This window comes from Paenibacillus mucilaginosus 3016 (assembly GCF_000250655.1).
In the GTDB taxonomy this organism is placed as follows: domain Bacteria; phylum Bacillota; class Bacilli; order Paenibacillales; family NBRC-103111; genus Paenibacillus_G; species Paenibacillus_G mucilaginosus.
Window position 1 is genome coordinate 3,634,012 of record NC_016935.1, and the last position, 55,597, is coordinate 3,689,608.

A 55,597-nucleotide genomic window follows, 5' to 3' on the forward strand; every position below is an offset into this window, starting at 1 on the left:
CTGCATGAGTAGGACGAGAAGGGAGGAGAAGGGGCATGGAAGGACAAAATCGGCTGTGTCATAAGCGGAAGGTGAAGGGATTCACGAGGCTGTATGCCAAGCTGGTGAAGCAGCTGGGCCGAGATGGGGTTCCTGCGCTGCGATCCAGGAGAAGCACGCTAAAGTTCCCAAAAGGAAGCAGCGAAGGTGGCACTGAAGTACAAGCCATATCCGATGAGGGTACAAGCACGAAAAACACCACGGGCACGAGTAAGAACTTCGCCCCGAAGTGGTACACCTGTCGCAGCAGCGCATTCCTGCAGGACGAAGCGGGCGCCGTATCGACCTACCTGATCCTGATTTTCATCCCGGTGTTTCTGCTCTGCGGCCTGCTGATTGATGTTGTCCGTTGGAAGACGGCACAGAAGGAAGCCGAGAATGCGGTCAAGGCGGGCGTGCGCTCGTCGATGTCCGCTTTTTCCCCGGCGCTTCAGGCCTACGGCTTGTACGGGCTGCCGGAGGAGAGCAAGGCGGGGGACATTTTCACCAGAACGGTTCAGGGCAACCTGTCGGCGCCGGGCGACACCGGCGGGTTCCGGTTCGTCGATCAGCATATGGTCGAAGGGTCGGCCAAAGTGACACCAATGTATTCACTCGCCAATCACGAACAGCTTAAGGGCCAGATCCTGGAGGAGATGAAGTACCGGGCACCGTTGATCTTCTCGCTTGAGCTCAGCGACAAGCTGAAGAAGACGGGAGTTGCAGGCAATCTCGGACAGGCCGCCCAGTTTACGGAGAATGCGGCCAAGATCGAGAAGCTGCTGAACGAGCGCGATGCGAAGCTCGGGGAAGCGTGGGACCAGTTCCTTCGCATTCGGCAGATGTCGCTTGACGCGCATCCCTTTTATACGGCCCAGCTCCGCGACCTCAATGAGCTCAGCGGGCGGATCGGGCTTCATACGCTCGATGAAGTGCGGCAGTCGCTGCAGAACGTGAAGACGGAGATTGCTTCGCTGAAGAGCCAGATCTCCTCCATCAACAGCTCGATTGCGGCACTTGCCATGGCGGGACCTGCGGCCGCCCAGTCCATCTCGGCACTGATCCAGGAGAAGCAGGCCCTGCAGGATCAGGTGACCGAGGCGATGGGGAGGATGGCGGATCTTGAGGCGCTGCTCCAGGATATTCTCCGGTATGCGCAGCTGATTGCCGTCCTGAAGGTCAAGGCCCAGAAAGACTATGACGATCTGTCCCAGCGCAAGGACGGGTTCCTCGCTGCGATGAAGGCGGGCAAAGCCGCGAACGACCAGCTCAATGCGGAGCTGGGCACGGTCTCCGGCGCTTCCGGCGGCGGAGGTACGTCATCCGGCAGCGAAGCGGTATACGCCAGCGTGCAGCGGTTCGACCGGCAGGAGCTGGATACCTGGGAAGCGGGCGTAAGTGCAGCCGTGTCTCTCTTCGCCGGCGTGAACGCCCAGATCGGTGACGGCCTGATGTTCACGCAGCAGAAGTATGCGACAACGACCGCGGGCCTGGACGGATTCCACCAGCAGGTGGGGACGCTCTATACGAAGCATCAGGCTTCCCAGGAGGAGCGGATCGGACGGAACCAGCGCGTGGAGGCTGCCAAGCGGGAGGAGCGGACGAAGACGGGCGTCGTGCTCGACAAGGTCAAAAGAGGCATCGGCGGCTGCAGCATCATGTCCGGCGTAGATCCGCATGAGGCACAGTACCACTCGCTGCTGGGCAATCCCGCAGCTGCAGGGGATACCGGCTTTTACGGCGCTTATATGGCGCTCAATCAGGCCGGAAGTCCGGACACCTCCGTACCGTCGGTAGATCTGGATTCCGCGGACGGCGCGGGGCTCAGCGCATTGAAGCTGTTCTCTTCGCTTGGCGATATGCTCGGTGAGGTTCGCGACGAATTCTACATCGACGAATTCGCGGTGAGCAGGTTCAGCTACCGGACGCTCGGGCTGCACAAGGACCCGCACGGCCGGGTGATCGTATCCAAGGAGCTGTCCCAGCCGGAGCAGCATCCGCTGACGAACCAGGAAGTGGAGTTCCTGCTCTACGGAGCCCGCTCCTGCGCAGGCAATTATTCACTTGCCTATGCCGAGCTGTTCGCCTTCCGCCTGGCGGTCGGCACAGCGGAAGCGCTGACCGAGCCGCGCAATGAGGCGCTGGCTGCCGGGTCGCCGATGCTTGTCGTCCTGGCGGCTGTGACCGAAGGCGCGCTGCGGGCCCAGGACGATCTCGAGAAGCTGATTCACGGGGAGGCCGTACCGCTCTCGCGCAAATTTACGAACAACCTGCTGACGCTGTACTACAAGGATTATTTGCGGATCTTCCTGCTCATGCACAGCCGGGAGCCGGTACTGCTCTCCCGCATTCAGGCACTGCTGCAGCTGAACACAGAGCTCGATCTCGCCTCGGCGAACACGTACATTTCGGGCAGGGCGACCACGTCCCTGCGGCTGTGGTTTCTGCCTTCCATCATGAAGACGCTCGGCCGGACGGAATTCGGAGGCTGTGTACCTGATGGCAATCGGTGCGAGCTGATGCAAACGGCGGATTTTGCTTACTAGAAACAGGAAAAGGGTGGAACGATGAAAGGCTGCAAAAAGCTCATTCGGGGAGAAAAGGGGAGCATGGTGCTGGAAGCGGCTTTGACGCTTCCTTTCTTCCTGGCCTTCGTCATGCTGCTCGTCGGCTTCATCCGCATCTCCCTGGCCGAGATGGCGCTGCAGTCGGCGGTGTCGGAAGCGGCGAAGGTGATGGCGGCGAACATGTACCCGATGCGTACGGCGTATCTGCAGGGGCAGGCGGCCTGGCAAAACTCCCCGGCGAGCGCCTGGCTGGATACGGTGCTGACCGAGGTAAACACAGCGGCACAGGTGGCAGCCGACACGGAAGCGTTCGTTGAAAACTACGCTCAGTGGATTCCGGCCCCGCTGGTACAGCTGGTGGCGTGGGAGAAGTCGAAGCGGGAACAGGTTCAGGCGTGGGGCGGCGAGAAGGCGGGGGAAGCGAAGGAAGCCGCAGAGCGCCAAATCGCGGAAAGAGCTTCCCCGATCATCGCCTCCTTCGCGGATGAAGGCCGGCTACACAAATCGCGGATCAAGGTGACGGCACTGCAGTTTCCGGACCTGGTGAACCTGGAGGAGGCTTACCTCTCGATCGAAGCGGAGTACGCTTACACGTTCCAGGTGCCGTTTTTCAAAAAGACGGTGATCCTCAGGAAAAAAGCGACGGAGCGGGCCTGGGTGGGAGGCGGCGTCTGATGGAGATGATCGCTGCCGCCTTGTTTCTTCTTGCCGCCTTCTGTACGGATGTGACCCGCAGCCGGATTCCGAATGTCCTGACGGCTGCCGGGGCGGTTGCCGGACTGCTGCTTGGCCTGGCTGCCGGTGGGGTGAACGGCCTCGGCGGATCGCTGGCCGGGATGGCCGCCGGTTTTCTTCCGATGCTGCTGCTCTATGCGATTGGGGCTGTTGCGGCCGGGGATGTCAAGCTCTTCGGTGCGCTCGGGGCCATCGGCGGTGCCGTGTTCGTGCTGGAAGCAATGGCGGCATCCCTGCTCTGTGCCGGCCTGATCGGCGCCGGCATCCTGCTGGTTCGATCCGACGGCTTGCAGCGGGTCCGGGCCCTACTCTTTGGTTTGTTTCAGCTGGCGTTCTTCCGGGATATGGGGGTGCTGCGGAGCGGGGAAGGGGAAGGCATGCGGCGGATCCGGTTCCCGTTCATGTGGGCGGTGCTGCCGGGCGCGGTATACATCATGTGGCAGGGCCCTCTTGGGCTTGGTTAAAACGACGGGAACGGCCGGGGAGAGCAGTAACGACGATGAATGGAATAAGAACAGAAAAGGGGCTTACAAGTGATGAATGCCGTATTGTACGGACTGCAGGTCGATTATGTGAGCGAGCACGGGCACTTCATGGTGCTGAGCTCGGCGGAAGGGCTGCGGCAGGAGGATCTGTCCTCCTTCCAGCTCAGCATGCTGTCGGCCAACCGCATTCCGGGACTGCTCCCCCTCCAGCTGGAGAGCCGGGACGGGAGCGTACTGCTGTATTACACGATTACGGGCAAACGGATGCTCACCCATTGGCTGCGGTCGGGCAGACTGACGCTCCGCGAATACTACGGGCTGCTGCTGTCGATCGTGGAGGTGCTCGGCGACTCCATGGTCTACATGCTGCAGCCGGGCAGATACATGCTGCAGGAGGACTTCATTTACTGCGGCAGCGGGCTGCAGGACCTGCAGCTTACCTATGTGCCGGTGGAACGGCTGGAGGGTAAAGGCTCGGTTGCTGGAGATCTGAGGGAGCTGGCTTCGCGCTGGATCCACCGGGTGACCGAGCTGCAGGGCGGAGGATACCAGGAGCTGATGCGCTATCTGGAGCAGGAAGAAACGTTCTCGTTAGCCGAGCTGAAGCAGCTGCTGCTCCGTCAGGCGGGCTATCTGGAGGGAGTGCAGGGTCCCGCCGGAACGGAGATGACGCGGGGAGCGTTAGGAGAAGCGGAAGCGGCAGGAACGAGAGGGACCGCCATATCCGGAGGCCGGACACAGAGGAGCGGAGCCGACAACCGGACCGCTTACGATTACGGAACGCTGCGCAAGAACGACAAGGGGGCTGAAGCTTATTCGGCACCTGCAGCAGCTTCAAACCGAACTGCGGCTTTTCAGCGGACAGCCGAGCGGGAACACGAACCGGCCCCGGCCCCCCGTCCCTGGGGAGAGGAAGGCACCTTCAACGTACCGGACTGGCTCGGTCTGCAGGGCGAGGCGGCGAAGCCTTCGGCCCCTGGTGGTGCGGCCGCCCTGGAGGCGGACGGGAAGACACGGAGCAAAAAGCCGTTCTATGTCGCGATGATGACCGTCCTGGCGTGGGGCATGGTCTGGAAGCTGTATGCCGATTCGCCCGGCGAACCGAAGCTGTATCTGTGTACAGGAGCCACGCTCCTCATCGCTGCGGCGGCCCTGCTGGTGATCGGCCGGATGCGCAAAGCGGAGGAAGCCGCGCACGAATCCTTGTATCCGCCTCCGGAGGAGAGCGGGGGCCTTAGGCCATCCAAAGAGCCGAATGCCTTCCTGGAAGGGCTGGGGCTCAGCGCAGCCTCTGCTAACCGGAGTGCAGGCTCGCCCGGCACCGACGGATGGGGATCCAGACCGGGGGCGTCCGGGCTGACCGGGAACGGAGAGGAGTCGTTCGCATGGGAGCCGGAAGAGGCTGCAGGCTCCTTTACGGCATCCGGGGCCGCGGCTCCTTCAATAGGCGGCAGCCCATCTGCAGGAGCAGGCAGGCTGGTCGATGCCTATTTTGGCCCGGAGCCCTCTGCCGGTTCCCCTGCACAGGGCTCCTCATTCTTCGGGACAACCGCATCCTCTCCGGCACCCGTTCAGGGAGCGGATGATTTGGCGGGCCGAACGACGCTGCTCCGGCCGGCGGACGCCACGGTCTTCCTGGGCGGCAAGCCGGCCGGGAGGGAAGCGGAGGCGGCCGTTCCCTGTCTGGAGCTTGACCGCGCTGGAGAACTGGAACGCATCCGCCTGACGAAGGCGAGCTTCATCATCGGCCGGACCGGCGGCGAAGCGGACTGGGTGCACGACGAGATGGGGGTCTCCCGGCTTCATGCCGAGCTCGTACGGGGGGCAGACGGAAGCGTAGGCATCAAGGACCTCGGTTCGCGTCAACGGAACGACTGTGAACGGGGAGGCACTGGTCCCCTATAAGCTGCACGAGCTCAAAGAAGGCGACCGCATCCGGATCGTCACGACCGAATTTACGTATGTAACCGCATGACCCAGGGCCTCCCTGGGTTTTATTCACGTATTACGGGCCAACCGCGAGTTTTGTCCGCACACCGTCTTTGTCAGGAACGGCTTCCCTTGGCTTCTGCCGCCTATTGTAGAAAAGGGAACCGGAACAATGGTATAATAAAGCGTCCCACCTGTGTCCATCAGGTATACCTACAAAGGCAGGAGGATGCGGGTGACCGCAGGACATGTCCTTTCCTTGGGGAAGGAAGATCTTTGACCGGAGCCTGCTTCCGGAACGGAACTTACATACTTTTTGCAAAGAAACACGAAAGGGACCGGTGGAGCATCGCTCCCTTACCCTTGGCGGACAAGCCGCCGCCGCATACCCGAGATTAAAGGAGAAATGCATGATGCTGACGCATATCGTATTCTTCAAGCTGAAGGACCGCCAGCCCGAATCCGTCGAGGCCACGGCTGCCGTACTCCGCAATATGGAGGGCAAAATTGACGTGCTGCGCCATATCGAAGTGGGCATCGACGTCCTGCACCTGGACCGTTCTTACGATATCGCCCTGATCACGAAGTTCGACTCGGTCGAAGATCTGCAGGTGTATGCTGACCACCCGGTGCATGTGGAGGTCTTGGCCCATATGAAGCAGGTGCTGGACGGGACGAGCGTTTGCGTGGATTTCGTCTCGTAAAAAAGCGCCCTATAGAGGACGCTTCAGGTTTGTCGCGGTGAGGCAGGGACCGTTCCTCCGCTTCAGGAAGTGAGGAATGCGAACTGCGGCTTCGTAATCATCATCCACAGCATGATGAAGAGCACCGTCAGGTAGATGTACAGCGACCGCGTCAGCTTGCGCAGCAGGGGGGCCCGGTCGCTTCCTTCCTGGCGCAGCTTCCGGATCGTCGGGGAGAACGCCCGGGCCATGAACACCAGCGAGGCGACGAGCACCGCGAACGTGCCCAGGATCCACGGGGTATCCCAAGGCCAGCCGCCGAGCCACATCAGCAGTAGGCCGGAGCCCACAAGAACATGGCCGGTATGCTTCGACAAGCGGACGACAAAGTGGAAGGAATCCAGGAACGAGGCCTTGAGCGGACCTTCGGCCGTATGAAGCTTCCGCAGCATGGGGATGAGGACGAAGAACGGGCCGATGGAGACCATGGCCGACACGGCATGGATGAAGACGAGCAAATCGTACCAGAACATGGAGCAGTGCAACCTCCGCTAATCTTATCTCTTAGAGTAAAGCAAAAAACAGTGCAGCCGGCTCATCTGCTGGCGTCCCGGCTTACGGCGGGGCAGCCGCGGGCAGGGGAGCCTTGGCTACACTGTTTTTCTTGAAATTACATGGGGTGAGGCGGGCCGGAGGCTCGTTTCTCATTGAAGCGTCCGGAGCCGCTACCGATTATACTTCCCGGAATTCATGGACCCAGACGCGCATTTGCGGCATCCACGGCATCCCGGCGTGCATCGACATGATGTAGTTTTTGTACTCTTCGACGGAGGAATAGCCTTCGGCTTTGATGTTCTCGTCGGTCAGTTCGCCGAGGGACTGGGAGTATACGTTCGTCACTTCGAACTTGCGTCCCTGAAGCTCCATGATCTCGCCGATGTCGGCGTAACGGCCGTTGCGGCGTGTAGCGGTTTTCTCGCCGCTGAGCACTTTGGCAACGTCGGCATCTACGGTAACCATACGTTCAATACTGCATGTTTTCGGTGGCAAAGCTTCGGACATGGGGTGCAACCTCCTAGAATAATGTTCCAAATGTAGCTTACACGAATCAGGAATGAGAATCAAATAGAATCAAGGGAAGAGGGGGATCTCCTTGCCGCAAAACATAGACAAAGCGTACGTGCTCCGGATCCTCGAGATGCTGCTCGCAACGCCGAGCCCAAGCGGCTACTGCGCGGATGTGATGCGCAAGCTTGCGGAAGAAACGCGCCGGCTCGGATACGAAATGACGCTGACACCGAAGGGCTGCGGGATCATTACCGTGCCCGGCGCCGCGGAAGGCCGTGTGATCGGTCTGTCCGGACACGTCGATACGCTCGGCGCGATGGTCCGGTCCGTCAAGAGCAGCGGGATGCTGCGCTTTACATTAGTAGGCGGTTTTATGCTGGGAGCGGTGGAGAATGAATACTGCCGGGTGCATACACGTGACGGCCGCGTTTATGAAGGGACGATCCTGACGAACAAGCCGTCGGTCCATGTGTATCCGGATGCCAAGGAGCTCAAGCGTGAGGAGGCCGTCATGGAAATCCGTCTGGACGAGCAGGTGTCCTCGGCGGAGGATGTGCGTCGTCTTGGCATTGAAGTCGGAGACTTCGTCTCGTTCGATCCGCGGACGCGTGTGATGCCCAGCGGGTACGTGAAGTCCCGGCACCTGGACGATAAGGCTGGCGTGGCTGCGCTGTTCGGTCTCCTTGAGCTGCTGAAGCGGGAGTCGATCGTGCCTGCCTATACGCTTAAGCTGCTGATCTCCACTTATGAAGAAGTGGGGGCACGGTGCAGCGTGGATTCCGGAGGACATCACGGAGATGATCGCCGTCGACATGGGCGCCATGGGCGAGGACCTGCAGTGCACGGAGCTCGACGTATCGATCTGTGCGAAGGATTCCAGCGGCCCGTATGACTTCGCGATGACCACGAAGCTTGTGGAGCTGGCACGGCGCAGCGGCATCCGTCACGTCGTGGATATTTATCCGCAGTACGGTTCGGATGCGTCGGCCGCCCTCCGCGGAGGGAGCAATATCCGCGCGGCGCTGATCGGACCGGGCGTACATGCGTCCCACGCCATGGAGCGCACCCATATCGACGCGGTCATCGGCACGGCCTCCCTGCTCGCAGCGTATGCCGCGGACCCGGCGGAGCCGTATACGATATAGATCCGCACCGGGGCGGTGAATCTGCAGGGTCACCCCCGTCCCGGACACGGAAAGGAGCAGGAAGACATTCATGAACATACTGACGGTAGAAGGATTATATAAAAGCTACGGCGAGAAAGTGCTGTTCGACGGCATTCAGTTTCAGATTAACGAACGGGAGCGGATCGGGCTTGTCGGGGTCAACGGCACAGGCAAGTCGACGCTGCTGAAGATTATGGCGGGGGAAGAGCCGTTGGAGCAGGGCAAGCTCCTGCACTCCAATCACTTCCATGTGGAGTACCTGCCGCAAAATCCCGCGTTCGACGCCGAATCCACGGTGCTCGAGCAGGTGTTCTACGGCGACACGCCGCTGATGCAGGCGCTGCGGGAATACGAGTGGGCGCTGGCGGAGCTTGGGCTTGCGCCCGAGGACGAGAAGCGCCAGGCGAAGCTGTTCGCCGCCCAGCAGCGGATGGACGCGACCGGCGCCTGGGACGCCGCCACGACGGCGAAGACCGTGCTGACGCGCCTCGGCATCACGGACTTCGGACGCAAGGTCGGCACCTTGTCCGGCGGCCAGCGCAAGCGCGTCGCCATGGCACGGGTGCTGATCCAGCCGGCGGACCTGCTCATCCTCGACGAGCCGACGAACCACATCGACCATGAGACGGTCGAATGGCTCGAGGAGTTCCTCTCGAAGTGGAAGGGCGCGCTGCTGCTCGTCACCCACGACCGGTACTTCCTCGACCGGGTGACCAATCGTATATTCGAGCTCGACCGTGGCAAGCTGTACAGCTACGACGGCAATTACGCCGCCTTCCTTGAGAAAAAAGCGGATCGTCTGGAGCGCGAAGCGGCGGAAGAGGACAAACGGCAGAACCTGCTGCGTCGGGAGCTGGCGTGGCTGCGCCGGGGAGCCAAGGCGCGGACGACGAAGCAGAAGGCGCGGATCGACCGCGTCGTGGAGCTTCGCGACCGCAAGGTGGCCGGCCCGTCGGCACAGCTGGAGGTGTCGCTAGGAGCATCCCGTCTGGGCAAAAAAATCATGGAGATCGAGCATCTCTCGAAGAAATTCGAGGACCGGCGCATCGTCGAGGATTTCAGCTACATCGTGCTGCCGGAGGACCGGATCGGCATCATCGGACCGAACGGTACGGGGAAATCGACCTTCCTGAACCTGCTGGCCGGACGTCTGACGCCCGACAGCGGGATGATCGACACCGGCTCCACGGTGAAGCTTGCCTACTACACGCAGGAGAGCGTGGAGATGGACGACAAGCAGCGCGCGATCGACTATATCAAGGAAGCGGCGGAAGTGATCCGCACCTCCGACGGGGAGGCGATCACGGCCGCCCAGATGATGGAGCGGTTCCTGTTCACGCCGGCCCAGCAGTGGACGCCGATCGGCAAGCTCTCCGGCGGGGAGAAGCGGCGGCTGTACCTGCTTCGCACTCTGATGGGCGAGCCGAATGTGCTCCTGCTGGACGAGCCGACCAACGACCTCGATATCCAGACGCTGACCGTGCTGGAGGAATACCTCGATGATTATCCCGGCGTCGTCATTACGGTATCCCATGACCGGTACTTCCTCGACCGGACGGCGGACCATCTCTTCGTCTTCGAGGGCGAGGGGCGGGTGCGGCGGTTCTACGGGAATTACACGGAATACATGGATGCATTGAAGCTCGAGCGGCAGGCCGAAGCTGAGGCCAAGAAGGCGGAGAAGCCGGCACCGAAGACCGAAGCGCCGCAAGCCGCCCGGAGCGATGCGGGCCGTGCGAAGAAGCTGTCGTACAAGGAACAGAAGGAATGGGACGAGATCGAAGACAAGATCGCTGGACTTGAGGAGCGCCTCGCCAAGATCAAATCCGAGATCGAGAAGGCGGGAAGCGACTACGGCCGCGTCCAGGATCTGTTCCGGGAGGAGCAGGACGTGAGCGCCGAGCTGGAGGCGACGATGGACCGCTGGACGGAGCTGTCGGAGCTGGTGGAGAGCATCGCATCAGGCAAGTAAGCTGCAGGGAGGCCGGCGGTCCCCCTGAAAAAAATATAGGAAGCCGCGCCGTTTCCGCTTGGGGATGGTGCCCCTCCTGTGCTATAATATACGTTTGAGAGCACATGAAGGAAGAAAAGCTTCAGTCTATGGAAGAAAGTGGGTATCAATAGTTTATGATTACGGTTTCGGGTGTTACCCTGAGATACGGCAAGCGCGCCTTGTTTGAGGATGTCAATATCAAATTTACGCCGGGCAACTGCTACGGCCTGATCGGTGCGAACGGCGCCGGCAAATCCACGTTCCTGAAGATTTTGTCCGGTGAGCTTGAGCCGAACAAAGGGGACGTGAGCATCACGCCAGGCGAGCGGATGGCGGTGCTGAAGCAGAACCATTTCGAATACGACGAGATGGAAGTGCTGAAGACCGTGGTGAAGGGCCATGCACGCCTGTTTGAAATTATGGAAGAGAAGGACGCCCTCTACGCCAAAGCGGACTTCTCCGAGGAAGACGGCATGCGCGCGGCGGAGCTTGAAGGCGAGTTCCAGGAGCTCGACGGCTGGCAGGCGGAGTCCGATGCGGCGGAACTCCTGATCGGTCTTGGCATCGGCAAGGATCTGCATGATCTCAAGATGAAGGAGCTCGACGGAAACCAGAAGGTCCGCGTCCTCCTGGCGCAGGCGCTTTTCGGCAACCCGAATATTCTGCTGCTTGACGAGCCGACGAACCACTTGGACATCGAATCGATCAACTGGCTCGAGCACTTCCTCTCCCGCTTTGAAGGCACCGTTATCGTCGTATCCCACGACCGTCACTTCCTGAACCAGGTGTGTACGCATATCGCGGATATCGACTTCGGCAAAATCCAGATGTATGTGGGCAACTACGACTTCTGGTACGAGTCCAGCCAGCTGGCTACGAAGCTGCAGCGCGAGGCCAACAAGAAGACCGAGGAGAAGCGCAAGGAACTCGAGGAGTTTATCCGCCGGTTCAGCGCCAACGCCTCCAAGTCGAAGCAGGCGACCTCCCGGAAGAAGCAGCTCGAGAAGCTTACGCTCGAGGACATCAAGCCGTCTACGCGTAAATACCCGTTCATCAAGTTCCAGCCGGAGCGCGAAGCGGGCAAGCAGATTCTGACGGTAGACAAACTGACGAAGACGGTTGACGGCGAGAAGCTGCTTAACAATATCTCGTTCACCGTGAACAAAGGCGACAAGATCGCGCTCGTCGGCCCGAACGGCATCGCGAAGACGACGCTGTTCCAGGTCCTGATGGGCGAGCTCGAAGCCGACTCCGGCGAATACAGCTGGGGCGTAACGACGACCCAGGCGTACTTCCCGAAGGAGAACTCCGCTTACTTCAACAGCGACGAGACGCTCGTCGACTGGCTGCGCAAATATTCGAAGGACCAGGACGAATCGTACCTCCGCGGCTTCCTTGGCCGCATGCTGTTCTCCGGCGAAGAAGCGCTGAAGAAAGCCAGCGTTCTCTCCGGGGGCGAGAAGGTGCGCTGCATGCTCTCCAAGATGATGATGAGCGGCGCCAACGTTCTGCTGCTTGACGAGCCGACGAACCACTTGGATCTCGAATCCATCACGGCGCTGAACAACGGCATGATCGATTTTGACGGCACGATGCTGTTCGTCTCCCATGACCATCAGTTCATCCAGACGGTGGCCAACCGGATCATGGAGATCACGCCGAACGGTCTGATCGACAAGGTCATCTCCTATGACGAGTATCTGGAGAACGAAGACATCAAGAAGCAGCGCGAGGCGCTCTACGCCTAATCCGGGCAGGGGGAGGGAGGGACGCGGACGGAGACCGCGTTCCTTCCGCTTCCACCGCTCAGTCACCTGTAGGAGATGGTGAGGATGGGCAGTGCCGGTCTCCTCAAGGATGTAACTGAGTGGAGTACGGTGGAAGAGGCACGTCTTGGCGGGGAACTTGCTTAACCGATGGAGATCAACGCCTATGCCGTCCTTTCTGGGACGATGCGTGTTTATTACACATATCAGACGGCAGAAACGAGCATGTGCGAGTTATACTTTCTGATATTTTTAAAAAAGGATGAGCCGCAGCCCCTGGGGCTTACGCTCATCCTTCTTTTGTTGGTAAGCTTGATCATTCGGCTTGATGGCAGCCGCGGGCGGAACGAGATCAAAGGATCCCGCCGAACCGAGCCGCTGGACGTCAGACCGGGACCTAGCTGCCGCCCGTACGACGGCGCTGGTTGTTCGGCTTCTTGTTGTTCTGGCTGCGCATCACGGCGTCATTGCCTGCACGCATGCCTCCGCCGAGCTTGCCGTCCTTCTGGTCCTGCTTCTTCTGGGCGAGCTTGTTCTTGATCGCATCAGCCAGGGAGACCTTGCGCGGCTCCGAAGATTCGCCTGCCCCTGCGTTTACGGATTCATTGTTTTGTTCTGTCATGTCTATTACCACCTGCCCTATGCTTGAATAGTACCATTTTACCGGATTTGCCCATACAGAAGCAACAGGGGCAGCCAAACAAACAAAGGAACGGAAGGAAGGGGAGCTTATGGGGCTGCCGGAGTGGAGCGAGACGCTCCTGCTCAGCGATACGCCCTTCGGAAAGGGTCCAAGGTACGTGTATGTGTATTCGCCCCTCTGCGGCACCTGCCGTGTCGGGATGCGGATGCTCGAAGTGGCTGCCGCGGCCGACCCGGGCCGCAACATCGGGATTTGCAACATCAACCTGACGCGGGAGCTGGCGGGACGCTGGCAGATTGAGAGCGTTCCGTGCCTTGTCCATCTTGAAGGCGGACAAGTGAGTCGCAAGCTGTACCGTCTCGGATCGGTCGCCGACCTGCTGGGATGGATCCGGGGATCGTCCCTGTGAACGAAGCGGAAACTGAATATATGCGGCATATTCATACTAAAGGAGCGGATCGGATATGGAGCAGTTCGATGTAACGACAGCGGGTACGCTGGTCAGAGCCTCGTACAAGACGGGGGAGTATATCGGTGAAACGGTTGAGGTCTCCCCAAGCGGCAAGATTGCAGTGAAAATCCTGGCGGTCGTGAAGCACCCGACGCAGGGCGACCTGCACAACCCGATGGAAGCGGATGTGGCGTTCTTCCATCAGCGCCGGGCGCTGGCCTTCCAGGAGATCGCGCTGATGCCGTCCCACACGGTGAAGCCTTACACCGGAACGGTGCCGGAGTACCGAACCTCACTGCTCGCTGCGCTGGAAGCCCAGCGACAGGAACTGCAGGGAACGGTCCGGTGGGCCCAGCGCTGCCTCGAGGAGCTGGAAGCACTGGCCCGGGAATATTGATCCGGGTGACGGAGGGCCGGCAGATCGGAGATTAGATTGATCATCCTTCTTCCAGGCCGGCCGGATGCACCCTCAGAAACGGAAGTGGTTCCATGCTGTTCGTGCTCATCGGCCTCTGGACAATCGGCCTGCTGCTTATCGTGACCGATCCTAAGCGCATGACGACGCGCTGGATCTCCTCGATCGCATTCACCGGAGGCTGCGGCGGGCTGTCGGCCGTCATTGCGGACGACCTGTTCCCGCTGTTCTATGCGAAGGGGTGGCTGACCTCGAATGTGGCGCCTCTCCTCACACAGGCTGAGATTTTCTCCTCACTGACGTGTTATTACGGCCTGCCGTATACGTTCGTCATGTTCAGTATCGTGTATTTCCCGGACTATCCGTACTGGTCCTGGCAGCGCAAACGCTGGCTGCCGTATGTGCTGCTGCTGCCGCCGGTGCTCTCCTTCGCCTTCGATGCGCCGCCCGATGCCCCGATCCCTTACAGCTACGTCCTGTTCTGGGCGGTGCCTTATATCCTGGGCGGGATCTACCTGCTGACCGCCGGCACCTGGAAGGAGCGCAATTCGTTCCTGCGGCGCAGCCGGCTGCTGACGACCGCCGCGGCGGCGCCTACGCTCTTTTTTGCCTTATTCACGCTGTATGTGCTTCCGGCGCTCTTCGGGGAGTATGAATGGTGGAGGTACAACCCCGGGATCATCGCGTTCACGATTGCCGTGATCGTAGGCTCTTCGTTCCGCTACGGTTTCATGGGCCTGCAGATCTCGATTCAGAACCAGAAGCTCGATTATACGCTGCGTGCGATCACCTCCGGGACCTCGATTCTTAATCACGCGATCAAGAACGATGTGGGCAAAATCCGTCTCTTCGGGGATAAGATCAAATCGGACGCGGAGCGCGGAACGGCCGATCCGGAGAATTTGATGCGGGACGTGGAGGTCATTCTCGCCGCTTCCCAGCACATCTATGACATGATCTACCGCATCCAGGGCCAGACCCAGGAAGTGGAGCTCGTCATGGAGGAATTCGAGCCCGAGCGGATTCTGAGGCAGTGCCTGGACATGCTTGCGCCGGAGACGCAGGGCGTTCTGGTCGAGGAGCAGTATCTCTACCGGGGGACAATGACCGGGGACCGGGCACAGCTCACGGAGGTGTGGACCAATGTGCTCACCAATGCGATCGAAGCGATGCCCGGCGGCGGAAAACTGACGGTGCGGCTGAGCGAGACGAAGCGCAAGCTGGTCGTGGAGATCAAGGACAGCGGGCTCGGAATGGAAAAGCATCAGCTCAAGCGGGTGTTCGATCCGTTCTACACGACGAAGAGCGGCAAAAAATTAAATTTCGGCTTGGGCCTGTCCTACTGTTATACTATTGTCATGAAGCATAAAGGCACCATGAACATCCACAGCAAACCGGGACAGGGAACGAGCGTGTTTATGCAGTTCCCCCGGCGGGCGGCTGCGGAGAGCCGGAAGGGAGCGAGTGAGAATGGACAATAACCGCATTCGCGTGGTCATCGTGGAGGATGATCCCGATTGGCTGCGCGGCCTGCAGAGCTACCTGCAGAAAGAAGGGGACATCGAGGTCGTCGGAACCGCTTCCTCAGGGGAGGCGGGCGTCGAGCTGCTCGAGCGGGTGGAAGCCGATGTCGTGCTCATGGACATCATGATGTCCGACAGCCCGGAGGGACTGTGGGCGGCCGCAGAGATCGTCAAGTGCAGCGGTGCCCGTGTCGTCATGCTCTCTTCGATGGAGGAGAAGGAGATGATCTTCGAGGCGTTCAAAGCCGGTGCCGTCGATTATATGGTGAAATCGAATTTTACCGAGATTCCGGCGACGATCCGCAGCGCGTATGCGAACCGCAGCGCGATTCATCCGAGTGTAGCGGCTCAGATGCGTGAGGAGTTCCGGCGGCTGAAGCAGCTGGAGCACGAGGTACGGGTGAGGGAGCTCAAGAATCTGCTGACGCCAACCGAGATCCAGGTGCTCGATCTGATCGAGAAAGGCCATACGCAGACCCAGATCGCCGATAAGTTCGTCGTGTCGATCCGCACCATCAAGGTGCACGTGGGCAACATCCTCAAGAAGCTCGGCGGCAAGAGCTCCAAGGAAGCGGCCCAGAAGGCCAAAGATATGGGCATCTTATAGAAGCTGTGGTATAGTTATAAGCAGTTTTGGCATGACCAGGAAGCCACGCTGGCGGGTCCAGCGCTACAACCCACAGGCAAACGGAGGAGTAGGCAAAACCATGAGCCCTAACGACAAACTGCACATCGGCGTCATCGGCGCCGGCAACATCGGTAACGTACATATCCAGGAATTCCAGAAGCTGCCCGACGTCGTCATCACAGCGGTTACAGACGTCTATCAGCCTATGGCGATCTCCCGGGCCAAAGAATACGGCATCCCTACCGTTCACGTGACCTACCAGGATCTGCTGCAGGATCCGAATGTGGATGCGGTCGTGGTGGCGGTTCCGAACGAATCCCATGCCCCGATCGCCATCGAGGCGCTGCGCGCGGGCAAGCACGTCCTGCTCGAGAAGCCGATGGCGGTCAACGCGGCCTCGGCCAAGGAGATTGTGAAGGCCCACCTGAAGAGCGGCAAGGTGCTCATGATGGCGCACCAGATGCGCTGGGAGCCGCTGAACCTGCAGGTGAAGGAGCAGATCGACAAGGGCGCGCTGGGCAAAATCTATAACGTCAAAACCGGCTGGCTGCGCCGCAAAGGCATTCCCGGCTGGGGCACCTGGTTCACCCAGATGCACAAGGCCGGCGGCGGGCCGCTGATCGATATCGGCGTGCACATGCTCGACCTGTCCCTGCACCTCATGGGCTCGCCGAAGCCGGTTTCGGTATTCGGGACGACCTATGCGGAGTTCGGACCGAAGAAGAAGGGGATCGGCACGTGGGGCAAGCCGGACTGGAACGGCTTCTATGACGTAGAAGACCTGGCTACCGCGCTGATCAAGCTTGACAACGGCAGCACGCTGTCCCTGGATGTGTCGTGGGCGGCCAACACGGGCTTCATCAACAACGGCCCGTATATTTACCTCATGGGCTCCGACGGCGGCGCTTCGCTGCAGGGGGACAAAGGTACACTGCATACGGAGCTGTTCGACCGCACGGCGGACGTGGACCTGGTTATTCCGCAGAACGACGAAGGCGCGAGAGTGCGGATGAGCCGCCATTTCGTCGACTGCGTGCGTGAGAACCGTGAACCAATCACCTCGGCGATGTCGGGCCTGACGAACTCGCTGGTGCTTGAAGCGATCTACGAGTCCTCCCGGACCGGCAATGTCGTAAAACTGGATTGGAACCTGGACTGATATCATATGGACACACTGCTTGAGATTAACCTGCAATTATTCAGTGTCATCGGTACGATCGCCTTCGCCATCTCGGGGGCGGTCGTTGCCATGGAGGAAGAATACGATATCTTGGGCGTGTTCGTGCTGGCCCTCGTCACCGCGTTCGGCGGCGGGGTGATCCGCAACCTGCTCATCGGCGTGCCGGTCACGACTTTGTGGGAGCAGGGCATGTTCCTGAAGACGGCCGTGATTTCGGCTTTTCTTGTGTTTCTGGTGCCGGTGTCATGGATTCTGCGCTGGAAAACGTGGGAATCGCTGTTCGACGCCATCGGCCTCGCCGCGTTCGCTATTCAGGGCGCCCTGTATGCGACGAAGAACGGTGTGCCGCTGAGTGCGGTCATGGTGGCGGCGATGATGACGGGGATCGGCGGAGGCATTATCCGCGACGTGCTCGCCGGACGCAAGCCGCTGGTGCTCCGCGATGAGATCTATGCCGTGTGGGCGCTGCTGGCAGGCCTTGTGATCGGTCTCGGGTGGTTCGAGAGCTCCTGGGAGCTGCTTTTGCTGTTCGCCCTCGTGGTCATCATGCGGATGCTGTCCGTTACGTTCAAATGGCGCCTGCCGCGGCGGGCCATTCAGCTGCAGGAGGAGCCGCGCGAGCCGAAGCCTGGCGTTTGAAGGAAGGAGAGAGAAGCATGATGAGCGAAGAAAAGCGCTCCTGGAGCGGGAGCCGGCAGGTATCCAGCGAGGAGCTGCAGGAGCGGCTGGAGACGGTCCGCACCCTTCAGGAGAACGAGCTGGAGATGTACGAGATCGCCAAGGACAAGCTGACCGGCGAGCATTATCTGCACTATTCGTATCTTCACCGCAACCTGGCCGGAGCGCCGGGAGCAGGAGCGGGAGGAGAGGAAGTCTTCCACCAGCTGCTTCCGCTGGATTCCGACGATGTGCTGGGCATTCTGTTCAGTGAACAGCCTTATGTCTATCCGCAGTACTGGAAGCGCGCCTTCCTGCGCAACGGACCGGAAGGGCAGTATGTCTGGTTCGATCCGACCTATGCTGATGCGGAGGCGGAGAACGAAGCGTTCGGCCGCGATCTGGCAAGCCGGCTGGCGGAATTCAAGCGCCAGGGCAACGTGAGTGAGGAAGCGGTCAAGCGATTCCTGGAGGAGCTTGAGAAAGGGAACGGCGAGTAGCCGCAGCGGCGGATTTTTGTTATATCGTCTTCTATTTTTTAATAAACGCGCCTCGTTCGTAAAGGACGGCTAAGCCGTTTATCTTATTCGCATATTTTCCGGCAGGTGATTCATCCTAATGGGGAAAGATGGCCGCCTTGGCGCGCCTGTGGATTAACCCTAGGAGGACACCCCATGATGATCGCGAAGAACCGAAGACCGGTGCTGCTTGCTCTGCTCTCGGTCTGCATGCTGAGCGTCTCCGCCTGCGGAGGCAACAAACCCGAGGCCTCCCGTTCCGGCGGCGGACTGCAGGATTACCGGCAGCAGCAGCTCTTTGACCGGGACAGCCGCAATAATGAAGACCCTACGCTGGGCGTGAAGAAGCGCTATGAAGATCCGGAGGCGGGCGGCAAAGGGGAGGCATACACCGGCCGTCAACAGCTCGATATGACGAACCGCCATGAAGCGAAGTCGATGGGCTTTGCCCCCGATCTCGCATTCCGTGTGAAGCAGGTGAACGGGGTGAAGGAGGCACAGGTGCTCCTTACCGAGGTGAACGCCTATGTCTCGGTCATCCTGGATGGGCACAGCCCGGATGCCGAGGCGAATCCCGAGATGATGAAAAATGGCGTCACGTCTCAGGGCGGGGCAGGTTTATTCGGCAAGGGGGGCAGCGCGCTCAAATTTTCCTGGACCGAGGAAGGAGGTCTATCCGCGAGCAAAGCGGATGAGATCCGCCGGACCGTGCTGGAGGCGGCGCCTACCATTCAGCAGGTGTTCGTTTCCGCGAACCCGAACTTCGTGCAGCGCATCCGCTTCTATGCGAAGGAAGAGCAGGAGAAGGGGACCTTCTCGCAGTACACCAATGAGTTCGGCACAATGGTGCAGCACGTATTCCCTGACGACGTCAATACGAGACGCTAGACGGCCGCAAGCCGCCGTCAGCCACCCGGGTATATACCAAACAACGGACCGCCCTCCTGCCGCAGCCTGCGGCGTGTGAAGGCGGTCCGTTGTTTGCGCAAGGGACCATGTCTATATAGGGGTGAAGCAGGATCTATTATTTTAATTCGAATTTGTAACCGACGCCCCAGACCGTCTTGATGTACTTGGGGTCCTTCGGATCCGTTTCGACTTTCTTGCGCAGGTTGGTGATGTGCACGTCCACGGAGCGTTCCGTGACGAACGAATCGATGCCGCGGATCTTGTTCAGCAGCTCTTCGCGGGAGAACACCTTGCCGGGATGAAGCCAGAAGTTGCGCATAATTTCAAATTCGGAGTAGGTCGTATCGATCGGCTGGCTGCGCAGATAGATGCAGCGCTTTTCGAGGTCCAGGGTAATATCCTTTTCCTCCGGAGCCGGAGGCTCTGCGGCCGTCGCTTTCACGGCTTGGTTGAAGGCGGCACGGCGGAGCAGGGCGGAGGTGCGGGCGGCCAGCTCTCTCATGCTAAACGGTTTGCACAAATAGTCGTCCGCTCCCACGGTCAGCGCGTTGACGCGCTCGGACACTTCGTTCTTGGCCGAGACGATCATGATGGGCACATTCGACAGGGTCCGGAAGTGCTTGCAGAGCTCAATCCCGTTCGTATCCGGCAGCATGAGGTCGAGGATCACGACATCCGGGCGCTCCTCCGTGAAGAGATCTTGAGCCTGCTTGCCGTCGAACGCACAGGAAACATGGTAGTTCTCTTCACTCAGGTATATGGATATCATATCTGCAATACTATGATCATCTTCCACAAGTAATACTTTAGACATGACATGCCACCTCAACTAGTTGAAATATTAGAATAGTGTTAGAAAAATTCATAGTCGCTCCGCCCTGGAATTTCATACTTTCTAAATGATTACCCCTCATAATACAAAGTATCCAAGTCCTTCGGGTGGGAACGGCTTACACACGAGTTCGTTATGGCGAACGTCAGCCCGAGGCAACCATTCATAAACCTCAGGGGGAACCTTTTATGGAACTGAAACCGCAGATCGGGCGTCAAATTCAAAATTGCATCGATGATCTGAGCAGCCTGGTGACCGGTCACGGCTGTGCGCTGACCGACCCGGATGTCCTGAGAAAGAGCATGGAACTCGATGAATTGATTCTTCAGGTGATGCGGAATCAGCGTGCTTCTTCCAAGAAAGTTCATTAAGCTGTTCCGGATGCCTGCCGAAATTTGATGAGTTTGGGACAAACTGTAAGTATAATCCGCACTTGAGCCGGACATACAAGTAAGAGGGCTTCCGCCGGTCCATCGCCGCGCCGAACCCTTCAGTACATTAGGTGAAAAAGGATGCTGCTTCATGAAAGGCCGTTATCAGGTGCGTGCGTACTGTCAAGCATACGGCTGCAGGAGCCGCGAGCATAAGGAAGTCATCCGGACGATCGATCATGCATCGTCTTTTTCTTTTGCCCTCTGGATGAATGGGGCGCAGGAGCATGAGGAACGGATGACTTGTCCCGGCTGCGGGAGCCGTATGTATTATTATCCGGTATCCTGTATAAGCGAACCGGACTATCACGCATAACTTCCCTAATTATAAACTCCCTGTACGGAAAGTCAAAATATCCTAGGTCCTACAAACTCCCCCAAAACCGGGATTTTAAAAGAAACGTGTGTCAATTGACCCACGCTTCGCCCCACTGCTGTACTGCTTCCATCACCGGCTTCAGCGCCTTCCCCTTGCCGGTCAGTTCATATTCGATCCGTACCGGGGTCTCTGGGTACACGTGCCGTACAATCAGGCCCGCAGCCTCCAGCTCTTTAAACCGCTCGGCCAGCATTCTGTCGCTCATTCCGGGAATCATTTCGGATATATCCTTGAAGCGGCACGGCCCTCCGAGCAGTGCACAGAGGATCAAGCCGGTCCAGCGCTTGCCCAGGATCTCGAAAGCAGCTTCAAATTTGGGACACATCGTATGCGGTTGTTGATCTGCCATCGTCTTCACCTCTTCTGCCTCTATTTTACCATAAAAGACACTTTGAATGTTAGCTTTTTTCTTATTATATACTTGTATTTAGTAAGTATACATAGGGCTCTAGGGCTATGCCTTCAACTTATCCTTGAAAAAGTTGGATAAGTAAAGTATAACTGCGGTAGCAACAAATTTTGGCGGGATGCTTATGGAGGGAATGTTTACATGTACGGAGCACCATTATCGGCGGGAGCCCATAAAATTATGCTTCTCGGCTCGGGAGAGCTCGGCAAGGAAGTGATCATCGAAGCCCAGCGGCTCGGCGTGGAAACCGTGGCGGTCGACCGGTATGCGAACGCGCCTGCGATGCAGGTGGCGCACCGGTCTTATGTCATTTCGATGCTGGACGGGGAAGCGCTCAGAGAGCTCATCGAGAAGGAAAAGCCGGACCTGATCGTACCGGAGATCGAAGCGATTGCGACGCAGACGCTGGTCGAGCTGGAGTCCGAAGGCTACCGGGTCATTCCGACCGCGACGGCCGCGCGGCTGACGATGGACCGCGAAGGGATCCGCCGGCTGGCGTCGGAGACGCTCGGGCTGCCGACCGCCCGCTATGCGTTCGCGGATACGCTGGACGAGCTGAAAGCGGCGGTGGCCGAGATCGGGACTCCCTGCGTGATCAAGCCGATCATGAGCTCCTCGGGCAAAGGGCAGAGCGTCTGCCGTACGCCGGATGATATCGAGACCTCGTGGAACCTGGCCATGGAAGGCGGACGGGCCAAAAAGGCGCGTGTCATCGTCGAGGAGTTCATCCGCTTCGATTCCGAGATCACGCTGCTCACCGTGCGCTCCGCTTCGGGTACTTCGTTCTGCGCCCCGATCGGCCACATCCAGAAGGACGGGGACTATATCGAATCGTGGCAGCCTCACTTTATGAGCTCCGCGCAGCTGGAGGAGGCGCAGGAGATCGCCGCCAAGATTACGGATGCGCTGGGAGGCACCGGCCTCTATGGCGTCGAGCTGTTCCTCGCACCGGACAAGGTGTACTTCAGCGAAGTCAGCCCGCGTCCGCACGACACCGGCATGGTGACGATGGCGTCCCAGGATCTCTCCGAATTCGCCCTGCACGTGCGCGCGATTCTCGGCTTCCCGGTGCCTACGATCCGCCTGCTCACCCCGGCCGCGTCCTACACGCTCAAGGCGGACCGCGACGCGGAGACGTTCCGCATCGGCGGGCTTCCTGAAGCGCTGGCGCTGCCGAACACGCAGGTCCGCGTCTTCGGCAAGCCGGAGACGAAGCCCGGACGCCGGATGGCGGTCGCGCTCAGCACGGGCGAGACGGTCGAAGAGGCGCGCCGGCTGGCCAAGGAAGCGGCGGGGAATCTGCGGATCGAGTACTCGTAAGAGGAGCAGGGCGTCTTGGCGGCTCTTTTTTGGCAGCGGGATGGAAACCAAAAGAGCTTCAGGCGCGTATTGACTCCCACATGCCAAGGGCGCAGGAGGAGATGCAAGGATGAACGCACATGAAATTGATTATGCGATTCACGGTTCGGAGATGCAGTACGTGGAGATTGAGCTCGATCCGGGCGAGAGTGTGATCGCCGAAGCGGGCAGCCTGATGATGATGGACCAGAGCATTCATATGGAGACGATCTTCGGGGACGGCAGCGACCAGGGCAAAGGGCTCATGGGCAAGCTGTTCGGCGCGGGCAAGCGGCTTCTGACGGGCGAGAGCCTGTTCATGACGATCTTCACCAACCGCGGCCACGGCAAGGAGCGTGCCAGCTTCGCTTCCCCGTACCCGGGCCGGATTCTGCCGATGGACCTGTCGATGCTCGGAGGCAAGATCATCTGCCAGAAGGATTCGTTCCTGTGCGCAGCCAAAGGGGTCTCGGTCGGCATCGACTTCCAGCGCAAGCTGGGGGCCGGCTTTTTTCGGCGGGGAAGGCTTCATAATGCAGAAGATCGAAGGCGACGGGCTGGCGTTTGTCCATGCCGGCGGCGCGATCTGCGAGCGGGAGCTCCGTCCGGGAGAGATGATCCGTGTCGACACGGGATGTCTTGTGGCCATGACGCAGGGCGTGGATTACGACATCGAGTTCGTCAAAGGGGTCAAGACCGCCCTCTTCGGCGGGGAAGGGCTGTTCTTCGCCACGCTGCGGGGACCGGGCCGCGTCTGGATTCAATCCCTGCCGTTCAGCCGTCTGGCGGACCGGGTGCTCGCCGCAGCCGGACCGGGCGGACGCAAGGAGGAAGGCAGCATTCTCGGGGGACTCGGCAACCTGCTTGACGGAGACCGGTAAAAAACGATATCATCTAGAGTGCGGAATTTGCGAGGCGCATGCCGGTTGAATTACATACCTGAAAGAGGTGCTGAAAGTATATGGCATACAATCCTCAAGTCACCGATGCCAAAGTCGTCAGTTACAATCCGAAGAACGGGTTGTTCGAAATCGTAGCGAACCTGAAGGACCGTACGGTCTGCCGTCTCACGTATGAGTCGGACGAAACCGGCGGCGCGAAGGCGACCCACATCTCCCGTCTGCTGCAGGAGCCGTGCCCGATCTGCCGCAAGGACTTCCTGTGCAACTGCATGGACAAGTTCAAGGAGAACATCGCAGGCCAGGCACTGGAGCACACCGGAGTGCCGACAGCCTAATCAGCGTGATACCGAAGGCGGCCTGCTGAGCCGCTGCCCGGGCAGACCGGGAACGAACCCATGAGCGAAGCTCATGGGTTTTTTGCTGTGTGTGGAAGGTAAGGAGAAGAGGTCGGGGGCTATGACCAGGTACTATAAGAAGATAGTACTTACCGGTCCGTCCTGGTCCCCCTATAATAAGGATCAAGAAGCAGGTGCAGCGAACAAGGTGCCTGCCTAAACGACGAAATCAGAGGTGCTGTCATCATGAGAAAAAGAAACACTTCCGCCTTCACATTCCTGGCTTGGACATCCTTTGCCTCCGCGCTGCTTGCCATGTTCATCGGGATCACAACCCTGGAAGAAACCTTGTCGGTCAAAGGCTACTATGCCGTAAGCGCGCTGTATCTCACGATGGCTTCCTTCGTCCTGCAGAAGACCGTCCGCGATAACCAGGAGGACGGGACTCAGGCCAGACGGCGCAACACGGGCGCTTTTACGTTCCTCTCCTGGACCGCTTTCTCCACGGCGCTGCTGGCCATGTTCATCGGCATCGTCAATCTGGAGCAGCCGCTCTCCGTGCAGGGCTACTATGCCGTCACCGCGCTGTTCCTCACGATGTCTTCCTTCGTGCTCCAGAAGACGGTACGGGACAACAAAGAAGACAGTGAGATGTATGCCGAGCCGGACACCCACGAATAAGAGGAGGCGGCACCCTATGAGTCAACAGGCAGGGATGATACCATACGAATAAGAAGACAAGCAGTGAATAATACCTGCACGATGGATCGAACAGAACCGGTGGATGAAGCAGATCCTATGGAAAGAACGGAACCTGTGGAAAGAACAGAACCTGTGGATAAAAAGAAAAAGACAATCCTGCCCCTCTGGCGGCATCTGCGGATGCTGATCTTCCGGGTGCGGGACAGACCGGAACCCGGCGGGCAGGGACGGTCTTTTTTCTTTTGGCGGAGACTATGGTAAAATAAGAGAACGAACCTGAACCCAAAGGAGCGGAGCTTCCTATGCGGATTGGCGTAGTATCCGATACCCACATGTTCGGCCGCGGGGCGGCTCTTCCGGCAGCATTGGTCCGGGGCCTGCAGGGCACCGATCTCATCCTGCATGCAGGCGACTGGATGGATGAACGCGTCATTGCACTGTTCGAGGCCATCGCCCCTGTGGACGGTGTGGCCGGCAATAATGACGGACCCGAGATCATCCGCCGCTTCGGCCGCCGGAAGGTGCTGGAGCTGGCAGGGTACCGCATCGGGCTGGTGCACGGGGACGGCGGCCGGTCCACACCGGAGACCGCGTACGCGGCATTTCGCACCAAAGAAGGGGAAGTGCTGGCGGATGTGGTTATATTCGGCCACTCGCATACCCCCTTTCACGAAGTCCGCGGCGGGCAGCTGCTGTTCAACCCCGGTTCCCCGACAGACAAACGGCGGCAGCCACTGTACTCCTACGGGATCCTGACGCTTGGGGAGAGCGTCAGCGCAGAGCTTTTTACTTACGAAGACAAGTCTCCATAATGAACCGAAGGCTTGCCCACAGAAATACCATAGACTATGTAGATGAGATGGAGGAAACCGTGATGTCGAAATGGAAGGAAATCACAACGAAGGAAGAATGGGAGCAGTATTATGAAGGCAGCGGCAGCAAGCCGTTCGTCGTGCTGAAGCACAGCACCGCCTGCCCGGTCAGCTTCAACGCACTGCAGGAATATGAGGCATACCTCGGCAAGACCCCGAACGAACAAGTGGACTATATTCTCGTGAAGGTGATCGAGTCCCGTCCGGTCTCGAACCAGATCGCCGAAGAAACCGGCGTGAAGCACGCTTCGCCTCAGGTGCTGTACATCAAGAACAAAGAAACGGTATGGAATACCTCACACTGGTCCATCACCGAAGAGCATCTGACTGCCGTATTGAACTAAAGCCGGCGGCAGCCGACAAGGGAGAGTGAGCCCATGGCCGTTCAATCGTTTTCGTTTTTCTCCGGGGCTTTATACGCCCGTAAAGTATGCCAGGTCTATTTGCCGCCAAGCTACGACGCTTCGGAGGATACCCGTTATCCGGTGATCTACCTGCTGCACGGTCTCAACGGGGATGAGACCTCCTGGCTCGTGAAGGGCGGAGCGGAAGCTCAGCTTGACCGGCTGATGGGAGACGGCACGCTCCGGGAGAGCATTGTCGTGATGCCGAGCGACGGAGGCTACGGCCACGGTACGTTCTATGTCAACTGGTACGACGGCACCGGCCGCTTCGAGGACTATTTCCTTTATGATCTTATGCCGTCGATCGACCGGGAGTTCCGGACGATTGCGGACCGTTCGTCGCGGGCGCTCTGCGGCCTCTCCATGGGCGGCTACGGCGCTTTCGTGCTCGCTCTGCGCAATCCCGAGCTCTTCGGTGCCGCGGCATCGATCGCCGGGGCCTTAATGTCCACAGGCCTGATGACCGAGCAGTTCCTGCGCTCCGAGGTCAGCCGTCTCGTCGGTCCGGTGCACGGGCCGTTCGCCCGGGAGCTCGATCTGCACGTGCTGGCCGCCCGCATGCTGCGGGAAGAGCAGCGGCCCGAGCTTCACTTCAACTGCGGATTCTCCGACTATCTGTACCCGCTCAACTCCGCCTTCAAAGCGCTGCTCGATCAGCTGAACTATCCGCATGACTATGCGGAGTACGAAGGGGAGCACAACTGGGATTACTTCGGCGGCCATCTGGCGGAAGCGCTGGCGTTCATCGAGCGCTCCTTCGCCGGTGCGCCGGCCGGTGAGGCGCCGGCTGAGATCGGATAAGCGCCGCCGCTTCAGCGGATCGTAATTCTGCAGCTTCCATGGATTCTTATAGGCCATATCAAACAGCCCGCCGCGGCGCCGGATTGCAATGATGCAGTTCCGGCAGCCGCGGCGGGCTGTTGGTGTTGGTGCGGCTGTACGACAGGTCCCGGCTTAGTGATCGAGCCCGGATGCCGCGGCTTCCCGCGGCACCCTGTCTCCCGCCGCCCGCTTGGGCAGGCGCAGCGTGAAGATCATGCCCCTGCCCGCTTCGTACCTGCATTGAAGCTCTCCGCCATAAGGCTGGAGCATATGCTGCAGAGACTGCACCAGGGGAACCACCGGGGAATCCTCGGCCCGGAGCGGCGGTGCCTTCTCGAACGGGCGGTGCCGCGGCTCTTCCCCGACGGGCGAGCCGGAATAAAGAACCGCCAAGCCGTAGTGGCTTTCACTTTCGGTGAGTGTAAGACGCACGACCCGCTGAGACTCTCTGGCCGCCGCGGCATCCAACGCATGCTGGAGCAGGGGCTGCAGCGTACCGGCGAACAAGGAGGGAGGCAGGCTCAGCCTCTCGAAGAGGCAGTCCAGCCTGCCGTCCACCTGCAGCTCGATCCCCGCCGCGGTGATGGCCGGAAGCAGGGAAAGGAGCGCGCTGCGCAGGGCCGGGAAAGCGACCGAGTCTGCGAGGGTCATTTGGACAAGCTCCTCGCACCAGACCGCGATGCTCTCCTGCGCCGTCTCGGTTTTGTTCAGGGCCAGCAGCGCGTGAACGCCCTGCAGCCTGCGGATAAATTGGGTCTGAGCAAGCTGCCGGGAACTTGGCGTACCGTCCCTTGCCGTGCCTCTGCGGCTCTCCGGCACTACCGGCTGGGGCCGGGACTGCTGCCGCCCCAGCTCGTGCGCCTGCGGCAGCAGATCTTCTTTGACCTCCAGTGAGGCGGTGAGCCGCGCCCTACGGACGAGCTCGGCCGCTGCGGCCGCCAGCAGCTTCAGCCTGCCGAAGCGATCCGGTTGAAAGGCGTGAGCCGCGGTCCGGCTCTCCAGATAAAGGATCCCGGCAGCTTCGCCCCTGCCAGTGAGCGGCAGACAGAGCAGGGACTGCGGGCGGATCTCCCGGATATACGGGTCATTGCCGAACAAGCCGGCATCCGGAGCTTCCTTCAGAAGCAGAGGCTCCCCAGACTGCTTCACATAGTCCACAGCGGTCACCGCCGCAGGCACGCCCTCTTCTACCGGCGTCGAATGGAGGGAGCGGAACGGATCCTTCAGAGACTTCTCGGCCTCGATCTGAAGCTGGCCGTCCTGCTCGAGCATCAGCAGGGCTTTGTCGGCGCGGGCGTACTCGAGCATCTGGCTCATCATGCAGTCGAGCATGTGGTGGAACACCGTCTGATACGTCACGGGCGGGGTGGCTTTGAGTACGCCACACGCCGCAGGGAGTACGTCGGCGGAGGAAGCCCAGCCGAGCAGCCCGGGGTACAGTGCTTCGAGCTGGGCGACTTTGCGGGCCGCCCCCCAGCGCTCGTACAGGCTCCGCGCATCGAGCAGATACGCCTTGGCAATCTTGATCCGTCCGGTACGCAGGTAGAAGAGCGCCGCCCGCTCGTTCGCCAGCGCCTCCCGGGGGAGGAAGCCGGAGCGGGCGGCCGCCTGGATCGCCAGGTCGAATTTTTCCGCGGCCTGCATCCGTTTGTCGGTAATCCGGTCGTATTCGGCCTGAAGCAGCAGGTTCATGTGCAGATAGTTGCTCGGCGAGTGGGCCGCCCATTTGCCCAGGATCTTCAAGCTCTTGCGGATCCGCTTGCGGTACTTCATCTGCAGGGCGTTCCCGGCATGATCATAGAGGGAAGCGAGAACCATCCCGTACTGGAAATGGTGCAGCTCGATGTGCGGGAACCCGAACATCTGGCCGAGATTCGCCTCCGTCTCTTCGCAGATCAGGCGGGCCTCCTCCAGATGGTTCAGCAGATAGAACGATTGGGCCTGAAGCCCGTAGAACGTATGGACCACCGCTTTGTTGCTCAAGCCGCGGACGATCTGGGCCTCCTCCGGACTCAGCAGCGGCTCCTGCGGGGCATTCGGGGCTCCCGCCGTCTCTTTCAGCGACAGGATATACCGCTGGATCACCGTATAGATCCAGATGACATCCCGGTCCTGCGCCTGGTGAACGAACTGCCGGTATTTCTCGGACTCCTGCAGAATCTCCGGGAGCGTGTCTCCCTTGAGCACCTGCATGAAAAAGGAAAAGGCGATCGAGTACCCCGCATAGACGAGGTCACCGGATTCCACGCCGTACTGGTACGCTTTGCGCAGATGTCCGACATTGGCTTCGATATGCTCCCGGATGTTGTTCGAGAACCCGCCGTAGGCGAAGTAGACCTTGCTCTTGATCGCCGGGTTCGGATAAATATCGCTCAGCTGCACGCTGAGCCGCCCGTATTCCCAGCCGGCCTTCAGCCTTCCGAAGACGGCGCTGAGTATCACGCCGTAGGTGGAGTAGGCATAGGCGGAGCCGTCCGAGTGCCCGTGCATCAGGGAATAGTTGAACATCCGGAGCATCAGGTATACATACAGATCGGCGTCGAGAAAGTAGGCGGACGGAATCAGGTTGACGAGGAAGCGCATGACCGCCTCGTGCTCCGGCTCCGACATCGGGTAATGGTCAAGCAGATCGTCCTGCGAACGGAGCCCGAGATGAATCCGTGATTTGAACATTTCCCACAGGATGCTTCCCTTGCCGATCTTCGGACGCAGCGACAGGCCGAACAGCTTGAGGCCCTCGAGTCCCAGCCGGACCGCCTGCTCATGCTCCCCGATGTGCGTGTGGAGAATGATCATGAGATTGTAGACGTCGGCTTTCTCCAGCTTCGTCCGCGAGAGCCGGAGGACGGTCTCGAAGGAAGCTTTGGCCTCCCCGAAGTGACCGCACAAGTATTCCAGCTCCGCCATCTCGAGGCGAAGCGCATAAGCCAGCTCGAACCGGGAGGACCAAGCCTCCTCGCCCAGGAGCTGGACGCCCTGGGAGGCATAGCGGTAAGCCGTATCAAAGGCGGAATTGCCCTTTGCTTTGCGGGCGGCGCGCAGATTCAACTCCGCAAGATCCTCCCTCTCCGGAGGGGATGTGATGCCGTCCGACCCGAGGTTGAGCTGGTCGGTCACTTCGAAGACCGTCAGGTCATGCTCTTCCTCCGCATAATAGGCCTGCAGCAGCCGGCCGATATGCAGGTGAATCCGCTTCTTGTCGGAGTCCGGCAGCAGGGAATACACGGCTTGGTATACGCGGTCGTGCATGAACTTGTACGAAGTGACCGCTTCGGCGGAAGACGTCCGCCGTCCGCCGACCACCCTCAGCAGCAGACTGTCGTCCACGGCCTGCTTGAGCAGCAGGGCGGTCCGATCTCCGTCATAGCCGGTTACCAGGGAGAGTACCTCCGGGGTGAACTGCTGGCCGAGACAGGCGGCATGCATGAGCAGATGCTGCATCGATTCGCTGAGCCGGCGGATTTTGGAGATCATGAAGTCCACAACGTTGTCGGTAATGTGGAGCTCCTTGATGCGGTCGGTATCCCACGCCCAGCAGCAGCTGCGGTCATCGAAGCGGAGCAGGTGCTGGTCATAGAGCGAGCGGAAGAACTGCTTCGTGAAAAACGGGTTGCCTTTCGTCTTGCTCATAATCAGGCCGGCGAGCTCCCGCGGGTCCTGCTTCGACGGCTGCAGCGTATCTTCGAGCAGCCGTGCGACGTGCGGCTCCTGCAGGGGCTCCAGCCGGATCTCCACGGGCGCTGTCCGGCTGCGGCCGAGCTTGCCAATCAGCGAGCGGAGCGGATGGGAATCCGTGACCTCACGCTCCCGGTACGCACCGATGAAGAGCATATACGGGAACGGCATCTCCAGCAGGAATTCGGAGACGAGCTGAAGGGAGGCCGGATCGGCCCACTGCAGATCGTCAAGGAACAGCACCAGCGGATGCTCCTGCGAGGCGAAGACGGAAGTATACTGCCGGATCGTGAGGATGAAACGGTTGTGCATCTCTGCCGGGGGCAGCTTCGTCAGCGGAGGCTGCTTCCCGATGACCGCTTCCAGATCCGGATTCATCTCGAGCAGAATCTGGCCGTTCGGCCCCACGGCGTCCCTGATCCGTTCCTTCAGCAGCTGGAGCTCTTCCGGGGGCTGCTGGAGCAGGTGCTGCATGAGCTGGCGGCCGATCTGGCGGATCGCATAATACGGCGATTCCCGCTTGTATTGGTCGAATTTCCCATGGACGTAGAGGGCGCTGCCGGGCGTAAGCCCTTTTTGGAACTCATGGATCAGATAGGACTTGCCGATGCCCGAGAGGCCGGAGACGAAGGCAGTCTGCAGGCTGCCGGAGAGGCAGCGGCCGTAGGCGGCATGCAGCTGCTCCAGCTCGGTCTCCCGTCCATAGATCGTCTCGGAGATGGCGAAGTGGTCCGAGCCGGCCACGGTGCCGAGCGCAAAGGCTTCGATCGTTCCGGCGGCGCTCCACTGCTCGAGGCACTTGGCGAGGTCCCGGTGAAGTGCGAACGCACTCGGGTAACGCTGGTCGGGCTGGCGGGTGAGGAGCTTCATCACGACGGCCGACAGAACCTCCGGTACCGACACGGCGAGCTCCGCAGGCGGAACCGGCGATGGGGCGGAGCCGTCGCTGCCGATGTCAGGTAGGGACGGAAAGAGCCCGGTCAGCAGCCGGTAAAAAAGGACACCGAGCGCATAAAGATCCGTACGGTGGTCCGGGCGGACATTCACGCGTCCGGCGGCGGGATCATGCATCTGTTCCGGTGCCAGAAACGGGTTTCTCTCCGGCTGCGGGGGAACCGCGGATTCGGCCGGGGCGGCAGGATCGTGCGGACTGCCGAGGGACACCAGGCTGTGAAGCTCGGTCAGCCGCACACGGCCGCCGGCCGCATCCTTATCTATGAAGAAGGCTTGGTGCGATAGGGCCGTATGGGCGAATTTATGCTTGTGCAGCTGGCGGACCGCATCCGTCATGGACAGGGCCAGCGGCAAAAAGACTTCCGGTGCGGCCGGCACGGGGCTGAGTACGGAAGACAGCAGGACGCCTTCCGCTGCCTCGGTCACCAGGGCCGGTGTTCCCCGGAAGGTGACGATGCCGAGGGGCAGAAGCACCTCGGGGAAGCCCAGCCTCCGGCCCTTTTCGAGCTCCAGACGCAGCCGCTGGACTTCGCCCGGCGTCCCGTATTCCGCTTTCAATGCTTTGACGAGCCGCCGGCGTCCGCCGCTGTCTTCCGTGCGGAACCAAGTGGCGGCTGCGGTATCGTCCAGCCGCTCTGCGGCGCCTTCGTTCAACTGTAAAGCCAAGAGAATTCCTCCGTTTTTCAGCGCGCATCATTTCCTTATATTGTACTTTCACGGCGGTGGAGAAGCAACCGTGAAACCTTCCTATTCTTATTGGCGGTCCATACGGTAAGGCGGCTTTGGGCGAGTGTGGCCGGGGATTGGTTTGGCGCCGCACGATCCGATATAATAGGGGGGAGACGGAAGGAAAAGATCGGAGGAATGCCTGATGAAAGTCGCAATCGCAGGCGGAACCGGATTCATCGGCGGGCACCTGACCCGGTATTATGCGGAGCGGGGAACGGAGGTCGTCCTGATCTCGAGGTCCGCGCGGGCATCGGACAAGGAGCGGGTAAAGTACGTCACCTGGTCGGAGCTCGAAAAGAACGTGTCGGCCGTAGAGGGCGCGGAGGCGGTTATCAACCTGGCCGGCGAGTCGATTAACCAGAGATGGTCGGAAGCGGCCAAGGCGCGAATCCTTGATTCCCGGCTTGATTCCGTGAGGCGGGTGGCGGACATCGCGGGGCGCCTCGAACGCAAGCCGGTTCTCGTGAACGCTTCCGGCATGTCGGTGTACGGCTTGTCGGATACCGAGAGCTTCTCGGAAGAAAGCCCGCACCGGCTCGACCACTTCCTGGCCGAGGTCGTGGAGAAGTGGGAGGCGGAGATCCGCAGGGTGCCTGCCGCACGGACGGTGATGCTGCGCGTGGGCGTGGTGCTGGGGCGCGACGGAGGCGCCTATCCGAAGATGCGCCTGCCGTTCGTCTTCGGAGCCGGCGGACGCATCGGCAGCGGGCGCCAGTGGCTCTCGTGGATTCATGTGGACGACATCATCCGGCTTATCGACTACTGCGTGACGCAGGAGGAGATGGCAGGGCCGGTGAATGCCACGGCGCCGGAGCCGGTGACCAATGACGCCTTCGGGCGTGCCCTGGCGAAGGTGATGGGCCGGCCGTACCTTTTTCCGGTGCCGGGCCTGGTCATGAAGCTGATCTTCGGCGAGATGTCCATGCTGCTGCTCGAAGGGCAGAAGGTGCTGCCGCAGGCGGCGCTCAGCGGGGGATTCCGCTTTACCTATCCGACAATCGAAGAGGCGCTGCGTTCCCTGGAACGCCGGGCCAAAGGAGGATAATGCTGCACTTATGCTGATCTATGGAAGCACGGATATTCATGAGCTCCGGTTCGAGGAGCTGACAGCCCGCGTGGAGCGCAGGGACGAACAGTGGATCGACGTCGAAGTCGGGTTCCGCGTGGCCGGCCCGGATGCGGTGCCGGAGGACATCACGGAGCTGGGCGCCTTGCTCGTAGTTACGTACCGCGGGGATATCGCGGAGATCGCCCCGCAGGATGAGGGCCGGGACTGCGAGTACCAGTTCACGGAGAGCGAGAAGGCCCAGCTCCGCGAGTTCTACGAGCGGGAAGTGAGGCCGCAGGTGCTGCAGGCGGCCGGGCAGGAGTAGAAGGCTGCGCGGGAAGGCTGTGCGTAGCGGTGGGCCGGCTTGCGGCAGCGGGATGGGACAATCACTGCTGCAGGCGCGGAGTCAGTGCGGGCGGAAGAACGGCTGCAGGAAGTTGCGGCTGAGCAGGCATTGGCGGGTACATACGAAAGAAGGCCGGTTTCCTTTGGTGGGAAACCGGCCTTCTTTTTGGTAATCGGGCTCTTTGGCTGGGGCGCTGAAGAACAGGAAAGCGAATAGCTGAACTGAAGTGTGCTGTCGGGCTGATGTGAAGCGCGATATTCGAAATAGCGGAACTCAGGTACGCTATCGTGCTAATGCGCGAGGTGATAATCCAAATAGCGGAACTCAGGTTCGCTATTCGTGCCGAGCAGGGGGGCTGGCGGTGAATGCCGGGCCAATAAGGCATCTGAGTTCCGCTATTCGCTGGGAAATAACGGGAAATGATGTCATAAGGCATCGTAGTTCCGCTATTTGGAATGAGCGCTCCAGGCGCCGCATGCGGGCAGCCCGGATTGCTTGTCGTCGGAGCCGCGGAGCGCCGCTTTCAGTGCCTCCTCGAGATCCAGGGGCAGCTTCGAGTTGTCGTTGAGCTGCCCGGCAGAGCCTGCTCGGCTGGCGCTGTCGGCGCATCTGCGGCTAGCCGAGCCCGAAGCTTTGTTACTCGTCGTCGGAGCCGCTGCTTCCTTTGCCGAGCGCCGCCTTCAGCGCCTCTTCCAGCGCCGAAGGCAGCTTCGCGTTGTCGCTGTACTGCTCTGCGCGGCTGCAACGGCTGATCTACAGACGAAGCCGCCGACCCGCATGCCAGCTTACTCGTCGTCGGAGCCGCCGCTTCCTTTGCCGAGCGCCGCCTTCAGCGCCTCTTCCAGCGCCGAAGGCAGCTTCGCGTTGTCGCTGTACTGCTCGGCAAGCTGGCTCTGCTGGCGTTTGCCCGCCTTGCCGCGTCCGCCGGCGCCGCCGGTGTCGTTCAGCATCTCGATGACGTTGCACGGACGGCACTGCGCGTACTTGCCGGCCTTGCCGGTGTGGATCTCCATCTTCTTGCGGCACTGCGGGCAGCGCTTGTTCGACAGCTGAGCTTCCGCGGCCCGCTTGTAGTTGCACTCGCGCGAGGAGCAGACGAGCATGCGGCCGCGCTTGCCCTTGATGTCCTGCAGCGGGGAGCCGCAGTCCGGACACTTGGAGTGCGTCAGGTTGTGCGGCTTGTATTCCGCCGAGGAATTCTTGACGTCTCGCACGATCGCCTCCGTCTGTTTGCGGATTCCCGCCATGAAGGCGTCGGGGTCGCCCTGGCCCTTCGCGATGCGTTCGAGCTCCCGCTCCCAGGAAGCGGTGAGCTCGGAGGAGCGGAGCTCCGGCACGACGAGCTCCATGAGCTGGACGCCCTTGCCGGTCGGCTGCAGCGTGTTCATCCGGCGCTCGATCGTATCGGTCGACAGCAGCTTCTCGATGATGTCGGCGCGGGTCGCCGGCGTGCCTAGGCCCTGCTTCTCCATCACGGAGAGCAGGCCGGCCTCCGTGTAGCGGCCCGGCGGCTTCGTCGTGCCCTTCTGCTGGCTGAGCCGCAGGTCCTTCAGCTCCGTGCCCAGCTGCAGGGCCGGCAGCGACTGCAGGGAGGACGGTTCCTCTTCAGGTGCGTCGTCATCGTCCGCCTCCGACGGAGCGCTGCTTCCGTCGTAGACGGCTTTCCAGCCTTGATCCTTGACGATGCGGCCCTTCGCATGGAACGATTCGCCGGCAATGTCGAGCGTTACCGCCGTCTCGTCATAGCGGAACGCGGGGAAGAAGAGCGAGAGGAACCGGCGCACGATCAGATCATAGAGCCGGCGCTCGTCGGCACCCAGCAGCTGGAGCTGCGGCCGCTCGTCCGTCGGGATGATCGCGTGGTGGTCGGACACCTTGCTGTCGTCGACGATGCGCTTCGTCACCGGCAGCGGCCTCGCAAGCAGCCCCTTCGCCGAAGCGCCGTACGGCGTGCCGAGCAGCGCCTTCAGCCGGTCGGGCAGCGTGGACACCATGTCGGAGCTCAGATAGCGCGAGTCGGTCCGCGGGTATGTCACGAGCTTGTGCTGCTCGTAGAGACGCTGCAGCACGTTCGACGTCTGTTTCGCGGTAAAGCCCAGCCGCTTGTTCGCGTCGCGCTGCAGCTCGGTGAGGTCGTAGGCGAGCGGATGCGGCTCGCTCTTCTCCGACACCTTCAGCGCGGATACCTTCGCCGAGCGTGCGGTCTTCAGCCGCTCCAGCAGTGTGTCGGCCGCCGCCTTGTCGAACAGCCGCCCGTCCGGGTGAGCCTGGCTGCGCCAGAGGGCCTGGAACGAGCCGAGCTGCGCGCGGAGCATCCAGAAGTCCTTCGCCTGGAAGGAGCGGATCTGCGCTTCGCGGTCCATCATCGCGGCCAGCGTCGGCGTCTGCACCCGGCCGGCGGCCAGCTGGGCGTTGTGCTTGCAGGTCAGCGCCCGCGTAATGTTGAGGCCGATCAGCCAGTCGGCTTCGGCCCGGCATACCGCGGAGCGGTAGAGCGGATCGTACGCTGGGCCCGGCTTCAGCTGGGCGAAGCCGTCGCGGATCGCCTTGTCGGTCTGCGACGAGATCCAAAGGCGCTTGTAAGGTTTGCGCCACCGCACAAGCTCCATGATCCAGCGGGCGACGAGCTCGCCTTCCCGCCCGGCGTCCGTGGCGATGATAAGTTCCTTCAGATCGCCGCGCTGGGCGAGCTGGGAGATCGCCTTGAACTGGGGCGTCGTCTCGCGGATGACCTTCAGCTTCATTTTGGAGGGGAGAAGGGGGAGGTCCTCCAGGTTCCAGGTTTTGTATTTCAGATCATATTCTTCAGGCTCGGCGAGCGTAACCAGGTGGCCGAGCGCCCAGGTCACGACATACTGCGGGCCTTCCATATAGTGTTTATGCTTCTGCTGGCAGCCGAGCACGCGGGCGATTTCCTTGGCCACGCTGGGCTTTTCGGCCAGAACGAGTGATTTCATGCGGATGGTGCTCCTCTCGGGACAAAAATGGATCGTTCCTGCTTCTTTGGCATTATTGACGTCCTGAAGTTCGTTTGTCAAGCGGACGGGCTACTCCTTGCGGTACAGCTGCCGGTAATCCGTCGGGGTCATCCCTTCCTGTTCCAGGAACCTCTTATTAAAATAGCTCACGCTCGGATAGCCGGTCTGCTCCGCAATGTCCTTCACGGTCAGGTCCGGCTGCTCGAGGAGCAGCTGCTTGCCCTTCTGCAGCCGGCTCAGCGTAATGAAGGTCATGGGCGTCATCGAGGTGGCTTTCTTGAACAGCCGGCAAAAATAGTACGTGCTCACCCCCGCCCGGTCCGCCCATTCCTGCAGGTCGAACGGAAGGCAGGCCTCGGCCCGCATGGCGGGGAGCAGATCCAGCACCCGGCTGCCCGGCTCGGCGCTGCGCGGGTCGGACCATGGGGCCGCTTCACTGACGAACTCGGCCAGCACAGCGTAGGTCAGCGTGGACAGCCGGGTCAGGCCAAGGAAGCCGCGGGCTTCCGCTTCCACGAGGAGCGCGTCCAGTGCGTCCTCGACCGGCTTCGTCTGCCGCAGCTTCCAGAGCGGCGACCGGCTGAAGCCCCGTTCGATGAGGTATTCCCGCAGGCCGCTGCCGTAAAAGTGGACCCATCGCACCTCCCACGGATCGTCCTGGCTTGAATAATACCGCTGCTCGGTCAGCGGGAAGTACAGGAAAGCGTCGCCCCGCTGCAGGGTGTATACGCTGCGGTCATGTTCCACACAGCCCCGGCCGCCGAGCACAATGTGAATGCTGAAGTTATTAAGCACCCCCGCCTTGCGGCTCACTTCGTGGTCGGGCATCTCAGTGTACCACCCGACGGACTCGGGGAGGATCATAAACTCGGTACGGTTCAGGGTGGGGAGCATCGACTGCCGCTTCATGGAACACCGCCTTAGGACAATATTGTTTTATACCACTGCAAAAAGCTGTTATTTTCATTTTAAAGAGGCTTCCTTATAATAGCAATATCGTACTAAGAATCTGGTGAGGGAGCGAAATACATAATGAGCGAGAAGAAGATCAGATGGGGCATTCTGGGCTGTGCCAACATTGCTGTACGCGCGGTCATTCCAGGGACGCAAAAATCGGAGACGGGCGTGGTCGCGGCCATCGCAAGCCGGGGAATCGGAAAGGCGCAGGAAACGGCGGAGAAGATGGGCATTCCCACAGCCTATGGCAGCTACGAGGAACTCCTCGCTGACGAGAGCATTGATGCCGTTTACATCCCGCTGCCGAACCATCTCCACAAGGAATGGACGATCAAAGCGGCCGAAGCGGGCAAGCATGTGCTGTGCGAAAAGCCGGCGGCGCTGAATGCGGAGGAAACCCGCGAGATGGCGGCGGCCTGCGAGAAGGCCGGCGTGATCTTCGCGGAGGCATTCATGTACCGCTACCACCCGCGCTACCAAATGATCCGCGAGATCATCGCCTCCGGCGAGATCGGCGAAGTCCGCGGCATTCACGGCGCTTTTACGTTCAACAATGCGAAGGATACCGGGAACGTGCGCTACCAGCAGCACATGGGCGGGGGCTCGATCTATGATGTCGGCGTGTACCCGATCAGCGCCGCACGCTTTATTCTCGGGCAGGAGCCTGAAGCGGCGACCGTGCATGGATTCTTCTCCCCGGAGCATGACGGGGTGGACATGATGGCCTCCGGCCTGCTGGAGTTCCCGAACAGCGTCGCGCTGACCTTCGACTGCGGCATGTGGGCCGCCGGACGCAATGTACTCGAGATTCTCGGTACCGACGGCCGGATCGAAGTGCCGTCCGCTTTCGTCACCAACGGATCCGAAAGAGACCACTTCATCGTGCATGCCAAAGGCGAGAGCCGTGAAGTGCAGGTACCTTACCTCAACCAGTACGCCCTTCAGGCGGATGCGATCGGGCGCAGCGTGCTGTACGGGGAGCCTATGCCGTTCGGCCCGCAGGATGCCGTGAACGGGATGCGCGTCGTCGACGCCTGCCTGACCTCGGCACGCGAACGCCGCCGGATCGAGCTCTAAAGCGGTTCGAAGCCAGCAGATCACCGGCCGAACTTAGGTTTCATCTGCGGAATGAGGAGATATCGTTTTGAAAGTGACCTTTGTGCGAAGCACAACGGAACGCAAAACGATATGCCCGTGATCTTAGTTTTTTATCTGCCGAATGAGGAGATATCGTTTTGAAAGTGACCTTTGTGCGAAGCACAACGGAACGCAAAACGATATACCCGAATGACATGAGGGAGGAACAGGAGCCATGAGAACGATTACCATTCAGGGACTGGATAAGCCCGTATCCTGCTTGATCAAGGGATCCGATTATTTCCGCGAAGACGTGTACGAGAAGGCGGCACGCAACCTGGATGCCTACTTCGCGATCGGCGGCAATACGATCGACACGGCTTACATCTACTGCGGGGGAGAAAGCGAGAAGACGATCGGACGCTGGATGGCGGAGCGGGGCAACCGGGACCAGGTCATCATCCTGACGAAGGGCGCGCATCACAACAAGGATGGGCCCCGGGTGAACCCGGAAGCGATCGAGGCGGACCTGCAGGAGAGTCTGCAGCGTCTCGGAACGGACTATGTGGACCTGTATGCGCTGCACCGCGACGATCCGTCCGTGCCGGTCGGCATCATCATGGATGCGCTCAATGAGCACATCCAGGCCGGGCGTATCCGGGCCATCGGCGGCTCCAACTGGACGACCGCCCGCCTGCAGGAGGCCAATGAGTACGCCGCACAGCACGGGCTCGTGCCGTTCACCTTCTCGTCGCCGAACCTGTCGCTCGCCAAGGCGAACGAGCCGTTCTGGTCCGGCTGCGTGTCCGCGGACAGCAGCGACTGCGCGTGGCATGAGCAGCACCAGCTTCCGCTGCTCTCCTGGTCCTCGCAGGCGCGGGGCTTCTTCACGGGCCGCTTCACGCCCGAGGTGCGGGACAACGCCGATCTCGTCCGCGTCTTCTACAGCGACGCGAACTGGGACCGGCTGCGGCGGGCGGAGCAGCTGGCGGCTGAGCGCGGCGTGACGGCGATCCAGATCGCCCTCGCGTATGTGCTCAACCAGCCGTTTCCGGCGTGCGCGCTCATCGGTGCGCAGACGCCGGAGGAGCTGGAGTCGTGCCGCCAGGGGGCGGAGATCGTGCTGACGCGCGAGGAGCTCGAGTGGCTGGAGCACGGCACGCCGGTGCGGGCATAGGTTATCGAGAGACATCGCCTCATCTTCCATGAGGAGACGGCAGAAGATTCGAACAGCAGGACCCCTTTTGCATGGGGGGCCTGCTGTTTTCTTTGTAGGCACCTCCCGGCTGACTTGAGGCCACTTGCTCACGCTGCAGCGAACAAGCGGGTCAGAAAGAGGCGATTTACAACGATTCCCCTCGGCGGCATACTATTTATGGATAAACATGCCAAAAAAGAGGCTGTGCATCAACGCGTGCAGAAGGGAGGTGCCTGTGAGGAAGCGGTGATCATGGACAAGCCGGCACTGAAGTTCATCGGATCGGCCGCGGAGGTTACGCTGTACGATGTGCAGTTCAACAAGACGACCCTGAAGCTGGTAGCGCATTTTAAGGTCCGAGATCAAGAGGAGCATGAATGATGGGGTGGCGTATGGACTCTCCACGGACCCTGAGAACTACCGGCCGGCGGCACCGGGGTCCCGAGTCCGAGGAATCCGTTACGGAGATCTGGTTTCCTGTCCGGATGAAAAAGCTGCCATAGAAGGAAAGGGCGGCGTACCGCTGCCGAAGAAATGGCCCGAAAACCTGGGCATGAAACGCGTTACCTATACATGGGAGGCTGGAGATATTGGGGATGCCGATTGTCAACCGGGTGGATACGATTTTTGTACATGTGACGGATCTGGAGCGTTCCATAAGCTGGTACAGCCGTCTGCTCGGCTTGGACGTGAGGGAAGGCCGGCATGAGGGACCGATCTATACCCTGGATATGGGGCAGGGACGTCCCGGCATTACGCTGGATAATCACTGTTTTGATGAGAATTATGTTTTTACGCCGTCCAACCAGCCGCTGTTCAATCTGAGCGCCTCCGATATTCACGAAGCTTACCGGCACGTGACGGAGCTGGGGGCGGAGATCGTCAGCGGGATTGTGACTTATCCGGATCTCGCGGAATTCTCGTTCCAAGACCCCGACGGCAATATCATCATGGTGTGCACCTGCTTCAGCTGAGCGGGTGCCAGGCGAGCGATACCGGGAGAATCCGCCATATAAGCGTGATCCGGAAAATATCCGTACAACATCTGAAAAAGCTGCCGTATGCCCGGCGGCTTCTTTGTGCCGGCACCGAGGAGCCGGCTGCCGGGGGAAGTGAATTGCACGAGTGCAGCTTCTGCTGCGTCTTCACTCTCCAACTATGACATAATTTGTCTTAGTCTTGTGGTAAGATGTTTTTATTACATCAGTGAAGGAAGGAACGCACGTCATGACCAAATCGAAACGGCTGATGGAGCTCATGATCGCGGTGAACAAGCGGCGGCGTTTCACGGTGAGGGAGCTGGCCGAGGAATTCGGCGTCTCCACCCGCACGATCATGCGCGATCTGCAGGTGCTCGACGAGCTCGGGCTGCCCTTGTACGCCGAGTACGGCCCGCACGGCGGCTACCGGGTGCTGAACGAGCGGCTGCTGCCGCCGATCATGTTCTCGGAGCAGGAGGCGCTGGCGATGTTCTTCGCCTACCAGTCGCTGCAGCATTACGGGGCGCTGCCGTTCAGCGAGGAGTCGGTGACGGCGCTGAAGAAGTTCTACTATTATCTGCCCGACGATACCAAACAGAAAATCGACCGGCTCCAGGAGCGGGTCGTATTCTGGACGCCGAAGCGTCAGGCGGCGGTGCCTCACCTGAAGCTGCTGCTGGACGCCTCCCTGCAGGGCCGGCCGTTGCGGATCACGTACGATTCGCGGGAAGGCCCCGGAGAGCGGGCGATTCAGCCGATCGGCGTCTATTCGTATAACGGGTACTGGTATTGTCCGGCGTACTGCTTCCGCAAGCAGCGCTATCTGCTGTTCCGTGTCGACCGGGTGCTGCAGGCGGAACCGGCGGGAGAGGAACATCCGGCGGTGGACCTAAGCGAGTACACGATCACCGACTGGTTCCTGCCGCCTCCGCAGCAGCCGCCCGGCCCGGGCGGGGATGCCCATGGCCTGCTCCAGCTGGAGGTCCGGCTGACGAAGGACGGCGTCCGCCGCTGCCGCTGGGAGTCGTGGTTCCAGGAGGAGCTCGTCGTAGGAGAGGAGGGCGAGGGCCTGCTGCGTATCCGCATCCGGCATGACGAAATGGACTACTATACCGGCTACTTCCTCTCCCTGGGCGCGGATGCGGTCGTCGTCCAGCCGCCGGAGCTGGTCTCCCGGCTGCGGGAGGCCGTCCGGAAGCTCTATGACGCTTATGGCGCCGGGGAGACAGCCGGTCCGCCGTAACAAGCCGGTTCCGTCACCGGAATGTAGATGTCGAACTCGCTGCTCTCCGGCTCGGCGGAAGCGTACCGGTGGTCGTAGTATTCGAAGTCGGGGGCATCCGCGCGGCGGTATGTTCCATTGGACTCCAGCCACGCTTGGATGGATGCATAAGTTGCGTCGAGCCGGGCGACGGGCCCCCGGTGGGTGAACACGGCATACAGGCGAGGTTCCAGCGTGACCGCCGTCATGCCGGAGGGCAGCTCCGGCGGCATCTCCTCGACCAAGGCGCCCGTAAGGTAGTCGAAGGGCTCGCCGGAGGCGGCCTCGATTCCCCAGCAGATGCCGAGCGTTGCGGGACCCCGTCCCGGGATTTCGGCTGCGCGCCGCATGAAGGCGTCCCACTGTCCGGCGATCGTGGGGATCACCCCTTCGGTCAGCCGGTGCTGCCCCTTGGTTCCTACCGCTGCGAACTCGCCGTGTTTTTCGATTCTTGGTTTCATGGCTGCTGGCCTCCTGATCAGGTTTGGGATGTCGGAATACTGACAGGAACAAGATACCAGGCAACCGTGACAACGCGTGTCTTAGTCTCCCAAATCGTGTGCGGCCGTCCGGCGGTCCGCACGCGCACCCTCCATAGTGAGCTCCCTTGCAGTACAGCTATGGGCTCAGAGCCTCGAAGGCGCATAAAGCCCCAAGGTGCCGGCAGGCTTCACAGCCGGATGCAGATTTTGCCGAAGTGGACGCCCTCCTGCATATACCTTAGAGCCTGGACCGCCTCGGTGAACGGGAACACGCGGTCAATGACCGGCCGCACGCCGCTCAGCGCCAGGGCACGGTTCATGTCCTCGAACATCCCGTGGCTGCCGACATTGATCCCCTGCAGCGTAACCTTCTTGCGGATGGCGGGGATAAGGTCGAGTCCTGCAGCCGTTACGCCCGAAAGCACGCCGACAATGCTGACGCGTCCGCCCGGACGGACGGCGGCCAGCGAGGCGTTCAGCGTAGCCGCTCCGCCAAGGTCGACGATGTGATCGGCCCCCCGGCCGTCCGTGAGGCGGAGCACTTCCTGATCCCACTGCGGAGACTTCACGTAATTGATGCCGAGATCGGCCCCGAGCGCCGCCGCCCGCTCCAGCTTCACATCACTGCTGGAAGTTACGATCACCCTGGCGCCATGCAGCTTCGCAAACTGCAGGGCGGACAAGGCAACGCCTCCGGTGCCCTGCACGACGACCGTATCGCCGGCGCGTACGCGCCCTTCTGTCACGACGGCCTGCCAGGCCGTCAGCGCGGCGATGGGCAGCGAGGCCGCTTCTTCGTCGGTCAGATGCTCGGGCACGTGGACGAGCGATCCCTGCGGGAAGACGCCATATTCAGCCAGGACGCCGTCTCTCGGGCCGCCCAAGGTCGAGCCCAGCATCGCTTCCGTCGGCGTTCCGGCGAGCCAGTCCTGCACGAAGATCGGGCAGACCCGGTCTCCCGGCTTGACCCGCGTGACCCCTTCACCCAGCTCCTCCACGATGCCGACGCCGTCCGATACCGGAATCAGGGGCAGCGTCTCGGCACCTACGTAGAACCCTCCGACTACGCCAAGGTCCCTCGCGTTGAGCGAGGCCGCCCGGATGCGAAGCAGCACCTCGCCTGGACCGGGAGCCGGCTTTGGCCGCTCCGCCAGCGTAATCCGCTCGAGTCCGAATCCACCCTGAATTTCAAATGCTCTCATGATCTCTCTCTCCTTCATCTGATAAAGTCATCATTTGGAATATGCTTCTAGACAAACGATACCTCATACACTAAATTAAAGTAAGCAGGCACTTGAAAGTGGCATAGGCACTTCAACGTGCGCCATGGGGGGATGAAAATGAGAACGGACGGCCGTCCGGAGAAGGATATCTCCGTTACGGTGTGCAGCTACAGTCTTGCTTTGGATGTCATTGCGAACAAATGGAAGCCGCTTGTAATCTACGCGCTGGAGAACGGCAGCCAGCGGTATGGGGACATGAAGCGCCGCATTGAAGGCGTAGTCCCAGAAAATGGACTGACCGAGACGCTGAGGGGGATGGAACGGGATGGCCTCGTCGTGCGGAAGGTGCATCCTGCCGTTCCTCCGGCCGTCGAATATACGCTGACCCCGCTCGGCCGCACACTGATCGAGCCTCTCCAGGCGCTTCATGTCTGGGCGAAGGCTCATCATGAGGATGTGCTGAGCGCGAGGGAACGGTACGACGGGCAGGACGGGCAGGACGGACAGACAGGCGGAGCATAGCGCGCCGAAGCGCGGCTTGGAGAACGGAGGAAGCGGAATCCGTGCCAGTCACGCGCAGGGCAGCGAGGTGACTACCGCTGCTGCCCGTCCAGGCGGCCCGAACCATTCATGGAAAATGATGCTGATGTGCATCCTAAGGAGAGCAGGATAGGCGGAATCGCCTGTCCGACTTGGCAAACCGGGGGGCATGGGGCATTGACGACGGTACAGAGCAAGGATAGCGCGATATTCCTCGTCCTGGCGGATCCGAGGTGCAGGGAGCTGCTGCAGCGGCTGGCAGCTTCCCCAGGCCTCAGCGTCAGCGGCTTATCGGATGAACTGGAGCTGCCGCGTGCCGCCGTGCTGAAGCATCTGAAGATGCTGGAAGAGGCGGAGCTGGCGGCCTCCCGGCGGATCGGGCGGGAGAAGCTGTATTCCGCGGACCGGGAGCGGCTCCGGGGGCTGATGGAGCGCCTGCTCGGCCGCCCGGAGGATACGCGCGGCGGCAGGCTCGGCGAGCTGAAGCGGATGCTGTCGGAAGAGAAGCAGCGCAGTGTGCGGATGCTGCCGAGACAGACGTACGGGACGCTGATCCGCTCCTCTCCCGCCCGCATCTGGGAGGAGGTGCTCTCCCCGGAGCAGCCCGCCGGATTCTGGCGGGGATGCCGGCTGATTCTGGGAGGCGGGGAGCTGTCCCCGTACCGGCTGGAGAGGCCGGACGGTCGTGAAGAGGCGCGCGGGATGGTGACGGCGGCAGAGGCTCAACGGAGGCTGGAGCTGACCTGGGGGAGCCCGGACGAATCGGAGGCCGGCACGGCGGAGGGACGCCTCGCCCTGGAGCTCGAGCGGCTGCCCGGCCGGCCGGAGGTGTGCCGGGTCATCCTGGTGCTCACCGCGGAGATCCGGACGGAGGATTCGATTCGTGCGGCGGACGGGGGCTGGCCGGGCCGGCTGGCCGGCCTGAAGTCGTACGTTGAAACCGGCGAAGGAATGTGGGAGGAGAAGCCGTAAGATTTGTGCGGCGGATTTCGATCTTCGCTGTTCTAACTCTTCCAGGGGAAGCCCGCCGGTCTTCCCCTGCTTCGCATGCCCGTCCCTGTGTGCGGAAAATCAGGCTCCCGAGGGGGGAAATCCCGCGCCGTGCATGGTGTTCCGCCCCGCCCGGTGGTATAATGATCGGGATAAATGCCAAGGGTTGGAGAGTGAGCCGCAGCATGGACGTGCGCGAGCATTTCGGAGAGATCGACATCTATTTGTTTGACCAGCTGCTCAAGGGGCGCATCAGGCCCGGCATGCGGATTCTGGATGCAGGGTGCGGGAGAGGGCGCAACTTGGTGTTCTTTCTCCGGGAAGGCTACGACGTCTTCGCGGTGGACCGGAGTCCGGAAGCCGTCGAGGAGGTCCGGAAGCTGGCGGCGGGAATTCATTCCCGGGAGCAGGAAGAGCGCTTTCGCTGCGAACCGATCGAGAAGCTCAGCTTCGCCAACGATACGTTTGATTTCGTCATCTGCAGCGCGGTGCTGCATTTTGCCGAGAATGATAAGCATTTCGGGGAGATGGTCGGCGAGCTCTGGCGGGTGCTGAAGCCCGGCGGGGTGCTCTTCACCCGGCTCGCATCGGGCATCGGCATGGAAGCGCTGATGCGCCCGCTCGGCGGAGGACGATACTCGCTGCCTGATGGGTCGGAGCGCTACCTGGCCGACGCGGCACAGCTGCACCGGCTGACGGAGAGGCTGCACGGCCAGTTTCTTGAGCCGTTGAAGACCGTACAGGTCGAAGGACTGCGGTGCATGACGACCTGGTGCCTTAAGAAACCGCACATCCTCTTCTTCGACCCGATCGAGGAAGGAACGGGAGAGAGTATACAAGGGGAACCGCCCGGAGGAAAAGGGGAGGAATCACAATGAAAATGCGCGTATCTGCCGTGCAGTACCATCTGCATACGATCGGCAGCTTTGAGGAGTTTGCCGCCCAGGTGACGCACTATGTCAAGACGGCCGCGGAATTCGAGTCGGACTTCGTGCTGTTTCCGGAGCTGTTCACGACGCAGCTGATGTCCGTCGGAAGAGGAGACGGAAGCGGGGAAGCCCTGACGATTGACGAGCTTCCGGGCTTCACGGAACCCTACATGGCCTTATTCAAGGGGCTGGCCGCCGAGACCGGCATGCACCTGATCGGCGGCACGCATATCGTGTCGGAGAACGGGCGTCTCTACAATACGGCGTTCCTGTTCTATCCGGACGGTCGCGTAGGGGAGCAGCGCAAGGTACATATTACGCCGACCGAAGTCAAAGAGTGGAACATGGCCGCCGGCGATACCCTGCAGGTGTTCGACACGGATAAAGGGCGCATCGCGATGCTGATCTGCTACGACATGGAATTCCCGGAGATCGTACGGATGGCCCGGGCCCGCGGGGCCGACGTCATCTTCTGTCCGTCGTGCACGGACGACAAGCACGGGTTCCACCGGGTCCGCTACACCTGCCATGCCCGGACGATCGAGAACCAGATCTACGTCGTGACGACCGGAACGGTCGGCTCGCTGCCTACCGTGGACTTCATGCGGGGCAATTACGGCCAGGCGGCGATCCTCACGCCGAACGACGTGCCTTTTCCGCCGGCAGGCATCATGACGGCCGGAGAGGTCAACGGGGACATGGTCATCACGGGCGATCTCGATCTGTCGCTGCTTCATCAGGTGAGGGAGAAGGGCTCGGTGACGACGTGGCGTGACCGCCGGACCGATCTGTATACGGACTGGTCTTGAGGGACCGGAGCGGTGGAGGGCGTGTACTCATGACAACCGCACGGTACCGCAAGGAAATGTACGTGTTCGACGGCGACAAACCGGTGCGTGCCGTGATCCGTTCGTATACGGAGGCGGATTTCGCCGGATTGATCCGTATCCAGCAGGAAAGCTTTCCCCCGCCGTTTCCCTCGGAGCTGTGGTGGAACGAGGAGCAGCTGCGCCATCACGTGACCTTATTTCCCGAGGGGGCGCTCTGCGTGGAGATCGGCGGCGAGCTGGCCGCCTCGATCACCGGACTGCGCGTCGATTACGATCCGCAGGACGGGGACCATACGTGGGAAGCCGTCACGGACGGAGGCTACATCCGCAATCACAAGCCGGACGGCAATACACTGTACATTGTCGATATTTGTGCAAGGCCCGCCTACCGCAAGCTGGGTCTCGGAAGATGGATGATGCTGTCCATGTACGAGGTTGTTGTCAAGCTTGGGGTGCAGCGGCTGCTCGGCGGGGGGCGGCTGCCCGGCTATCACCGGCATGCGGATACGCTGACGCCGCAGCAGTATGTGGAGAAGGTGCTGGAGGGGACGCTGAAGGACCCCGTGATGACCTTCCTGCTGCGCTGCGGGCGGACGCCGGTCCAGCTCGTGTCCGGTTATCTGGAGGACGAGGAGTCCCGCAATTATGCGATGCTGATGGAATGGCGCAACCCATTCCTGCAGAAGAACTAGAACATCGAACCGTTCGAGTGCCGAGGTTCGCCGGAGAGGCTTCGTCCCATTCAGGGGCGGAGCCTTTCTTTACAGGCAGCGGGCGCCTGCGGGAAGCGGGAATCCGGGACGAGTGTCCGGCTGCAGGAGGAAAACGGGAAGGCTCACATGAATTGCCAAGCTTCCGGGAATCCTGAAGAGGGAGCGGGATTATAAGGCGAAAGGTGGCAATCCCATGTCTTTTCCATCCTTCGAAGACGTTCAGAAAGCCAGGAGCCTTCTGGCTGAGGTGTCGGAAGCGCACTGGCTGCAGGATGACCTGCACAAGGCCTCCTGGTGGCTGCTGCTCGCTCTTACTATCATGCCCTATTTCATCTGGTGGAAAATGGTGGACCGCAGGCGGATCCAGGAGATTGTGCTTTACGGCCTGCTCATTGCACTGATTTGCATGACCTTCGACAGTATAGGCACCGACAGGCTGTGGTGGGGCTATCCCGATAAGCTGTTGGGTCTCACGCCGCCGCTGCTTCCCGCCGACCTCGTGCTGGTCCCTGTGTTCTCCATGATCATATATCAGCTGTTCTCCGGGATGTGGGTCCCTTTTGTACTGGCGAACCTGGCACTCGGTCTCTTCATGGCTTATGTATGTGAGCCTCTGTTCATCCTGCTGAACTTCTACGAGCTTAACTCCTGGCGTCTGACATATTCGCTGATTTACTATCTTCTGACGAGCAGCGGTGTCTGGTGGTTCGTGACCAAGCTGAAGCGCGTTCAGGAGAAGGCCGGCTTCCGGGAGGGGTAGGCGGGGGTGCCGGGTTTAGCTCTTCCAAATTTGGCAACACTGGTGGGTGTACTGCTGAAGCCGAAGGAGGAAGAGGATTGAAAGGGTATAAAAGCATGGGGGGGCTGCTCGCGGGTATGCTGCTGCTGAGCGCCTGCAGCGGTCCGTCGGCGTGGTTCGGGCTGGGCGGCAAGACGGAGCACCAGCATGAGCCCCTGCACAAAAACGGCAGCGAAGCCGTCATGGCCTATGAGTCCAAGGACGCCCAAGAGATCGATATCATAGGGATCCGCGGCACATCGATCGGCAAAGCGAAGCTGAGCCAGGCGCCGGAAGGTGTCCGCATTCAGCTCGACGCCGCCCATCTGCCGCCGGGGCCGCACGGGTTCCACTTTCACGAGACCGGACGGTGCGAAGCGCCGGACTTCAAGACGGCGGGGGCGCACTTCAACCCGACGGGCCGCAAGCATGGCACCGAGAACCCGCAGGGTCCGCATGCGGGCGACCTGCCGAACATCGAAGCGGACAAGAACGGCATGGCCAAGGCCGACTTCGTCATGAAGGGGCTGACGCTGGAGAAAGGGAAGCCGACCTCGCTGCTGAAGGAAGGCGGTACTTCGCTGGTCATTCACGAGAAGGCCGACGATTATAAGACCGATCCGTCCGGCAACTCCGGCGCGCGCATCGCGTGCGGCGCAGTGAAATAGATTGCTCCTGAATGGCTTTCTCTTAAAGACAGCCTCCATTCCGTCTATTGCGGAGTGGAGGCTGTTTGCTGTGCGCTGCGGTATGCCGGGCGGAGGGATGCGGGCGGGAACGGGGAAAGCCGGGAGGCTGGCCCTGCGCGGATGTGATCCAAGCGGCATGCGCCTCATCCTGCCCCGGCGGCATGCTTGGCAGGCTTCGGCACCGAGGAAGTCACTCCGTCAGCCCATCCACGAACCGGCGCGCCGCTGCTGACAGCGGTACGCCCTGCAGGGTAACGAGACCGACCTCCCGGGGAGGAACCGGGACCGCAAGCGGGACTTCCGTGAGCCCGCCGCGCTGCATCTCTTCCTGAGCGTATTCGCGGACAACGCACGCAATACCCATCCCGCTGCGGGCGAACTGCAGGAGCAGGTCCATGCTGCCGAGCTCCAGCTCCGGCTGCAGGCTCAGGCCCTGCCCGGCGGCATAGCGGTCCAGGTGGCGGCGCGTGCTCGTGCCCTGCTCGAGCAGGATGAGCGGGTAGGCGAGCAGCGATTCCAGCCTCAGCGGTGCGGCCTGACGGTCTAGCTCCTCCGAGTAGCGTTTGCCGGCGACGAAGCAGTCGTGAATGGTCCGGATGGGACGGACGTCCAACCGGGGATCCTCGAAGGGCAGGTGCACGACTCCGAAGTCGATGCGTCCCTCTCTCAGCAGGGCGGCCGTCTCCGCCGTCGTCCGGTTCGTGACGGATACCTTGATCCGCGGATAGTCCTCCCGGAACGTCTCCATGCGGGGAAGCAGCACGTGCCTGCACAGCGTATCTCCTGCGCCAATGTGCACTTCGCCGGCCTCCAGGTCGTGCATCTCCCCGATCCGGCGCTCGCCGGCTTCCATGAGATGGTAGGCCTGCTCGATATACGAGAACAGCACCTCGCCCTCTCCCGTTAACCGGACGCCTTTGGAGGAACGGAAGAAGAGCTGTCCCCCAAGCTTCGCCTCCAGCTGCTTGATGGAATGGGAGACCGCCGGCTGGGTGATGAAGAGCTCCTCCGCCGCTTTGGACAGACTTCCGGTCCGAGCCACCGTATAGAAGACCCGGTACCACTCCATGTTCACGATCAAAGGGTATCAACTCCGTTTATGGTGGGTATGAATATTATTCATTTTTTTTATGTCCGTACTCCGAATTATAATCAATGGGTGTCAGGGGGGCAAACGAGCTGCAGTCTGGAGCGGCCCCTATATGAAAAAAGGAGCGGATCGGATATGAGTGTAACGGCAGTGGTAGGAGCGAATTGGGGAGACGAGGGCAAGGGCAAGGTAACGGACCGCTTTGCGGCGGAGGCCGATGTGGTTGTGCGCTTTCAGGGCGGCAACAACGCGGGACATACGATCATCAATGAGCACGGCAAGTTTTCGCTGAATCTGCTGCCATCGGGCGTGTTTCACAGCCATATCGTCAATGTGATCGGGCCCGGTGTGGCGCTTAACGCCCCGGCGCTGCTCGCGGAGCTGGATGCGCTGCGGGCGGCCGGTCTCCCGGAGCCTCAGCTGAAGGTGTCGGAGCGGGCGCAGCTGGTGCTGCCGTTGCACGCGCTGCTCGACAACCTGGAGGAGGACCGGCTCGGCGCGGGCGGGTTCGGCTCGACACGCAAGGGCATCGCTCCGTTCTACGCGGACAAATACGCCAAGCTCGGGCTGCAGGCCGGCGATCTGGCGGACCGGGCGCGGGTGCAGGAGCGGATCGAGGCGTCGCTTGCCGGTAAAAACGTGCTGCTCAGCCACTTGTACGGCCGGGAGCCGCTGGATGCCGCTGCGCTGACGGATGAGCTCATGGCTTCGGCGGAGCGGCTGCTGCCCCTCTTGTGCGATACGACCGAGCTGCTGCACGAGGCTCTGCACCGCGGCGCTTCCGTGCTCGTCGAAGGCCAGCTGGGCGCGCTTCGCGACCCCGACCACGGCATCTACCCGTACTCCACGTCGTCGTCGACGCTGGCCGGGTTTGCCGCTGTCGGCGCGGGTGTGCCGCCGCATGAGATCCGCCGGATCGCAGCCGTGACGAAGGCGTATTCCTCCTGCGTCGGGACGGGGCCGTTCGTCACGGAGCTTGCGGGCGGGGAAGCCGAAGAGCTGCGCCGCCGCGGCGGCTCGGCCGGCGAGTACGGCGTGGTGACCGGCCGGCCGCGCCGGGTCGGCTGGTTCGACGCCGTCGCCACCCGGTACGGCTGCATGGTGCAGGGAGCGACCGAAGTCGTGCTGACCAACCTCGATGTGCTCGGCTATCTCGATGAGATTCCGGTCTGCACAGGCTACCGCATTGGCGGCGGCGTAACGAACCGCTTCCCGCTGAACCGGGAGCTGGACGCGGCGGAGCCGGTTCTTGAGGTGCTGCCGGGCTGGCGGTCCGACGTGAGCGGGGCGCGCTCGTTCGGCGAGCTTCCCGAGGCGGCCCGGCGGTATGTACTCCGGCTGCAGGAGCTGATCGGCACGCCCATCCGCTGGATCTCGGTCGGGCCGCACCGCGATCAGATGTTCGAAGTTTTTCCTCTATGAACCTCTCGGCGCCTATAGTATACTAGGTGTCCGGCTCCTCTCTCGGTCTTACGGAAATGCTAGATTCCAGGGGGCGGCGGCCGGCAATCCTTGGTACGCATAGGGGAGCTGATCTCAAGTGAAATTCGATGTGGACTATATATCGTTCTTCGTCATCCAGGTGGATGGGGAGGAAAGCGGCAAGCGGAGCAAGCATTACCAGACGATGGACGGCGAGAGTTATGCCGAGAGCGAGCTGAGCGGCTTCCTGGACGGGGAGTTCGCGAAGACGGCGAAGCGCAAGGCCGAGCGCAATCCGAAGGCGGAGCAGGTGCCGACGAAGATCGGCCGGTTCATCGCCGAGCCGGGGTACGATCTCGACAGCAACCCGAACTACAACATGTTCGCCAGGCTGAAGACCGCGGAGAATATCGACCAGTTCATGGGTCATGCCGACGAGATCGTGACTACCTATATGGACACCAGCGCGATCCGGGGCGGCGCCATGTTCGTGGTACGCGCGCGGCTCAATCAATATTTTGACGAGCCGTTCCTGTTCGTGTTCAAATGCGACTTCGAGCAGAAGATCGCCCGCATCACCGACGAGCGCTCGCTGCTCAACCAGGTGGAGATGGCCATCTCCGCCAAGAATATGAAGTCGATCATGTACCCGCACATGCCGGAGCCGGGGATGGTTGACAACTGGGAGCTCAAAATCCACCAGTCCTCGCACGCCAACTACTTTGAGGATTTCCTGAGGTTCGTGGAGTACGAGAAGTCGATGCCGGAGCTGGTCAATGAGCAGGTGATGGACTTCGTACACCAGTACGTCGAGCAGACGTATGAGCACAACGAGGAGCAGAAGCAGCAGGAGCTCGAAGCGATGGAGCTGTGGGCGCACAGCGACCAGAGGGAGCTCCAGGAGAAGTGGGAGCCGTCGCAGGTGATGGAAGCCGCGTCGGTGCTCATCGAACAGAAGCCGGACATCGAGATGAAGGTGAAGCTTGGCAACATGACGGTGCGGGCGCTGCTCGCCGACTTCGGCGACCGGCTGCACATCGCGCGTCACGGCGACCGCTATGTGCTCGTGCTTGAGGGCGATGCGCTGCAGTTCGACCGCGGCATCTCGCCGGTCGAACTGCTTGCGCCGGAGCCGCTCGACGTCGTGATTGAGCGGCTGAAGCAGAAGGCGTTCGAGGAGGAGCACGAACGCAGCGGGATTGGAGTGTTCGCGTAGGCGGAAGCGGGGGAGCGCGGCGAGAAGCGTGCGGCTGCGGGGGCGGTGCCGGCACATGGGCCGAGCAGCGGGTGCTGCAGGGGAGCGCGAGTTGCGGCGCCGAGCGGCGAGGCTGTATGCGTGAGGCGGCTGCGGCATCAAGAGGCGCATTGACCTCCGCCGGCGCGCCGGCGGGGCACGCTCGATCCGCCGCACAGGCCGCAACCATGCCACCGAGGCGGTTCAGCCCATAGCGGAATTCAGATTCCTTATTGGCTTCGATAAGGCACTCAAAGTAAAAATAACGGAACTACGATCACTTATTCGTCTGTTTTCCAGTCCATCAGCGGCGAAAACGGACGAATAAAGATATTTCAGTTCCGTTATTTTATTTTCCACCCGGGGAACCGGCGGTTTAACGCATCTGAGGAGGGTATTTCATAATTGTTTCACTCTGTCTTCGAAAAGGCAGAATTTCTAAAACGCTATTTTTAAAACAGGTGGCTAAATTTTAGGCTGCCTGTTTTTGTTGTTTTTGGCGCATGCAATCAACAGCATATTGACAAAGCGTGTAGCTAAGAACACTCAGGGCGGCGTCAACCTCAGCTCTTTTACCGCGCTTCCTAGACGCCCCCAGTCCGTAGTAACCCTTCAGATAGGCAAAGATTCGCTCAACCGTTGTCCGTTTCTTGTATATTTTTTTGTAAGATTTACTGCCCCTGGCTGGTACGGTAAATCGTCTGAGATCCTTCTCTACCTTGATTTTATAGACCCTTTGACACCTGCCGCTTTTTTCTAGCGGGCATGCTTTGCACTCTTGGGGCCTAGTGAATTTTAAGCTTTTGTTCTTGGCATCGAAGCTGTCATATACGTAAGAGTGCCCTTCCTGACACACCGGGTGAAAATTCTCATTCAATCCTTCCGGCGGCTTTTTCGCTCGCTCGTTATAGTCAATTAGAGGCCAGGCTCCCAAGCTCCTTACTTGTTTGTAGACGGCCATAACATCATATCCAGCATCAGCCAAGGCGTGTTTGACCTTCCAGTCAGGAAAATCGGTTTGAAACTTCTTTAGCAGCGGAATCGCCAGCCGTCCGTCATTTACGTGAGCGGAACTGAAGAGGGCGCTCAAAATGTAATGCCCTTTACTGTCTGCGAGAATATGCAGTTTGTATCCATGCCACCACATGAGTTTTCCATTGGAGCCTTTTTTACTGCTCGTACTTGGATGTATAGGAATCAGCGGTTTGAGCTGCTCAAATGTGTAAGGGAGCATATCCTCGAGTTTACGTTCGAACAGGGGCAAAGAAGCTTCCCATGCTTCTCTTTCCAAACGGCGGCGCTCCGCCTCTGCCTTCGTAGGCGCACCCCTTTTATATTTCTTCCGCGGGTCTTCCAGACGCTTAGCGCTGGTGGATGGGGAGTGTTCCATTTCAAGGACAGGTTGTTCGTTAGACTCGGCCTTCGATTCCACTTCCTGTTCTTTACGCGGTTGGCGTTCCTCTGCCTCTACATGGGTGGAGTCAAAGCTAATAAAACTGGGAGAGACGAATCCCGCCGCAGCGGCGAGGGAAATGACTTGGCGCTGCAGCTCCCACAGCACACCGGAGTCGGCGAGTTTTGTATACAACCGTGAAAATGAAGCTTCACTAGGAATAGCGTCGGATCCGCGAAAACGGCAAGTCCTGCGGAACTCTTCATTTGTCCGCAAGCGCTTCAGCAAATCTTTTGTGGTCGGAATACGTTCAATGGTCCCAATGAGCATAGCGTATACCATGGCCGCATAGTTCAGCTCTTCTGGCCGGCCTCTGTGCGTTCTCTTGTTGAGCACGCGCAGTGCAGGTAAGAGGTCAAGCGTTTTGAAAACGATGCTGTATTTATTTTCTGGTGCCATTTCCATAAGCTCTTGCAGGGAAAACAGCTCTTCTTGACGAATAGTATACAAAAGAGTACCTCCTTCGTTTGAGTGTGGTGTGGTAACCATACATTCAATAACTTGGGTAGGTACTCCTTTTTTTTCTGCCCTGAAAGCCAGTTACGGCATGGGTTTTGAATTATGAAAGTGACTCCTGAGTTCCGCTATAATCTCTAGCATTCAAAAATAGGAACACTTGTTCGTCGTTTCGTTATATGGTACAATAAGGATACAATTGAATCTTGGGTGGGGCGTGGTTCCCTTCTTGGCTGCAAGGCTTGTAAGCGTTTGTTTAGCCGGTGCAGAGAGGAGGTGAGTCCATGGAAGTCAAAGACGCCATTGCGATGATGCTGACGTTCGGCTCCTTTCTCGTAGCACTTCTGACATATATCAATCACTCCAAGAGAAAGTAAAAACCCACCCTAAGGTTACCGCCCAGGTGGGTTTTCTTCACTCCATGCATGACCGGGAAGGGAAGAGCCCATCCAAGCCAATTGTCATAAGGCCAAGTGTTCGCAGCACTTGGTCTTTTTGTTGTTCTCATCATACCATGAAGCGTATCCGGTGACAAGGTTGGGAGATGGAATGGGCGAGGGCTTCGGGGGCCGTTTGTTCAAGGAATATTCACCGCTGCGCTATGCCAGCGGTCCATCCGGAATGCTGAAGGTGGTGGGCTGCCTGTATTCTATCTGCAGATTCACCGCTACGCTATCGTAACGGCTGCCTATGAGGAATGTTGATGAGAAGGGGGATTACTACAATTCCATCGACTTAGGTAGCCCATGGCGCTTGAGACCGATCAGTACAGCGGCTGCTGGTGAAGTAGTTTCATGAGATTTAC

53 protein-coding genes and 3 pseudogenes (1 of these 56 cut by a window edge) are annotated in these 55,597 nt (G+C 60.4%); 44 read left to right on the forward strand and 12 right to left on the reverse strand.

The window, feature by feature from the left end; genetic code table 11:
• From PM3016_RS15835 to PM3016_RS15860, 7 genes are all read left to right on the forward strand, one after another.
• Positions 1-12: the 3' portion of a TadE/TadG family type IV pilus assembly protein gene (locus PM3016_RS15835; protein WP_014370120.1), read on the forward strand. 1,002 nt of this gene lie to the left of the window's left edge; the window shows 12 of its 1,014 coding nt (coding positions 1,003-1,014); the start codon falls outside the window, past its left edge; its stop codon occupies positions 10-12.
• A 23-nt stretch (positions 13-35) separates the two neighbouring features.
• Positions 36-2,564: a TadE/TadG family type IV pilus assembly protein gene (locus PM3016_RS15840; RefSeq protein WP_014370121.1), complete on the forward strand. Its 2,529-nt coding sequence runs from the start codon at positions 36-38 to the stop codon at positions 2,562-2,564.
• A 63-nt stretch (positions 2,565-2,627) separates the two neighbouring features.
• Positions 2,628-3,260 (forward strand): TadE/TadG family type IV pilus assembly protein, encoded by a 633-nt coding sequence (locus tag PM3016_RS15845; protein WP_236628696.1) that lies wholly within the window; start codon positions 2,628-2,630, stop codon positions 3,258-3,260.
• Positions 3,260-3,784 (forward strand): prepilin peptidase, encoded by a 525-nt coding sequence (locus PM3016_RS15850; RefSeq protein WP_013916673.1) that lies wholly within the window; start codon positions 3,260-3,262, stop codon positions 3,782-3,784. The genes PM3016_RS15845 and PM3016_RS15850 overlap by 1 nt, the downstream gene beginning before the upstream one ends.
• Before the next feature lie 72 nt (positions 3,785-3,856).
• Positions 3,857-5,710: a DUF6382 domain-containing protein gene (locus PM3016_RS15855; RefSeq protein ID WP_014370122.1), complete on the forward strand. Its 1,854-nt coding sequence runs from the start codon at positions 3,857-3,859 to the stop codon at positions 5,708-5,710.
• Positions 5,682-5,780: a hypothetical protein gene (locus PM3016_RS41140; protein WP_337999626.1), complete on the forward strand. Its 99-nt coding sequence runs from the start codon at positions 5,682-5,684 to the stop codon at positions 5,778-5,780. The genes PM3016_RS15855 and PM3016_RS41140 overlap by 29 nt, the downstream gene beginning before the upstream one ends.
• 367 nt (positions 5,781-6,147) lie before the next feature.
• Entirely contained in the window at positions 6,148-6,438 is a 291-nt protein-coding gene (locus PM3016_RS15860) for a Dabb family protein (RefSeq protein WP_014370123.1), read from the forward strand.
• 62 nt (positions 6,439-6,500) lie between these two features.
• Here PM3016_RS15860 and PM3016_RS15865 read toward each other — a convergent pair whose 3' ends face one another.
• Both PM3016_RS15865 and PM3016_RS15870 read right to left on the reverse strand, forming a co-directional pair.
• Positions 6,501-6,950 carry a hypothetical protein gene (locus PM3016_RS15865; RefSeq protein WP_014370124.1) on the reverse strand — a complete coding sequence of 150 codons (450 nt, stop codon included), beginning with the start codon at positions 6,948-6,950 and terminating at the stop codon, positions 6,501-6,503.
• A 199-nt stretch (positions 6,951-7,149) separates the two neighbouring features.
• A complete protein-coding gene (locus PM3016_RS15870) occupies positions 7,150-7,479 on the reverse strand; it encodes an ASCH domain-containing protein (RefSeq protein WP_013916677.1) in 330 nt (109 codons plus the stop codon).
• Between the two features lie 136 nt (positions 7,480-7,615).
• On the opposite strand from PM3016_RS15870, the pseudogene PM3016_RS15875 reads away from it, so the two are divergent.
• The 3 genes and pseudogenes from PM3016_RS15875 to PM3016_RS15885 all read left to right on the forward strand — a co-directional run bounded on the left by PM3016_RS15875 (position 7,616) and on the right by PM3016_RS15885 (position 12,392).
• A pseudogene (locus PM3016_RS15875) lies at positions 7,616-8,630 on the forward strand (M42 family metallopeptidase).
• Between the two features lie 70 nt (positions 8,631-8,700).
• Positions 8,701-10,623: an ABC-F family ATP-binding cassette domain-containing protein gene (locus tag PM3016_RS15880; protein ID WP_014370126.1), complete on the forward strand. Its 1,923-nt coding sequence runs from the start codon at positions 8,701-8,703 to the stop codon at positions 10,621-10,623.
• 155 nt (positions 10,624-10,778) lie between these two features.
• On the forward strand, positions 10,779-12,392 hold the full coding sequence (locus PM3016_RS15885; protein ID WP_013916680.1) for an ABC-F family ATP-binding cassette domain-containing protein: 1,614 nt from the start codon (positions 10,779-10,781) through the stop codon (positions 12,390-12,392).
• A gap of 415 nt (positions 12,393-12,807) precedes the next feature.
• Here the strand turns inward: PM3016_RS15885 and PM3016_RS15890 are convergent, their stop codons facing one another.
• Positions 12,808-13,032: a hypothetical protein gene (locus PM3016_RS15890; protein ID WP_013916681.1), complete on the reverse strand. Its 225-nt coding sequence runs from the start codon at positions 13,030-13,032 to the stop codon at positions 12,808-12,810.
• A gap of 109 nt (positions 13,033-13,141) precedes the next feature.
• Between PM3016_RS15890 and PM3016_RS15895 the strand changes: the two genes are divergently transcribed.
• The 8 genes from PM3016_RS15895 (at position 13,142) to PM3016_RS15930 (ending at position 19,313) form a co-directional block, all read left to right on the forward strand.
• Complete coding sequence (locus PM3016_RS15895; protein ID WP_013916682.1) at positions 13,142-13,462, forward strand: thioredoxin family protein; 321 nt, start codon at positions 13,142-13,144, stop codon at positions 13,460-13,462.
• A 55-nt stretch (positions 13,463-13,517) separates the two neighbouring features.
• A complete protein-coding gene (kapB, locus tag PM3016_RS15900; RefSeq protein ID WP_014370127.1) occupies positions 13,518-13,901 on the forward strand; it encodes a kinase-associated lipoprotein KapB in 384 nt (127 codons plus the stop codon).
• A 92-nt stretch (positions 13,902-13,993) separates the two neighbouring features.
• Positions 13,994-15,400 (forward strand): sensor histidine kinase, encoded by a 1,407-nt coding sequence (locus PM3016_RS15905; RefSeq protein WP_014370128.1) that lies wholly within the window; start codon positions 13,994-13,996, stop codon positions 15,398-15,400.
• The gene (locus PM3016_RS15910; protein WP_013916685.1) at positions 15,390-16,049 is read left to right on the forward strand and encodes a response regulator transcription factor; all 660 of its coding nucleotides are present in this window, start codon (positions 15,390-15,392) and stop codon (positions 16,047-16,049) included. The genes PM3016_RS15905 and PM3016_RS15910 overlap by 11 nt, the downstream gene beginning before the upstream one ends.
• Before the next feature lie 100 nt (positions 16,050-16,149).
• Positions 16,150-17,229 carry a Gfo/Idh/MocA family protein gene (locus PM3016_RS15915; RefSeq protein ID WP_013916686.1) on the forward strand — a complete coding sequence of 360 codons (1,080 nt, stop codon included), beginning with the start codon at positions 16,150-16,152 and terminating at the stop codon, positions 17,227-17,229.
• A gap of 6 nt (positions 17,230-17,235) precedes the next feature.
• Positions 17,236-17,889 carry a trimeric intracellular cation channel family protein gene (locus PM3016_RS15920; RefSeq protein ID WP_013916687.1) on the forward strand — a complete coding sequence of 218 codons (654 nt, stop codon included), beginning with the start codon at positions 17,236-17,238 and terminating at the stop codon, positions 17,887-17,889.
• 17 nt (positions 17,890-17,906) lie between these two features.
• Entirely contained in the window at positions 17,907-18,407 is a 501-nt protein-coding gene (locus PM3016_RS15925; protein ID WP_013916688.1) for a hypothetical protein, read from the forward strand.
• Positions 18,408-18,581: 174 nt separating this feature from the next.
• The gene (locus tag PM3016_RS15930; RefSeq protein ID WP_013916689.1) at positions 18,582-19,313 is read left to right on the forward strand and encodes a YhcN/YlaJ family sporulation lipoprotein; all 732 of its coding nucleotides are present in this window, start codon (positions 18,582-18,584) and stop codon (positions 19,311-19,313) included.
• A gap of 136 nt (positions 19,314-19,449) precedes the next feature.
• Here the strand turns inward: PM3016_RS15930 and PM3016_RS15935 are convergent, their stop codons facing one another.
• Entirely contained in the window at positions 19,450-20,148 is a 699-nt protein-coding gene (locus tag PM3016_RS15935) for a response regulator transcription factor (protein WP_013916690.1), read from the reverse strand.
• Positions 20,149-20,354: 206 nt separating this feature from the next.
• Between PM3016_RS15935 and PM3016_RS15940 the strand changes: the two genes are divergently transcribed.
• Entirely contained in the window at positions 20,355-20,537 is a 183-nt protein-coding gene (locus tag PM3016_RS15940; protein WP_013916691.1) for an aspartyl-phosphate phosphatase Spo0E family protein, read from the forward strand.
• A gap of 467 nt (positions 20,538-21,004) precedes the next feature.
• Here PM3016_RS15940 and PM3016_RS15950 read toward each other — a convergent pair whose 3' ends face one another.
• Positions 21,005-21,325, reverse strand: coding sequence for a winged helix-turn-helix transcriptional regulator (locus tag PM3016_RS15950; RefSeq protein WP_013916693.1), 321 nt, complete (start codon positions 21,323-21,325; stop codon positions 21,005-21,007).
• A 201-nt stretch (positions 21,326-21,526) separates the two neighbouring features.
• Between PM3016_RS15950 and purT the strand changes: the two genes are divergently transcribed.
• The 8 genes and pseudogenes from purT (at position 21,527) to PM3016_RS15985 (ending at position 26,739) form a co-directional block, all read left to right on the forward strand.
• A complete protein-coding gene (gene purT / locus PM3016_RS15955) occupies positions 21,527-22,705 on the forward strand; it encodes a formate-dependent phosphoribosylglycinamide formyltransferase (protein WP_014370131.1) in 1,179 nt (392 codons plus the stop codon).
• Positions 22,706-22,814: 109 nt separating this feature from the next.
• Positions 22,815-23,604, forward strand: a pseudogene (locus PM3016_RS15960) (TIGR00266 family protein).
• Between the two features lie 80 nt (positions 23,605-23,684).
• The gene (locus PM3016_RS15965) at positions 23,685-23,960 is read left to right on the forward strand and encodes a hypothetical protein (protein WP_013916696.1); all 276 of its coding nucleotides are present in this window, start codon (positions 23,685-23,687) and stop codon (positions 23,958-23,960) included.
• Between the two features lie 246 nt (positions 23,961-24,206).
• Positions 24,207-24,401 (forward strand): annotated as a pseudogene (locus PM3016_RS39695) (YiaA/YiaB family inner membrane protein); the annotation flags it as partial.
• A gap of 69 nt (positions 24,402-24,470) precedes the next feature.
• On the forward strand, positions 24,471-24,641 hold the full coding sequence (locus PM3016_RS41380; RefSeq protein ID WP_236628830.1) for a YiaA/YiaB family inner membrane protein: 171 nt from the start codon (positions 24,471-24,473) through the stop codon (positions 24,639-24,641).
• 323 nt (positions 24,642-24,964) lie between these two features.
• Complete coding sequence (locus tag PM3016_RS15975) at positions 24,965-25,474, forward strand: metallophosphoesterase family protein (RefSeq protein WP_013916700.1); 510 nt, start codon at positions 24,965-24,967, stop codon at positions 25,472-25,474.
• Between the two features lie 62 nt (positions 25,475-25,536).
• A complete protein-coding gene (gene ytxJ, locus PM3016_RS15980) occupies positions 25,537-25,878 on the forward strand; it encodes a bacillithiol system redox-active protein YtxJ (RefSeq protein WP_013916701.1) in 342 nt (113 codons plus the stop codon).
• 33 nt (positions 25,879-25,911) lie between these two features.
• Positions 25,912-26,739: an alpha/beta hydrolase gene (locus PM3016_RS15985; RefSeq protein WP_014370134.1), complete on the forward strand. Its 828-nt coding sequence runs from the start codon at positions 25,912-25,914 to the stop codon at positions 26,737-26,739.
• A 153-nt stretch (positions 26,740-26,892) separates the two neighbouring features.
• Here PM3016_RS15985 and PM3016_RS15990 read toward each other — a convergent pair whose 3' ends face one another.
• Positions 26,893-32,055 carry an AAA family ATPase gene (locus PM3016_RS15990; protein ID WP_014370135.1) on the reverse strand — a complete coding sequence of 1,721 codons (5,163 nt, stop codon included), beginning with the start codon at positions 32,053-32,055 and terminating at the stop codon, positions 26,893-26,895.
• A gap of 205 nt (positions 32,056-32,260) precedes the next feature.
• Here PM3016_RS15990 and PM3016_RS15995 point away from each other — a divergent pair, with 205 nt between their 5' ends.
• Both PM3016_RS15995 and PM3016_RS16000 read left to right on the forward strand, forming a co-directional pair.
• Positions 32,261-33,163: a TIGR01777 family oxidoreductase gene (locus tag PM3016_RS15995; protein ID WP_014370136.1), complete on the forward strand. Its 903-nt coding sequence runs from the start codon at positions 32,261-32,263 to the stop codon at positions 33,161-33,163.
• A gap of 10 nt (positions 33,164-33,173) precedes the next feature.
• Positions 33,174-33,491 (forward strand): hypothetical protein, encoded by a 318-nt coding sequence (locus PM3016_RS16000; protein ID WP_013916705.1) that lies wholly within the window; start codon positions 33,174-33,176, stop codon positions 33,489-33,491.
• Positions 33,492-34,297: 806 nt separating this feature from the next.
• On the opposite strand, the gene PM3016_RS16005 is transcribed toward PM3016_RS16000, so the two are convergent.
• Together PM3016_RS16005 and PM3016_RS16010 are read right to left on the reverse strand one after the other, a co-directional pair.
• A complete protein-coding gene (locus PM3016_RS16005; RefSeq protein ID WP_014370137.1) occupies positions 34,298-36,469 on the reverse strand; it encodes a DNA topoisomerase III in 2,172 nt (723 codons plus the stop codon).
• A 90-nt stretch (positions 36,470-36,559) separates the two neighbouring features.
• Positions 36,560-37,399 (reverse strand): helix-turn-helix domain-containing protein, encoded by an 840-nt coding sequence (locus PM3016_RS16010; protein WP_013916708.1) that lies wholly within the window; start codon positions 37,397-37,399, stop codon positions 36,560-36,562.
• A 123-nt stretch (positions 37,400-37,522) separates the two neighbouring features.
• On the opposite strand from PM3016_RS16010, the gene PM3016_RS16015 reads away from it, so the two are divergent.
• The 5 genes from PM3016_RS16015 to PM3016_RS16035 all read left to right on the forward strand — a co-directional run bounded on the left by PM3016_RS16015 (position 37,523) and on the right by PM3016_RS16035 (position 41,945).
• Positions 37,523-38,524 (forward strand): Gfo/Idh/MocA family protein, encoded by a 1,002-nt coding sequence (locus PM3016_RS16015; RefSeq protein ID WP_013916709.1) that lies wholly within the window; start codon positions 37,523-37,525, stop codon positions 38,522-38,524.
• A 235-nt stretch (positions 38,525-38,759) separates the two neighbouring features.
• Complete coding sequence (locus PM3016_RS16020; protein ID WP_013916711.1) at positions 38,760-39,701, forward strand: aldo/keto reductase; 942 nt, start codon at positions 38,760-38,762, stop codon at positions 39,699-39,701.
• A 273-nt stretch (positions 39,702-39,974) separates the two neighbouring features.
• On the forward strand, positions 39,975-40,103 hold the full coding sequence (locus tag PM3016_RS40790; RefSeq protein WP_274380002.1) for a hypothetical protein: 129 nt from the start codon (positions 39,975-39,977) through the stop codon (positions 40,101-40,103).
• Between the two features lie 215 nt (positions 40,104-40,318).
• On the forward strand, positions 40,319-40,696 hold the full coding sequence (locus PM3016_RS36930) for a VOC family protein (RefSeq protein ID WP_014370140.1): 378 nt from the start codon (positions 40,319-40,321) through the stop codon (positions 40,694-40,696).
• Between the two features lie 253 nt (positions 40,697-40,949).
• Positions 40,950-41,945, forward strand: coding sequence for a helix-turn-helix transcriptional regulator (locus PM3016_RS16035; RefSeq protein ID WP_014370141.1), 996 nt, complete (start codon positions 40,950-40,952; stop codon positions 41,943-41,945).
• Here PM3016_RS16035 and PM3016_RS16040 read toward each other — a convergent pair.
• Positions 41,912-42,424 carry a GyrI-like domain-containing protein gene (locus PM3016_RS16040; protein WP_014370142.1) on the reverse strand — a complete coding sequence of 171 codons (513 nt, stop codon included), beginning with the start codon at positions 42,422-42,424 and terminating at the stop codon, positions 41,912-41,914. The genes PM3016_RS16035 and PM3016_RS16040 overlap by 34 nt on opposite strands.
• A 209-nt stretch (positions 42,425-42,633) precedes the next feature.
• Positions 42,634-43,647 (reverse strand): zinc-dependent alcohol dehydrogenase family protein, encoded by a 1,014-nt coding sequence (locus PM3016_RS16045; RefSeq protein WP_014370143.1) that lies wholly within the window; start codon positions 43,645-43,647, stop codon positions 42,634-42,636.
• Between the two features lie 138 nt (positions 43,648-43,785).
• Between PM3016_RS16045 and PM3016_RS16050 the strand changes: the two genes are divergently transcribed.
• From PM3016_RS16050 to PM3016_RS16080, 7 genes are all read left to right on the forward strand, one after another.
• Positions 43,786-44,190, forward strand: coding sequence for a winged helix-turn-helix transcriptional regulator (locus PM3016_RS16050; RefSeq protein WP_014370144.1), 405 nt, complete (start codon positions 43,786-43,788; stop codon positions 44,188-44,190).
• Between the two features lie 195 nt (positions 44,191-44,385).
• Positions 44,386-45,180: an ArsR/SmtB family transcription factor gene (locus PM3016_RS16055; RefSeq protein WP_013916717.1), complete on the forward strand. Its 795-nt coding sequence runs from the start codon at positions 44,386-44,388 to the stop codon at positions 45,178-45,180.
• A gap of 161 nt (positions 45,181-45,341) precedes the next feature.
• Positions 45,342-46,076 (forward strand): class I SAM-dependent methyltransferase, encoded by a 735-nt coding sequence (locus PM3016_RS16060; protein ID WP_236628698.1) that lies wholly within the window; start codon positions 45,342-45,344, stop codon positions 46,074-46,076.
• Complete coding sequence (locus PM3016_RS16065) at positions 46,073-46,936, forward strand: carbon-nitrogen hydrolase family protein (protein ID WP_014370146.1); 864 nt, start codon at positions 46,073-46,075, stop codon at positions 46,934-46,936. The genes PM3016_RS16060 and PM3016_RS16065 overlap by 4 nt, the downstream gene beginning before the upstream one ends.
• Before the next feature lie 29 nt (positions 46,937-46,965).
• Positions 46,966-47,649, forward strand: a complete 684-nt coding sequence (locus PM3016_RS16070) for a GNAT family N-acetyltransferase (RefSeq protein ID WP_013916720.1) — start codon at positions 46,966-46,968, stop codon at positions 47,647-47,649.
• Between the two features lie 214 nt (positions 47,650-47,863).
• Positions 47,864-48,430, forward strand: a complete 567-nt coding sequence (locus tag PM3016_RS16075) for a CBO0543 family protein (RefSeq protein WP_013916722.1) — start codon at positions 47,864-47,866, stop codon at positions 48,428-48,430.
• 77 nt (positions 48,431-48,507) lie between these two features.
• Entirely contained in the window at positions 48,508-49,116 is a 609-nt protein-coding gene (locus PM3016_RS16080; protein WP_014370147.1) for a superoxide dismutase family protein, read from the forward strand.
• 211 nt (positions 49,117-49,327) lie between these two features.
• Here PM3016_RS16080 and PM3016_RS16085 read toward each other — a convergent pair whose 3' ends face one another.
• Complete coding sequence (locus PM3016_RS16085) at positions 49,328-50,218, reverse strand: LysR family transcriptional regulator (RefSeq protein WP_014370148.1); 891 nt, start codon at positions 50,216-50,218, stop codon at positions 49,328-49,330.
• Between the two features lie 144 nt (positions 50,219-50,362).
• Between PM3016_RS16085 and PM3016_RS16090 the strand changes: the two genes are divergently transcribed.
• Complete coding sequence (locus tag PM3016_RS16090; protein ID WP_014370149.1) at positions 50,363-51,649, forward strand: adenylosuccinate synthase; 1,287 nt, start codon at positions 50,363-50,365, stop codon at positions 51,647-51,649.
• Positions 51,650-51,767: 118 nt separating this feature from the next.
• On the forward strand, positions 51,768-52,865 hold the full coding sequence (locus tag PM3016_RS16095; RefSeq protein WP_013916726.1) for a DUF3900 domain-containing protein: 1,098 nt from the start codon (positions 51,768-51,770) through the stop codon (positions 52,863-52,865).
• 490 nt (positions 52,866-53,355) lie between these two features.
• Here PM3016_RS16095 and PM3016_RS16100 read toward each other — a convergent pair whose 3' ends face one another.
• The gene (locus PM3016_RS16100; RefSeq protein WP_014368491.1) at positions 53,356-54,786 is read right to left on the reverse strand and encodes a transposase; all 1,431 of its coding nucleotides are present in this window, start codon (positions 54,784-54,786) and stop codon (positions 53,356-53,358) included.
• Between the two features lie 290 nt (positions 54,787-55,076).
• Between PM3016_RS16100 and PM3016_RS39705 the strand changes: the two genes are divergently transcribed.
• The gene (locus PM3016_RS39705) at positions 55,077-55,169 is read left to right on the forward strand and encodes a putative holin-like toxin (protein ID WP_014370150.1); all 93 of its coding nucleotides are present in this window, start codon (positions 55,077-55,079) and stop codon (positions 55,167-55,169) included.
• The last annotated feature ends 428 nt before the right edge of the window (positions 55,170-55,597 follow it).

What these genes read in the sequence shown, in the direction of transcription:
- PM3016_RS15840 (WP_014370121.1), top strand. Translation starts at nt 36, where the DNA reads ATGGAAGGACAAAATCGGCTGTGTCATAAGCGGAAGGTGAAGGGATTC.
- PM3016_RS15845 (WP_236628696.1), top strand. Translation starts at nt 2,628, where the DNA reads ATGGTGCTGGAAGCGGCTTTGACGCTTCCTTTCTTCCTGGCCTTCGTC.
- PM3016_RS15850 (WP_013916673.1), top strand. Translation starts at nt 3,260, where the DNA reads ATGGAGATGATCGCTGCCGCCTTGTTTCTTCTTGCCGCCTTCTGTACG.
- PM3016_RS15855 (WP_014370122.1), top strand. Translation starts at nt 3,857, where the DNA reads ATGAATGCCGTATTGTACGGACTGCAGGTCGATTATGTGAGCGAGCAC.
- PM3016_RS15860 (WP_014370123.1), top strand. Translation starts at nt 6,148, where the DNA reads ATGCTGACGCATATCGTATTCTTCAAGCTGAAGGACCGCCAGCCCGAA.
- PM3016_RS15865 (WP_014370124.1), bottom strand. Translation starts at nt 6,950, where the DNA reads ATGTTCTGGTACGATTTGCTCGTCTTCATCCATGCCGTGTCGGCCATG.
- PM3016_RS15870 (WP_013916677.1), bottom strand. Translation starts at nt 7,479, where the DNA reads ATGTCCGAAGCTTTGCCACCGAAAACATGCAGTATTGAACGTATGGTT.
- PM3016_RS15880 (WP_014370126.1), top strand. Translation starts at nt 8,701, where the DNA reads ATGAACATACTGACGGTAGAAGGATTATATAAAAGCTACGGCGAGAAA.
- PM3016_RS15885 (WP_013916680.1), top strand. Translation starts at nt 10,779, where the DNA reads ATGATTACGGTTTCGGGTGTTACCCTGAGATACGGCAAGCGCGCCTTG.
- PM3016_RS15890 (WP_013916681.1), bottom strand. Translation starts at nt 13,032, where the DNA reads ATGACAGAACAAAACAATGAATCCGTAAACGCAGGGGCAGGCGAATCT.
- PM3016_RS15895 (WP_013916682.1), top strand. Translation starts at nt 13,142, where the DNA reads ATGGGGCTGCCGGAGTGGAGCGAGACGCTCCTGCTCAGCGATACGCCC.
- kapB (WP_014370127.1), top strand. Translation starts at nt 13,518, where the DNA reads ATGGAGCAGTTCGATGTAACGACAGCGGGTACGCTGGTCAGAGCCTCG.
- PM3016_RS15905 (WP_014370128.1), top strand. Translation starts at nt 13,994, where the DNA reads ATGCTGTTCGTGCTCATCGGCCTCTGGACAATCGGCCTGCTGCTTATC.
- PM3016_RS15910 (WP_013916685.1), top strand. Translation starts at nt 15,390, where the DNA reads ATGGACAATAACCGCATTCGCGTGGTCATCGTGGAGGATGATCCCGAT.
- PM3016_RS15915 (WP_013916686.1), top strand. Translation starts at nt 16,150, where the DNA reads ATGAGCCCTAACGACAAACTGCACATCGGCGTCATCGGCGCCGGCAAC.
- PM3016_RS15920 (WP_013916687.1), top strand. Translation starts at nt 17,236, where the DNA reads ATGGACACACTGCTTGAGATTAACCTGCAATTATTCAGTGTCATCGGT.
- PM3016_RS15925 (WP_013916688.1), top strand. Translation starts at nt 17,907, where the DNA reads ATGATGAGCGAAGAAAAGCGCTCCTGGAGCGGGAGCCGGCAGGTATCC.
- PM3016_RS15930 (WP_013916689.1), top strand. Translation starts at nt 18,582, where the DNA reads ATGATGATCGCGAAGAACCGAAGACCGGTGCTGCTTGCTCTGCTCTCG.
- PM3016_RS15935 (WP_013916690.1), bottom strand. Translation starts at nt 20,148, where the DNA reads ATGTCTAAAGTATTACTTGTGGAAGATGATCATAGTATTGCAGATATG.
- PM3016_RS15940 (WP_013916691.1), top strand. Translation starts at nt 20,355, where the DNA reads ATGGAACTGAAACCGCAGATCGGGCGTCAAATTCAAAATTGCATCGAT.
- PM3016_RS15950 (WP_013916693.1), bottom strand. Translation starts at nt 21,325, where the DNA reads ATGGCAGATCAACAACCGCATACGATGTGTCCCAAATTTGAAGCTGCT.
- purT (WP_014370131.1), top strand. Translation starts at nt 21,527, where the DNA reads ATGTACGGAGCACCATTATCGGCGGGAGCCCATAAAATTATGCTTCTC.
- PM3016_RS15965 (WP_013916696.1), top strand. Translation starts at nt 23,685, where the DNA reads ATGGCATACAATCCTCAAGTCACCGATGCCAAAGTCGTCAGTTACAAT.
- PM3016_RS15975 (WP_013916700.1), top strand. Translation starts at nt 24,965, where the DNA reads ATGCGGATTGGCGTAGTATCCGATACCCACATGTTCGGCCGCGGGGCG.
- ytxJ (WP_013916701.1), top strand. Translation starts at nt 25,537, where the DNA reads ATGTCGAAATGGAAGGAAATCACAACGAAGGAAGAATGGGAGCAGTAT.
- PM3016_RS15985 (WP_014370134.1), top strand. Translation starts at nt 25,912, where the DNA reads ATGGCCGTTCAATCGTTTTCGTTTTTCTCCGGGGCTTTATACGCCCGT.
- PM3016_RS15995 (WP_014370136.1), top strand. Translation starts at nt 32,261, where the DNA reads ATGAAAGTCGCAATCGCAGGCGGAACCGGATTCATCGGCGGGCACCTG.
- PM3016_RS16000 (WP_013916705.1), top strand. Translation starts at nt 33,174, where the DNA reads ATGCTGATCTATGGAAGCACGGATATTCATGAGCTCCGGTTCGAGGAG.
- PM3016_RS16005 (WP_014370137.1), bottom strand. Translation starts at nt 36,469, where the DNA reads ATGAAATCACTCGTTCTGGCCGAAAAGCCCAGCGTGGCCAAGGAAATC.
- PM3016_RS16010 (WP_013916708.1), bottom strand. Translation starts at nt 37,399, where the DNA reads ATGAAGCGGCAGTCGATGCTCCCCACCCTGAACCGTACCGAGTTTATG.
- PM3016_RS16015 (WP_013916709.1), top strand. Translation starts at nt 37,523, where the DNA reads ATGAGCGAGAAGAAGATCAGATGGGGCATTCTGGGCTGTGCCAACATT.
- PM3016_RS16020 (WP_013916711.1), top strand. Translation starts at nt 38,760, where the DNA reads ATGAGAACGATTACCATTCAGGGACTGGATAAGCCCGTATCCTGCTTG.
- PM3016_RS40790 (WP_274380002.1), top strand. Translation starts at nt 39,975, where the DNA reads ATGGACAAGCCGGCACTGAAGTTCATCGGATCGGCCGCGGAGGTTACG.
- PM3016_RS36930 (WP_014370140.1), top strand. Translation starts at nt 40,319, where the DNA reads ATGCCGATTGTCAACCGGGTGGATACGATTTTTGTACATGTGACGGAT.
- PM3016_RS16035 (WP_014370141.1), top strand. Translation starts at nt 40,950, where the DNA reads ATGACCAAATCGAAACGGCTGATGGAGCTCATGATCGCGGTGAACAAG.
- PM3016_RS16040 (WP_014370142.1), bottom strand. Translation starts at nt 42,424, where the DNA reads ATGAAACCAAGAATCGAAAAACACGGCGAGTTCGCAGCGGTAGGAACC.
- PM3016_RS16045 (WP_014370143.1), bottom strand. Translation starts at nt 43,647, where the DNA reads ATGAGAGCATTTGAAATTCAGGGTGGATTCGGACTCGAGCGGATTACG.
- PM3016_RS16050 (WP_014370144.1), top strand. Translation starts at nt 43,786, where the DNA reads ATGAGAACGGACGGCCGTCCGGAGAAGGATATCTCCGTTACGGTGTGC.
- PM3016_RS16060 (WP_236628698.1), top strand. Translation starts at nt 45,342, where the DNA reads ATGATCGGGATAAATGCCAAGGGTTGGAGAGTGAGCCGCAGCATGGAC.
- PM3016_RS16065 (WP_014370146.1), top strand. Translation starts at nt 46,073, where the DNA reads ATGAAAATGCGCGTATCTGCCGTGCAGTACCATCTGCATACGATCGGC.
- PM3016_RS16070 (WP_013916720.1), top strand. Translation starts at nt 46,966, where the DNA reads ATGACAACCGCACGGTACCGCAAGGAAATGTACGTGTTCGACGGCGAC.
- PM3016_RS16075 (WP_013916722.1), top strand. Translation starts at nt 47,864, where the DNA reads ATGTCTTTTCCATCCTTCGAAGACGTTCAGAAAGCCAGGAGCCTTCTG.
- PM3016_RS16090 (WP_014370149.1), top strand. Translation starts at nt 50,363, where the DNA reads ATGAGTGTAACGGCAGTGGTAGGAGCGAATTGGGGAGACGAGGGCAAG.
- PM3016_RS39705 (WP_014370150.1), top strand. Translation starts at nt 55,077, where the DNA reads ATGGAAGTCAAAGACGCCATTGCGATGATGCTGACGTTCGGCTCCTTT.